Origin of the sequence: Gordonia caeni, assembly GCF_039537105.1 — a bacterium.
Taxonomy (GTDB): Bacteria; Actinomycetota; Actinomycetes; order Mycobacteriales; family Mycobacteriaceae; genus Gordonia; species Gordonia caeni.
The window spans coordinates 111,205-168,710 of sequence record NZ_BAAAZW010000002.1; the positions used below are offsets into that span (position 1 = coordinate 111,205).

A 57,506-nucleotide genomic window follows, 5' to 3' on the forward strand; every position below is an offset into this window, starting at 1 on the left:
CCGGATGTCGCCGGGCCCGCCGGACAGCGCCTGCGGGTTGAGCAGCAGGCGCCGCATCTCCGGGTCCTTGGCCTGCTCGGCGATCACCCGCATCGAGTCGACGGTGCCGCCGGAGACCGCGCCGCGGAACGAGGCCAGCACCAGCGTGGTCTCACCGAGCGTGCCCGCGTCCTCCTCGGCGGCCTTCCGGTAGAGCAGGTAAGTGCCCAGATCCGACGGCACCGAGTCGAAGCCGCACGAGTTGACGATCCGTGCACCGGTGCCCTTGGCGATGTCGTCGGCCTTGTCGATGGTGAACCGGGTGAACGGCACCTCACCGGTCAGGTCCACGTAGTCGGTGCCCGCGCTCGCGGCCGCGATCACCAGGTTCTCGCCGTAGCGCAGGTACGGACCCACCGTGGTGCACACCACCTGGGTGCGCGCGCACATCGCGTCCAGGGCGGCGGGGGAGTCCGAGTCGGCGATCACCAGCGGCCATGCCGCCGCCCGCTCGGGCAGCCGGCGGCGGACTGCGGCGAGTTTGGTCTCCGACCGGCCGGCCAGGGCGATCTTGGTGTCCTCCGGTGCTTGCTGCGCCAGGTAGCGGGCGGTCAGCTCACCGACGAAACCGGTGGCGCCGTACACGATGACGTCGAATTCGCGACTCATGACTCGACCTTAGGCCATCGCGGGAACGGCACGCCCGGGCCGAAGGCCGTGGATTTCAGCGGCGGCGCGCCCACCCCACCGACAGCGCACCCCACGGTTTGGGGGTCGCGGGCAGGTAGAACCGATCCAGTTCCTCGACTTCCCAGCCCGCGGCGGCCAGCTCGGCGGGGATCTCGCGCGTCAGCTCGCAGCCGCCGGCGACGGCCCGCTCGACCGGGTCGAGCAGCCGCTGCAGCCGCCGCACCCCGCGGTCGGGCGCCAGACCGTGCTCGGCGAAACCCAGCAGGCCGCCGGGGCGCACCACCCGGGCCAGCTCCGCCAGCGCCGCCGGCAGATCGGGGATGGTGCACAGGGTGAAGGTGGACAGGGCGCCGTCGAAGGCGGCGCCGTCGAAGGGAAGACGTTGCCCGTCCAGGCCGCCGCGGGTGATCGGGATCGGCGACCGGCTCACCCGCTCCTGCGCCCGCTCCCACGCGAGATCCGCCGGTTCGATCGCCGCCACGGACGTCACCGCGCCGGGATAGCAGCCGACGTTGAGGCCGGAGCCGAAACCCACCTCGACGATCGCACCGGACAGCGGGGCGGCCGCACGACGCCGCAACTCGTCCAGAGCGGGCATGCCGCAGGTCCGTTCCACCAGGCGCGGCAGCACCTTGTCCGCGTAGATGCCCATCACTCCACGGTAGCGCCGCGCAGGGCCGGCCGCGGCCCGACCATTAGGCTCGGGAACCATGAATCCGTCCACCCTGCAGGCCCGCGTGATCGTCGATGAGCTGATCCGCGGAGGGGTGCGCGAGGCGGTGCTCTGCCCGGGCTCGCGCAACGCCCCGCTGGCCTTCGCCCTGCACGCCGCCGACCGCGCCGGCCGGCTGCGCCTGCACGTGCGGATCGATGAGCGTTCCGCCGGCTATCTGGCGCTCGGCCTCGCAGTGGCCTCGCGCAACCCGGTCCCGATCGTGATGACCTCCGGCACCGCGGTGGCCAACATGAGCCCGGCGGTGTTCGAGGCCAACTACGCCCGCGTCCCGCTGGTGGTGATCAGCGCCAACCGACCCTACGAACTCCTCGGATCCGGCGCCAACCAGACCATCGAGCAGTTCGGGATCTTCGGCACCCAGGTGCGCGCCGCGATCAGCCTCGGTCTGGCCGAGGAGGACCTGGACACCAACTCGCAGTGGCGGTCGGCGGTGGGCCGGGTCCTGGCCGCCGCCCGCGGCGCCCGCACCGGCAACGCCGGGCCCGTCCAGTTCGACATCCCGCTGCGCGAACCGCTGGTGCCCGACGCCGGCGACGAGCCCGCCGGCGACCTCGGCGCCGTCGAGGGCGGCCGTTTCGCCGGCCGTCCCGACGGGCTGCCGTGGACGCAGTCGCCCGTGGGCAAGCTGGACGTCCCGATCGAGATCGACCTGACCGCCCCGACCGTGGTGGTCTCCGGTCACGGCGCAGGCGTGCACCCCGAGCTCGCCGGCGTCCCGACCGTCGCCGAACCGACTGCGCCGCAACCGAAGACGCCGCTGCACCCGCTCGCCCTGAATCGGCTCGCGCCGCGCCAGGCCGTCATCTGCGGGCGTCCCACGCTGCACCGTTCGGTCGCCCGGCTGCTGGCCGACCCTCAGGTGCGCGTCTACGCGCTCACCACCGGACCGCGATGGCCCGACGTCTCCGGCAACGTCTACGCCACCGGCACCCGTGCGATCGCGGCCGGCGAGCCGACGCAGGCCTGGCGCGACGAATGCGCGGCGGCCGAGCGCGCAGTCGCCGCGGCCGTCGCCGAGGAACTGGACGCCTGCGCGGACACGACGGGGCTGCACGTGGCCCGGGCCGTGGCCGCCGCGGTGGCGCCGGGGGATCAGCTGGTGGTCGGGGCCTCCAACCCGATCCGGGACCTGGCCCTGGCCGGATCGGTCGCACCGGGCGTGCGGGTGCTCTCCAACCGCGGGGTGGCCGGCATCGACGGCATCAACTCCACCGCCATCGGCGCGGCCCTGGCCGCCGACAGCGCCGGCGGCACCGGCCAGACCGTCGCCCTCGTCGGCGACCTCACCTTCATCCACGACGCCACCGGTCTGCTGATCGGCCCGGAGGAGCCGCGGCCGCGGGCACTGCGGATCGTGGTGGCCAACGACGACGGCGGCGGCATCTTCGGGCTGCTGGAGCAGGGCGATCCGCGCTTCGCCGGCGACGCCTACGCCGGCGCCTACGAACGGATCTTCGGCACCCCGCACCGCACCGACCTGTCCGCGCTGTGCGCCGGATTCCATCTGCCGTTCGCGCGGGTCGCCGTCGACCGACTGCCCGCCGCCCTGGCGGCGCCGATGCCGGCCGGTGGGATCGAGGTGCTCGAAGTGGCGACCCGGCGTGGACCGCTGCGGGCGCTGCACGAGCAGATCGCCGGGCGCCTGCGCTGACCGGCGCCGTCTATCCTGACCCCATGAACCCGGTGATTCAGCGGCGCGTGCAGCTCGGCTTCCTGTCGATCGGCATCATCGCCACCCTGATCGGGTCGGTGATCGTCCTCGGCGCCTACCGCAACGACGCCAAGATCGACGCGAACCGGGCCACCGCCGTCGCCGACGTGATCTCCGCCGACCGGTTGCACGCCGCGGTGAACTTCGTGACCCCCGACGGCGTACTGCGCAATCCGACGCTGGGACTGCTGTACCCGACGCAGCTCGAGACCGGGCAGCGGATCCTGGTGGACTACGACGCCACCGACCCGGACAATCTGGCGCGCCCGGCCGGGCGCGATGCGAAGCTGGCGGTGGTGCCCGGGCTGTCGATCATCCTGGCGGGCTGGGTGGTGGCGATCATCGCGATGCTGATCGTCGCCGAGATCAGCCGGAGGATGCGCCGCCGCGCTCAGCGTCTCGCCGGGGGCCTAGACTCGTCGGCATGACTTCGAGCGACGCATCCGGTTCCCGCGCCAGCCTGGAGAAGGATCCGTCCGAGGTCGCCGAGATGTTCGACGGCGTGGCCAAGCGTTACGACGTCACCAACACGGTGCTCTCGTTCGCGCAGGATCGCCGCTGGCGCAAGGCCACCCGCAAGGCGCTGGCCCTGCGCCCGCGCGACGTGGTCCTCGACCTGGCCGCCGGCACCGCCGTCTCCTCCGAAGAGCTGGCCACCTCCGGGGCCACCGTGATCGCCGCCGACTTCTCCCGCGGCATGCTGCGCGCGGGGGCGCAGCGCCCGGTGCCCAAGGTGGCCGCCGACGCCCTGCACCTGCCGTTCGCCGACGACAGCTTCGACGCCGCCACCATCTCGTTCGGCCTGCGCAACGTCAACGACGTCCCGCTGGCCCTCGCCGAGCTGCGGCGGGTGCTCAAGCCCGGCGGTCGTCTGGCGATCTGCGAGTTCTCCACCCCGACGTTCAAGCCCTTCCGCACCGTGTACATGGAGTACCTGATGAAGGCGCTGCCGGCGGTGGCCACCAAGGTCGCCAGCAACCCGGCGGCCTACGTCTACCTGGCCGAGTCGATCCGCGCATGGCCCGACCAGGCGGCGCTGGCCGAGCGGCTGACCGCGGCCGGTTTCGGCGACGTCGACTGGCAGAACCTGACCGGCGGCATCGCCGCGATCCACACCGGTGTGGCCGGCGGCTGAGGCCCGCTACACCGTCACGTGAACGGGGGCCGCGACTCGAAGCGACTCAGGCCCGCACCCGCCGTGCGCCAGGCGCGGGCGATCAGATCGGTGTCCTCGGCGGTCAGCAGATTGCCCATCACCCGCACGACGAGGCCCATCAGCGCCGCCGACCGGATCCCGGGGCGGCCGAGCACCGGGACCGTCCGCGGCATGGTGAGCAGGCCGGCGGCCCGGCGGGCGGCGGCGAAGGCCGCACCGTACTCCTGGCGCAGCAGCGCGGGCCACGCCACGGTGTGGTCGCGGCTCTCGTCCAGCAGTTGCACCGCCATCCGGCCGGTTTCGAGCGCGTAGTCGATGCCCTCCCCGTTGAGCGGGTTCACGCAGGCGGCGGCGTCGCCGATCAGCATCCAGTTCGGCCCGGCCACCCCGGACACTGCCCCGCCCATCGGCAGCAGCGCCGAGGCGACGCGCTGCGGCGGACCGGTCAGCCGCCATTCGTCCCCCACCATCTGCGCGTAGTGCTCCAGCACCGGTCGCAACTGCAGGGCGGCCGGTCGTGCGGCCGTCGCCAACGCCCCGACGCCCACGTTCACGGTGCCGTCGCCGAGCGGGAACACCCAGCCGTAGCCCGGCAGCAGGCCGCCGTCGGTGTCGCGCAGCTCCAGGTGCGAGCCCATCCACTCCGAATCCGACAGCTCCGAGTCCACGTAGCTGCGCCCGGCGACGCCGTAGGCGGTGTCCCGGTGCCATTGCCGGCCGAGGGTCTTCCCGAGCGCCGACTTCACGCCGTCGGCGACGATCACCTCGCCCACCCGGATCGACGACCGCCCGCGGTCGTGCTGCACGGTGACCGCGGCGATCCGCTCGCCGGTGCGCTCCACGTCGACGGCCTTGGCGCCGGCGACCATCCGGGCGCCGCGGTCGACGGCGAAGCGGCGGATGTCGTCGTCGAGTTCGACGCGGGCCACGGCGCTGCCGAACGGCCCGAAGCGCGAGGCAGGCCACGGCACCTGCTGTCGTGCGCCCCACCCGTGCAGGTCCAGACCGCGGATGCGGGGGCGTCGGTCCAGATAGCCGGTCATCCCCAGGGTGCGCAGGGCGCTCACCGCGCGCGGGGTGAGACCGTCGCCGCAGGTCTTGTCCCGCGGGAAGGTCGCGGCGTCGAGCAGCACCACGTCGGCGCCTGTCGCGGCGGCGTGTGCGGCGGCGGCGGCGCCGGCCGGACCGGCACCGACCACCAGGACGTCGGCGGATTCGGGGATCGGATCGCGATCGCCTGTTGGACTGGTCACCCGTCGATTATGTCCTCGCGCGGATGCGGTTACGCTTCTGGTGTCGCCGGGGCCGAACCGAGGTGCCGGTGCGCGCCGGTCTGCGGCGCCGCAGACACCGAGTGAGAAGATGAGGTCGTCACACGTGAAGTCGACATTCGCCGGACTCGACCTGGGCAACGGCGAGTTCGCCGCCGGAGTCGCCGACGCACTCGCGCGTGTCGAGGACCTCCTGCTGACCGAGCTGTCCTCGGGCGACGAGATCCTCACCGAGGCCGCCACGCACCTGGCCAAGGCCGGCGGCAAGCGTTTCCGCCCGATGTTCGCGGTCCTCGCCTCGCACTTCGGGCCCGACCCGGCCGGCGAAGACGTGATCACCGCGGCCACGGCGGTCGAGATGATCCATCTGGCCACGCTTTACCACGACGACGTGATGGACGAGGCCGACCTGCGGCGCGGCGCCGAGAGCGCCAACGCGCGCTGGGGCAACTCGGTCGCGATCCTGGCCGGGGACTTCCTGTTCGCCCGCGCCTCCCGGCTGGTGTCCACCCTCGGCCCGGGGTCGGTGCGGATCATCGCCGAGACCTTCGCCGAACTCGTCACCGGCCAGATGCGCGAGACCGTCGGCGCCCGCGGCGCCGACCCGGTGGACCACTACCTGCGCGTGGTCTGGGAGAAGACCGGCTCGCTGATCGCGGCGGCCGGACGCTTCGGCGCGATGACCTCCGGTGCCGACCCGGAACGGATCGCGACGCTCGCCCGGATCGGCGACATCGTCGGGGTGGCCTTCCAGGTCTCCGACGACATCATCGACATCGCCTCGGTGACCGGCGAGAGCGGCAAGACGCCCGGCACCGACCTGCGCGAGGGCGTGCACACCCTCCCGGTGCTCTACGCGCTGGCCGGTGACGGCGCCGACTCGGTGCGCCTGCGCGAGATCCTGGTGGATCCGGCGACCGGGGAGGCCCGGCCGCTCACCGACGACGCCGAGGTCGACGAGGCGCTCGGGCTGCTCAGCGGCTCGGCCGGCATGGAGCAGGCGCGACAGCGGCTGGCACAGATGGCCGACGATGCCCACACCGAACTCGCGACCCTGCCGGAGTCGCCCGCCCGGACCGCCTTCGCGTCGCTGGTGAATTTCACCGTCGACCGCGTGGGCTGACGCACACTGGGTACCGGGCCGGAACTTCACCCGGCTCCTCGTCGTTGAAGAGGCAGACAAACGCGACGAGGCTCGCTCCGCGGGCACCGCGGAGTGCAGCGAGATCGGAGAGGCAGACTTGCATTCGTTCAACGGCCTGAAGACCGCCGCGCTGATGGGACTGATGTCGGCGATCATCGTCGGCATCGGCGCCGCCTTCCAGAACACGACCATTCTGATCGTGGCGGTGTTCATCGCGATCGGCACCAACGCCTACGCCTACTTCAACAGCGCCAAGCTGTCCCTGAAGTCGATGCACGCGCAGCCGGTCACCGAGGTGCAGGCACCGCAGCTGTACGCGATGGTGCGGGAACTGGCGACCCGGGCCAACCAGCCTATGCCGGCGCTGTACGTCAGCCCCACCGAGTCGCCGAACGCCTTCGCGACCGGACGCAACCCGAAGAACGCGGCGGTGTGCTGCACCACCGGCATCCTCGAACTGCTCGACGACCGGGAACTGCGCGCCGTCATCGGCCACGAGCTGAGCCACGTCTACAACCGGGACATCCTGATCAGCTCCGTCGCCGGTGCGATGGCCGCGGTGATCAGCGGCCTGGCGAACTTCGCCATGTTCGCCGGCATGTTCGGCGGCAACCGAGGCGGCGGCGTCAACCCGCTGGCCATGATGCTGATCGCGATCCTGGGCCCGCTGTCGGCGACGGTGATCCAGATGTCGGTGTCCCGTGCACGGGAGTATCAGGCCGACGCCTCGGGCGCCGAGCTCACCGGCGACCCGCTGGGGCTGGCCTCGGCGCTGAACAAGATCTCCGGCGGCATCGCGATGGCGCCGCTGCCGCCGACGCCGGAACTCACCACGCAGTCGCACATGATGATCGAGAGCCCGTTCCGGGCGGGCGAGAAGATGAGCAAGCTGTTCTCCACCCACCCGCCGGTGGGCGACCGGATCGCGCGTCTGCACGAGATGGCGCGCGCCGGCGGCCAGGAGTTCTGACCGCCCGGCCCGACTCAATCGCGGACGATCTCGATCTCCGCAGCGGCCAAGGGTTCACCGCATTGATCGCAGTCCAGTCTGGGGACGAGCGCATGGTCGTGGTGCTGCCAGATCATGGCCGGGCCCTCGGGGAGGGAGTACCAGCGCTCGGCCCAATTGAGCGTCGTCGCCATCACCGGGAAGAAGGCGGTGCCCTTGTCGGTGAGACGGTATTCACGTCGGCCTTCGGCAGAGACCTCGGTGCGGAGGAGTCCGTAGTCGACGAGGACGCGCAAGCGCTCGGACAGGATGTTCGACGGGATCTTCAGGGTGGTCTCGAACTCCGAATACCGGCGGAGGCCCTGGAAGACGGCCCCGATCACCACCGCGGCCCAGCGGTTGCCGAACACCGCCATCGTCTCGGGAAACTCCCCGGGGCGGCGAGGACTCCGGGGGCGTCGCCGGGTGGTGGTCTCCGGTACCGAGCGCGCCCAGCCGCCGGTCGGGCCCCAGGTGGTGCGGACCTGGTGGCGGTCGGTGGGTTCGCCGCATTCGGCGCAGACCAGGACGGGTTGGAACTCGTGCCCGCAAGTCCGATGCCGCCGAGTGGGGAGGGCACCGCGCGGATGGTCGGCCCACCGGTCCTCCCAGGCCCAGATCGCCACCAGGATGGGCCAGGTGCCCCGCCCCTGCGGGGTGAGCACGTACTCGGCCCTGATCGGGTTCTGCTGATAGATCCGGCGGGTGAAGAGTCCCTCGTCGGACAAGAAGGCGAGGCGGGCGGCCAGGCTGGCGGCCGAAACCGGGAGCTGCTCCTGAAACCGGCCGAATCGGGTGGCGCCGGCATGTGCGGCGCGCAACACCTGCAGGGACCACTCGTCGCCGAGTGCTCCGAGGCCGCGAGCGATCGCGTTGGGACCGGTCGCCGTCGGCGTCGCACCCTGCTCGGTGGATGGTTGCACAGCGCTCAGCCTAGCCAGCTTCCGGTGGAATCGGCGCCGTCGGGCCGTTCGACGAGAATCGCGCTGCCCAGGCCGGCGGCCCCGCTGACCGCACCGACACCCCAGCGGCCGTCGCGGCGCTGCAGCTCTTCGACGCAGCCGCCGACCATGATGGCTCCGGTCGCCCCGAAAGCGTGCCCCATGGCCATGGTGCCGCCGTTCGGATTCATCCGGTCGTCGCCCGCGGCCGAATCGATGCCCATGTCCCGCTCGAAGCGCAGGCACAACGCGGCGAAGGCCTCGGCGAACTCGAAGCAGGCCACCTCGGCCGGCGTCACTCCGCTCCGGTCGAGGACCGCCTGCACGGCGTCTTGACCGGCGGTCAGCATCCGCACCGGGTGGCCGGCGGTGGACGAGGCCGCGGCGATCCGCGCGCGGGGACGCAGACCGGCCCGCCGGCCGGCCTCCCAGGTGCCGACGACCAGTAGGGCGGCTCCGTCGGCCATCGCGGGGGCGGTACCCACGGTGTGGAGATGCTCGATGGCGCCCAGCTCGGGGAAGGAACGCAGCGCGAGGGCATCCTGCCCGTCGGCACCGAGGCCGGCGAACGCCGGAGCCAGCGCGGCCAGTGTCGCCGGGCTGGTGGTGGGCCGCACCAGTTCGTCGGTGCCCAGCGGTTCGCCGTCACCCCGCGGGACCGGCACCACTTCCGCGGCGAAACGGCCGGCCGCCCACGCCTCCGCGGCGCGGTGCTGGGAGCGCGCGCCGTAGGCGTCGAGTTGCTCGCGGCTGAAGCCCTCGAGTGCGGCGTTCAGGTCGGCGGCCACTCCCATGTGAATCGATCCGATGCCCTCCACAACGGCCGGGTCGGTCCAGAGTGGTCCGCGGTCGGAGAAGATCGGGACCCGGGACACGCTCTCCACCCCGCCGGCCACCACCAGGTCGGCGTCCCCGGCCTTGACGCGGGCGGCGGCGACGGCGACCGCGTCGATGCCGGAGGCGCAGAAGCGGTTGACCATCAGACCAGGGACCCGCTCGCCCCAGCCGGCCAGCAGCGCCGCGATCCGCGCCGGGTTGCTCCCCTGTTCGTCGAGCTGGGACGCACACCCTAGAACGACGTCGTCCACCTCGGTGACGGGTAGTCCGCGTGCGCGCAGGTCGGTCATCAAATGCACCACCAGGTCGATCGCGGTGTGCGAGTGCAGACCGCCGGCGGCCGAGGCCTTGCCGCGCGGCGTGCGGACGTAATCGAAGATCCAGGCTTCAGGGGTGGGGGACGTGCTCATCGATGCTCCCGGAGTCGCCGGACACCGTCCGGAGTAATTGACAGAGTAACTTCATTAGTTATAGTGACACACATCATCAAACAACCGATGTCCGCGGATCGCAAGGAGCACGAGACGACATGACCTCCATCTGGATGTTGGGCGGCTATCAGACCGACTTCGCACGAAACTGGTTCCGGGAGGGGCACGACTTCGCCGACCTGACCGCCGAAGCGCTCGAGCAGACGTGTGCGGCCGCCGGCGTCGCTCCGGAGACCGTGGAAGTGATCCATGTCGGCAACGCCTTCGGTGAACTCTTCGCCGGGCAGGGGCACCTCGGCGCCATGCCGGCGACGGTGAGTCCGGAACTCTGGGGCACGCCGGCCACGCGCCACGAAGCCGCCTGTGCGTCGGGCGGCACCGCGCTGCTGGCGGCCATGGCCGACCTGCGGGCCGGACACTATGACGTCGCCCTGGTTCTGGGCGTCGAACTGGAGAAGACGGTGCCCGGCGATCGGGCCGCGCAGCATCTCGGCGCGGCCGCCTGGGTCGGGCACGAGGGTGAGCAGGCGAAGTTCATGTGGCCGTTCATGTTCGCCGAGTTGGCCGACGAGTACGACCGCCGCTACGGCATCGACGACGCCCATCTGCGCCGGATCGGCGAGATCAACTTCTCGAACGCGCGGACCAACCCGAACGCCCAGACCCGCGCGTGGACAGATCTGGAGTTCACCGACGACGATGCCCGAAACCCGCTGGTCGAAGGGCGGCTGCGGCGACTGGACTGCAGTCAGATCACCGACGGCGCCGCCGGCGTGATCCTGGTCAGCGACCGCTACCGGCAGACGCACCCGCAGGCCGAGCCGTGGGCGGAGATCACCGGCTGGGGGCACGCGACGGCGGGCCTGTCGCTGGAGAGCAAACTCGGCCGCCGCGACGACTCACCGTATGTGCTGCCCCATCTGCGTAAGACGATCACCGACGCGATGGGGCGGGCGCACGTGCACCTCGACCAGCTCGACGGAGTGGAGATCCACGACTGCTTCACGATGAGCGAGTACCTGACCATCGACCATCTCGGCCTCACCGTCCCGGGACGGTCGTGGGAGGCGATCGAGAACGGCGACATCGAGCGCGGCGGCCGACTGCCCGTCAATCCCAGCGGCGGACTGCTCGGCGGCGGGCATCCCGTCGGCGCCAGTGGGGTCCGGATGCTCCTCGACGCGGCGTCCCAGGTATCAGGTCGGGCCGGCGACATGCAGGTCGACGGGGCGCAGACCTTCGGCACGGTGAACTTCGGCGGCAGCACCGCCACTTGCGTGGCCCTGATCTGCGCCGCTGCGAACGAATGACGACCAACCACCGCGCGGCTCGGCCGCGACACACGAACTGCCTCGACAAGCCGGCGAGACGATTGGAGAAACGATGGTGACCAGCGTAGACGTGGTGGAACGGATGCTGTCCACCCTGCCCGCGGACGACGACCACCCCTACCGCAGCGGGGCCTGGCGTCCCCAGCAGGCGGAGTGGAACGCCGACGATCTGGAAGTGGTGGAGGGGCGGATCCCCGACGACCTGGACGGCGTCTACCTCCGCAACACGGAGAATCCGCTGCACCTGCCCATCCACCAGTATCACCCGTTCGACGGGGACGGCATGGTGCACATGGTCGGTTTCCGGGACGGCAAGGCCTTCTACCGCAACCGTTTCGTCCGCACCGACGGCCTGGCGGCCGAGCAGGAGGCCGGACGTTCGTTGTGGGCCGGGATCGCCGAATCGCCGGCGGTCTCCGACCGCGGCGACGGGGTGGGGGCGCGCGGGTTCCTCAAGGATTCGTCGAGCACCGATGTCACGATCTTTCGCGGTGAAGCGCTGACCAGCTACTACCAGTGCGGCGATCTGTACCGGATGGACCCGATGACCGGGCAGGCTCTCGGCCGCGCCGACTTCAACGGAGGTTTCCCCGCCGAACTCGGCGTCTCCGCACACCCGAAGAACGACGACCGAACCGGGGAACTGCTGTTCTTCAACTACGGCAAGCAGGCGCCGTACCTGCACTACGGCGTGGTGGACGCGAACAACGACGTGGCGCACTACGTGCCGGTGGAACTGCCGGGTCCGCGGCTGCCGCACGACATGGCGTACACCGAGAACTACGTGATCTTCAACGACTTCCCCCTCTTCTGGGACGCAGATCTACTGCGTAGCGGCCACCACGTTCCGCGAATGCACGATCTGCCCTCCCGCTTCGGAATCCTGCCGCGTCGCGGCGACCCGTCGCAGGTGCGCTGGTTCGAGGCGGACCCGACCTACGTCCTGCACTTCGTCAACGCCTTCGAGGACGGCGACGAGATCGTGCTCGACGGCTTCTTCCAGCACGAGCCGGAGCCCGGCTTGGTCGAGGAGGGCAACGTGCCGAAGGCACTGCGCCCGTTCCGCTACCTGGCGCTGAACCGGATGAAGACCCGCTTGCACCGGTGGCGCTTCGATCTGGCGACCGGGGCGGTCCGGGAGGAATCGCTCACCGACACGATCAGCGAGTTCGGGATGATGAACGCCGACTACCTCACCACCGACTACCGCTACGCCTACGCCGCGACCGGAAAACCGGACTGGTTCCTCTTCGACGGCATCGTGCGCCACGACCTGCGCACCGGCGCCGAAGAGCACTACCGCCTGGACGACGGCGTCTTCGCGAGCGAGTCGAGCGTGGCTCCCAAGCTCGGTGCCACCGGTGAGGAGGACGCGTACCTGATCACCATCACCACCGATCTCAACGAGGATGCGTCGTACGGAGTCGTCTTCGACGCGGCGCGCCTCGCCGACGGGCCGGTCTGCCGGGTCCGCCTGCCCGAGCGGGTCTCCTCCGGTACGCACTCGACGTGGGCTCCCGGGGCGGAGATCCGCCGGTGGCGGACCGCGGAACGTGCGGGCGATGCGGTGGAGGTCGGCCGATGACCGATCTGCGCGGGCTCTTGCGCCTGCCGGTCATGGCCGCACCGATGTTCCTGGTCTCCGGACCCGAGCTGGTGATCGCCGCCGCACGGTCGGGCATCATCGGCGCGTTCCCCACGCAGAACTGCCGCACCGCGGACGAACTCGATGCGTGGCTGTCGACTATCAGCGCGGCCCTCGGCGACGGCGACCAGAGCCTGCCGTGGGCGGTCAATCTGGTCACCCACCGCACCAACGTCCGTCTGGCCGACGACCTGGCACTGGTGGCGAAGTATCGGCCGCCGGTGGTGGTCACCGCGCTCGGCTCGCCGAAGCCGGCCCTGGAGACGGTGCACTCCTACGGCGGTGTCGTCATCGCCGACGTGGCCGACCTCACGATGGCGCGCAAGGCCGCGGTGGCCGGGGCCGACGGTCTCGCCTGCATTTCGGCGGGCGCGGGCGGGCACACCGGCGCGCTGTCGCCGTTCGCCTTCACCGCCGCCGTACGGGAGTTCTTCGACGGGCTGCTCGTCATCGGCGGCGGTATCTCCGATGGATACGGCGTGGCCGGAGCCATCGCGGCGGGTGCGGACCTGGTCTACATGGGTACGTCGTTCCTCGCCTCAGAGGAGAGCCGGGCCGTGGCGGACTACAAGCAGATGGTGGTCGATTCCGGGATCGACGACCTCATCGTCAGTGCCGGGATCACCGGCACCCCGGCGTCGTGGCTGCGCCCCAGTCTCCTCGCCCACGGCATCGATCTCGACACCCTCGACGTCCCGCAGGAACGGGACTACCGGGCCGGCGGCGACGCGGTGCGCCGCTGGAAGGACCTGTGGGCGGCGGGCCAGGGGCTCGGGGCGGTCACCGACATCCGCCGCGTGGCCGACATCGTCGACACCCTGGCCGAGCAGTACCAGCAGGCCGCGCACCGTCTCACCACCTCTCGCTCCCTGGAAGGAACCACCCATGCTTGATTTCGCCACCGGCCTGTACCCGCCCGAAAAGATCGCGCGCTTCCGCGCGATGGGCGCCTGGACCGACGAGACGGTCGACCAGATCTTCCGCGATCGGGTGGCCGAGCGTCCCGACGCGGACGCCCTGGTCGATCCGGCCAACAACGAAGCCCTGGTCGGCACGCCTCCGCGGCGATTGACCTGGCGCCGGCTCGACGACGAGGTGACCGCGCTCGCCGCCCGCCTGCTGGAGGCGGGGGTCGGCACCGGTGACGTCATCGGGGTCCAACTGCCCAACGGGGTGGAGTTGGTGGAGGTCTATCTGGCGGCCTGGCGGATCGGCGCCGTCGTCTCGCCGCTGGCGATGCAGTATCGCGAGCACGAGATCGTCGGCATGGGTGCTGCCGCCGGATTCTCGGCGCTGGTCACGGTGCCGGAGTTCGCCGGTCGCGCCGTCGCCGCCGAGACCGCCGCATTCGCGGGGAGGCTGCCCGCACTCCGGACACTGTTGACACTCACTGCCGAACCCGTCGCCGAGCCGACCGACGGCGTGGCGTCGCTGGTGTCGGCCCCGGCCACCGATGCCGACCGCCGGGCGGTCGCCGCACACGGCTACGTCGCCGACCCGAACCATCCGATGACGATCTGCTGGACCTCGGGCACCGAGAGTGCCCCCAAGGGCGTTCCCCGTGCGCACTACGACTGGCTCTCGTTCGCGTGGGCCGGCGTCGACGCGCCCCGCCTGACGGCCGACGACGTCCTCCTCAACCCGTTTCCGATGATCAACATGGCGGCCTTCGTCGGCAAACTGCTGCCGTGGCTGCGGACGGGCGCGCTGCTGGTGCAGCACCATCCGTTCGACGCGCCCACCTTCTTCGGGCAGATCGCGACCGAACGCGTCACCTACACCGTCGCGCCGCCGGCCTTGTTGTTGATGCTGTTGCGCAACGAGGAGTTGCGCAGCCGGATCGACCTGTCGAGTCTGACGCGGGTCGGCTCCGGTTCGGCGCCGCTGCAGCCGGTCACCGTCCGCGGCTGGCAGGAGGAGATGGGGATCGCCGTCATCAACTTCTTCGGATCCAACGAGGGCATCGGCCTCCTGTCGAGCCCGGAGGACTTCCCGGACCCGGCCGATCGTGCGATGTACTTCCCCCGCTACGGCGCCGCCGGGGTGCAGTGGGCTTCGCGGGTGAGCGAGTGGATCAGCATCAAGCTGATCGACCAGGAGACCGGGGACGAGATCACCGAGCCGGGCAAGCCGGGGGAGCTGTACATCGACGGGCCGATGGTGTTCGCCGGATACCTCAACGGCGACGAGTCGGCGAGCCCGTTCGATGCGGGCGGGTACCTGCGGAGCGGGGAGGTCTTCGAGATCGCCGGCGACCGGGATCAGTTCCTGCGCTATGTCGATCGTGCCAAGGACCTGATCGTCCGCGGCGGCATGAACATCGCGCCGGCCGAGGTCGAGGCGATACTCAGCGATCATCCCGCGGTGGCCGAGGTCGCCGTGATCGGACGGCCCTGCGAGGTGATGGGGGAGCGCGTGCACGTGGCGGCTGCGTTGCGCCCGGACACCGCGCTGACCCTCGACGAGGCCGTGGCGTTCCTGCGCGAGCGGCAGATCGCGTCCTACAAGCTTCCGGAGAGCCTGGAGATCCTGCCGGAGTTGCCGCGCAACCCGGTCGGCAAGCTCCTCAAGCGCGACCTGCGCAGTGCGCTGGCGGAAACGGGGTAGTGCGTCAGCGCCAGTGGTAGTCGACGAACGCTAGCGGTAGTTGACGAACTGCAGCGCGATCCCGAAGTCCTCGCCCTTGAGCAGAGAGATCACGGCCTGGAGGTCGTCGCGCTTCTTGGACGAGACCCGCAGCTCGTCGCCCTGAATCTGCGCTTTGACGCCCTTGGGGCCGTCGTCGCGGATCTTCTTGGCGATCTTCTTGGCGTGCTCGGAGTCGATGCCCTGCACGATCTCGCCGGTGATCTTGAAGGTCTTGCCCGAGGACTCCGGTTCGCCGGCGTCGAAGGCCTTGAGGGAGATGTCGCGCCGGATCAGCTTCTCCTTGAACACCTCCAGGGCGGCCAGGGCGCGCTCCTCGGTGTCGGAGGTGAGGACGATCTTCTCCTCGCCCGACCAGTCGATGCGCGTGTTGGTGCCGCGGAAGTCGTAGCGCTGCGACAGTTCCTTGCCGGCCTGATTGAGGGCGTTGTCGACCTCCTGGCGGTCGACCTTGCTCACCACGTCAAACGAAGAATCAGCCATGCGTCCACCCTAGGGCATCGACGAGTGCGTTCGATGTGCGGCGCTGACCAGCCGGTTTGGCCCCCGCCGGGGCCGACGTTGTATCCTTTCACCCGTTGCCTTCACGGCGACACGGCAGATTGCCCGAGCGGCCAAAGGGAGCGGATTGTAAATCCGTCGCGCAAGCTACGTAGGTTCGAATCCTACATCTGCCACAGCGAGAGAGCAGTTCCGGAAAACCGGTGACGACCAGCCGTTTTGGTCAACCGGATAGCGGATGTGTAATCTCGTGAAGGCTTCTCGGCCACACCCGCGGGTGCGGACCGGGAGACGCCCCCTTAGCTCAGTCGGCAGAGCGTTTCCATGGTAAGGAAAAGGTCGACGGTTCGATTCCGTCAGGGGGCTCGCTGGTGCGGGCGGTCTGTGAAGGACCGTGTGTGCTGACAGGGCGGTGTAGCTCAGCTGGTTAGAGCGCACGACTCATAATCGTGAGGTCGGGGGATCGAGTCCCCCCACCGCTACACAATTCGGCTGCTCCCGCGAGCCCGCCCGAAAACCGGGCCCGACGCGGCCGAAGACACAGCAAGACGCGAAAGAAGGCAAGGACATGGCTTCCTCAACCGACGTGCGGCCGAAGATCACCCTGGCCTGCGAGGTGTGCAAGCACCGCAACTACATCACCAAGAAGAACCGCCGCAACGATCCCGATCGTCTCGAGCTGAAGAAGTTCTGCCCGAACTGCGGCAAGCACGAGGCGCACAAGGAATCGCGCTAAGCGTTCCGCGCACTCCGGCGCCTGCGACGGCGCCGGTACTCCGCTTTCGATCGAGCGGGCCGTCTCCCTGTGAGATGGCCCGCTCGATTTGTATCCGTAGCGGGGTGAGAGGAAAATTTGGCAGGTTGTAATGCCAGATCGCCGGAGCGTGTTTCAGCCCCGCCTGCAGATGTGCGGCCGCCCGGCGATGGAGGGAGACACGATGACTGAGCTGCACGACACCATGGCCCCGCCGAGCGTCCCCGAACCTCGCGAGCTCACCCCCGAGCAGATCGCCGAGCACACCGCCTCGGTGGTGGGCTACCACTACACCGTCGACGACTACTACGAGGTCGGCCGCGAAGAGGTCCGCAAGCACGCTCTGGCGGTCCAGGACGCCCACCCGACGCACTGGAACGAGGCGGGCGCCGCCGAGTACGGGCACGACACCCTCGTCGCGCATCCGACCTTCGTGTCGGTGCTCGGTATCGTCGCCCAGCGCAAGCTGTTCGACGAGGTCGTCACCGGCTACGACCTGTGGCAGATCATGCAGACCGACCAGCGGCTGGTCTACCACCAGCCCATGAAGGTTGGCGACCAACTGACCTGCGACGTCTCCCTCGACTCCTTCCGGCACATCACCAGCCCGGAGAGCATCGACCTGATGGTGAGCAAGAACATCATCTGGAACCAGCGCGGTGAGCCGGTGATGACCACGTGGACGTCCCTCGCCGCCCGCCCCGGGCTCAAGGTCTCCGAGGAACTCGAGTCCTCCCTCGACCACGTGATGATGAAGATCGACAAGATCGGCGACCAGGGCAAGACCGTCGTCGGTGACGAGAAACGCGATGAGCGGCCCGATCCCACCGAGCGGCCCGAGGCCTACGGGGCGATCGACTTCGACAGCCTCGCCAAGGGGCAGGAACTGCCGCCCAAGACCTTCCTGCTGACCCGCGGCAACCTCACCAACTACGCCGGCGTGGCCGCGGACCCGAATCCGATCCACTTCTCCGATCACGTGGTGCGTGCCTCCGGCATGGACGACGTCGTCGCCCACGGCATGCAGACCATGGGCCTGGGTGCCACCTACGTCTCCGAGTTCATCGGCGACCCGGCGGCCTTCTGCGAGTACAACGTGCGCTTCACCAGCCCGGTGTACGTCCCCGCCGACGACAGCGCCGCCGTCGATTTCACCGGCAAGGTCAAGTCGCTGGACCCGGAGACCCGCCGCGGCACCATCGCGCTGACCGCCCGACAGGGGGGCCGCAAGATCTTCGGGCGTGCCAACGTCGTCGTGCAGTTCAACTGACCGCGCGGCCCCGCCGGCGAGGCCCGCACCACCGGTTTGGGCTGCCGCCTCGGGTGCTCTACACTGTGACAGTCGAGGGTTTACCTAGACTTGCGCGCTGCCCATAGGGTGGCGCGTTGGTGTTGTTAGGCTCGGACAGGTATCGGCCGGCCGGCCGGTGCAAAGGGGCGTAGCTCAACTGGCAGAGCAGCGGTCTCCAAAACCGCAGGTTGCAGGTTCAAGTCCTGTCGCCCCTGCACCCGACGTCCCGGAACGCCACGCGGACCGGGACCGTCCCCCGCCGGGGGGCGAGGCAGACGAAGGGATCGGTGAACAGGTGGCCAAGCGCGATCGCAAGGCTCCGAAGGACGACGCGGAGCCGATCGGCGACGACGCCGACACCGGTATCGACGTGGACGTCATCGAAGCCGATGAGATGAAGCCGACGGGCAAGCGCCGCGCGCGGGAGCGCCGGACGCCGACCGGGGAGACCCTGCCGGGCAAGACCGGCGTGGTCGACGTCACGGCCGAAGAGGGCGAAGGCTCCGACAGCCGGAACCCGTTCGTCCGTGTGTGGACCTTCCTGCGGCAGGTCGTCACCGAGCTGAAGAAGGTCATCTGGCCTACTCGCCGGGAGATGGTCGTCTACAGCATCGGCGTGCTGATCTTCGTGGCACTGGTCACCGCGATCATCGCGGGCCTGGACATCGGATTCGCGAAGCTGATGCTGTCGGTGTTCGGCTGACGGAACGACGATGGGCGCGAGCCCGTCGTCATACATGCACTATTGGGCAATGAAGGAGCGTGGGCGCGATGAGCACCCCGGAGAATGAGATCGAATCGCCGGAGACCGGCGACGCGACGGTGGAGGCCTCGGCCGAGACCGGCGCCGCTGACCCGGCGCTGATCGATGCAGACGCTCCCGACGCCGCTAACGCCGAAGAGGGCGCCGAGGTCGAGGGTGCTGGGGTCGAGGCCGTCGAGGTCGAGGTCGAAGAAGAGGACCCGATCGAGGCGAAGAAGCGCGAACTGCGTCGCCAGCCCGGCGACTGGTACGTGATCCACTCCTACGCCGGTTACGAGAACAAGGTGAAGGCCAACCTCGAGACCCGCGTGCAGAACCTCGACGTGGGCGACTACATCTTCGAGGTGGTCGTGCCGTCCGAAGAGGTCACCGAGATCAAGAACGGCCAGCCCAAGAAGGTCAACCGCAAGGTGCTGCCGGGTTACATCCTGGTGCGCATGGAGCTCAACGACGAGTCGTGGGGCGCCGTCCGCAACACCCCGGGCGTGACCGGCTTCGTCGGCAACAACGGCCCCACCTCGCTGTCGATCAAGGAAGTGCTGCAGTTCCTGCTGCCGCGCGCCGACGTCCGCAAGGCGGCAGCCGCCAAGGCCGCCGCCGCGGTCGGCGAGAGCGTGGAGGCCGCTGCGGCCGCCGCCTCGAACCTGGTCGAGGTCGACTTCGAGATCGGCGAATCGGTCACCGTCATGGACGGCCCGTTCGCGACCCTCCCGGCGTCGATCAGCGAGGTCAACACCGAGCAGCGCAAGGTCAAGGTGCTGGTGTCGATCTTCGGTCGCGAGACCCCGGTCGAGCTCGGCTTCAACCAGGTGGAGAAGCTCTAGCTTCCCCCGCCGGCGGCCGTTCCGGTCGCCGGGGACAACAGACTTCCGCGTATCCAGCGTGCGCGGATGAGTGAAGAAAAAGGACAAGAGAGATGCCTCCCAAGAAGAAGAAGATCGCCGGGATCATCAAGCTCCAGATCCAGGCGGGCCAGGCCAACCCGGCGCCGCCCGTGGGTCCGGCGCTCGGTCAGCACGGCGTGAACATCATGGAGTTCTGCAAGGCGTACAACGCGGCGACCGAGTCGCAGCGCGGCAATGTCATCCCGGTCGAGATCTTCGTGTACGAAGACCGCTCGTTCGACTTCAAGCTGAAGACTCCGCCGGCAGCCAAGCTGCTCCTGAAGGCCGCAGGCCTGCAGAAGGGCTCGGGCGAGCCGCACATCAACAAGGTCGGCAAGGTCACCATGGACCAGGTCAAGGAAATCGCCAAGACCAAGGCCGAGGACCTGAACGCCAACGACATCGACGCAGCCGCGAAGATCGTCGCCGGTACCGCCCGTTCGATGGGAATCACCGTCGAGGGCTGAGCGATCCCGCTCAACTGTCGACCGGCAGATTTCCGGTGAGGGTGTAACCCCTCGACAAACCCCCGTGGGAGGGCCGCGCTCGGCCCACTAACCACTCACTCCCGATCTGCACTCAGATCGCGACGAAGGAACAGAGCACATGAGCAAGAAGAGCAAGGCCTACCGGGCCGCCGCCGAGAAGATCGACCGCGACGCGCTGTACAGCCCGCTGGAGGCTGTCACCCTCGCGAAGGAGACCGGCTCGAAGAACACCGATTCGACCGTCGAGGTGGCCGTCCGCCTGGGCGTCGACCCCCGCAAGGCCGACCAGATGGTCCGCGGCACCGTCAACCTGCCCAACGGCACCGGTAAGACCGCCCGCGTCATCGTCTTCGCGGCCGGCGACAAGGCCAACGAGGCCCTCGCCGCCGGAGCCGACGAGGTCGGCGCCGAGGACCTGATCGAGAAGATCCAGGGCGGCTGGCTCGACTTCGACGCCGCCATCGCCACCCCGGATCAGATGGCCAAGGTCGGTCGTATCGCGCGTGTCCTCGGACCGCGCGGTCTGATGCCGAACCCGAAGACGGGCACCGTCACCAATGATGTGACCAAGGCCGTCAACGACATCAAGGGCGGCAAGATCAGCTTCCGCGTCGACAAGGCCGCCAACCTGCATTTCGTGATCGGCAAGGCTTCGTTCACCGTCGATCAGCTCGCCGAGAACTACGGCGCCGCGTACGACGAGATCATGCGTGCCAAGCCGTCGGCTGCCAAGGGCCGTTACGTCAAGAAGGTCACCGTCTCGACCAACACGGGCCCGGGCATCCCGGTCGACCCGTCGGTCACGCGCAACTTCACCGAGGCTGCGCAGGCCTGATCGCCACAGCAATCACGACGAGGGGCACCGCCGGAAGGCGGTGCCCCTCGTCGTCTGCGGTTGATCGAGCGGTTCTGCGGTTGATCGAGCGGTTCTGCGGCTGATCGAGCGGTTCGGCGGCTGATCGAGCGCCGTCGAGATCACCCGACCGCCCGAAGAGCGGCTCCCTGACGGTCGCGGGCGGAGAATCTCCCTTTCATCGGCTTCCGACGCCGATCTTCGTGCCGTGCGCGGATGCATCGGCGGGCGCGGGGCGCGGCCAGAGGGTGTAGCCGACGGCCCAGAGCAGGTCCAGGACGAAGACGATCCCGACGACGGACCGGGTGGCCTCCAGGGCCTGCGTCGGCCCGGTCGCGACGGCGGTGAGCAGCCAGATCACACCGCCGCCGATCACGGCCGCGAGGCCGGTGCGGGCCACGTCGGCCCAGCAGGCGACCGTGTACCGGGAGCCGTACAGCTTCACCGGTGCGGGGCCGCCGGCGAAGCGATGCGCGAAGCGGACGTCGGCCCAGGCGATCAGCCGGTGGCCGTAGGCGAGCGAGAACCCGAGATAGATCGCGGCGAGCCCGTGCGCGAAGTCGGCCGCGGCGCCGCGATGGAGGTCGACGCCCGCGGCGATCAGCAGAACCAGGTCGATCGCCGGCGTGAGCGCCAGCAGCGCCAGGCCGAGACGCCGGCGGTGCAATAGATAGCGGGTGGCGAGGCCGGCGACGATGACGACCCAGAAGGCGATCTCGCAGGCGAGGATCAGGGAGACCATGACGGCTCCTTTTGATAGTACGGGTGTGCCAATAAGGAAACTAGCACGGCTGTGCTAGTTTGGCGATGTGCCGAGAAGAATCGACGTCGATCAGCGGCGGGAGGAACTGGCCGCCGCGGTGTGGAATGTGGTCCGCGAACGCGGCGTCGGAGCCCTCTCGGTCCGGACGGTGGCCGCGGAGGCGGGACTGGCCGTGGGGTCCTTGCGACACGTCTTCCCGACGCGCAGTGAGTTGGTCGTCTTCTCCGCGGAGCTGATGATCCGCCGGGCCACCGCGCGGATCGACGCGGTGCCCCGGACCGGCGACCTGGAGCGCGATGCGCTGGCACTGGTGTCGCAGGTGCTGCCGCTCGCGCCGGACAGCCGGGCAGAGCTCGAGGTGAACCTCGCACTGATCGCCGAGGCACCGGCGGTGCCCGAGCTGATCCCGGTCCGCGACCGGGCCACGCGGGAACTCGCCGACTTCTGCCGGTCGATCGCGGCAGTGCTGCTGGCCGAGTCGGCCGGTCGGGGCGGGCCCGAGATCGACGCCGACCGGGCCGGGCGACGATTGCACGCCCTCGTCGACGGGCTATCCCTGCACCTGCTCGCCGATCCGGCGGGCGCGGATCCGGAGTGGGCGCTGGAGATTCTCCGCGACGAGCTCGCCGGACTCAGCGCGCGGTCTTGAGCACCTTGATCGCGAAGCGGGAGGCGACGGTGGAGATCCCCTCGATGGTCATCACGCGTTCGGTGAGGAACTCCTCGTAGGCGCTCTGATCGCTCACCCGGACACGGGCGAAGTAGTCCGGGGAACCGAACATCCGGCGCAGCTCCACCACCTCGTCGTAATCGATCATGGTCGACTCGAAGCACTGCACGCTCGTCTTGTCGAACCGGGTGAGACTCACTTCCAGGAGCACCTCGAACCCGCGTCCGACCGCCGCCGGATCCACCATCGCGCGGTAGCCCCGGATCACGCCCTCGGCCTCGAGCCGCTGGACGCGGCGCAGGCAGGGACCGGGCGTCAGGTGGACTCTGTCGGCGAGGGCCACATTCGACAGCCGCCCGTCCAGCTCCAGCTCGGCGATTATTGCGCGGTCAATGGCATCGAGCTTCATAGATTGCACAATACTGTGGCTGAGCAGGTGATCTCGGCAATCGCGGCGCTGATCGGTTGTGGGATCCTCTTGTCGTGACACCCGTGACCGATTCCGAGCAGATCGCCGAGCGCACCACCCGCTCGGAGATCCTCACCGGGCTGCGCCTGTCGCTTCCGGCCGGACTCGGCATGTTCCCTCTCGGTGTCGCCTTCGGAGTCCTGGTGATCCAGCACGGGCTGCCCTGGTGGGTGGCGCCAGCGCTGTCGTTCCTGGCCTACGCCGGCTCGCTGGAACTGCTGCTGGTCGGCATGCTCGTCGCCGTCACCCCGATCGCCACCATCGCGCTCACCACCTTCCTGGTGAACTTCCGGCATGTCTTCTACGCCTTCTCGTTCCCGCTGCGGACCGTGCGCGGCAAGGTGGCCCGGCTCTACTCGATGTACGCCCTGACCGACGAGTCCTTCGCGGTGACCGCGGCGGCCCCGGGCTCCTGGACGCAGCCGCGGCTGCTGGCGACGCAAGTGGCCTTCCAGGTCTATTGGGTGGGCGGCGGCCTGGCCGGGGTCGCGCTGGGAACGCTGCTGCCCGGTCCGATCGCCGGACTGGAGTTCGCGCTCTGCGCCCTGTTCGTCACCTTGACGCTGGACGCCTGCCGCTCGCGCGCCCAGGTGCCGGCACTGGTGCTGGCCGGGGTTGCCTTTCTGCTCGCACTGGTGCTGACGCCGGGCGCGGTGCTGTTCACCGCGCTGCTGGTGTTCGTCGCGCTGCTCGTCGTGCGGTACGCCCTGAGCCGGGGGACCGGACGGAACCGGGAGAGCACCGATGCCTGACCCGGGGTACCTGCTGGCCGTGCTGGCGACCGTCTTCGTCATCACCTTCGCGCTGCGCGCGCTGCCGTTCGCGGTGCTGCGCCCGCTGCGGCAGTCGCGCTTCGTCGTCACCATGGCGACCTGGCTGCCCGCCGGCATCCTCGCGATCCTGGCCGCCGCCACCTGGCAGTCCACCGTCGCGGCCGACGGGCAGACGGTGGCCGCGCTGATCGCGGTCGTGGTGACCGCGGCGGTCCACCTGACCTGCGGCCGCCGCACGCTGCTGAGCGTCGGACTGGGCACCCTGACATACATCGGATTGCTCAGCGTGCTCTGACCAGGAAGGCTACCGTCAGGGGCATGGAATCTGCGGGACGCAAACTCAGCATCATCGGCGCCGGCGCGGTCGGTACCTCCATCGCCTATGCGGCGCTCATCCGCGGGGTCGCGCGGACCGTGGCGCTGGTGGACGTCAACGCCGACAAGGTGGCGGCCGAAGTCCTCGATCTGTCCCACGGCCTGGAGTTCGTGCCGCGCGCCAAGGTGATCGGTTCGCCGGACCCGGCGGTGTGCGCCGACTCGGACGTGGTGATCTTCACCGCCGGCGCCAAGCAGAAACCCGGACAGACCCGACTGGAACTGGCCGAGGCCACCATCGACCTGACCCGCCGGGCGCTGCCGCCCATCGTCGAAGCGGCGCCGAACGCCCGCTACGTGATGGTGACCAACCCGGTCGACGTGATCACCTACGCCGCCCTCAAGTTCACCGGTCTGCCGCGCTCGCAGCTGTTCGGCTCGGGAACGGTGCTGGACTCCTCGCGGCTGCGGTTCCTGCTCTCCGAGCACTGCCGCGTCGCGGTGCAGAACGTGCACGCCTACATCGCCGGTGAGCACGGCGACTCGGAGATCCCGCTGTGGTCGTCGGCCACCATCGGCGGCGTACCGCTGCTGGACTGGGAGCCGACCACGGGCGGGGAGTTGCTCGACGCCGCCGCGCGCGACGCCATCCGCGCCGAGGTGGTCGGCTCGGCCTACCGGATCATCCAGGGCAAGGGAGCCACCAACTACGCGATCGGCCTGGCCTCGGCCCGCATCGCCGAGGCGGTCCTGGACGACGAGCACCGCGTGCTCCCGGTGTCGTCGCTGATCGAGGACGACTTCCACGGCATCAGTGATGTCTGCCTGTCGCTGCCCACGGTGGTCGACGCCGACGGCGCCGGCGCGCGGCTGCCCATCGCGCTCTCGACCGACGAACTGTCCGGCCTGCGCAGCTCCGCGCAGACGCTCAAGGACATGCAGAACAAGTTCGGCCTGTAGCCCCGCGCGGGTTGTGGACGGGGCGCGACGGCGCTGTGGATCGGCGTGCGCCGATCCCGTGCGCCGTCGCTACCGTGGTGGCATGCGCGACGACAAGCTTCTGACCCGGATCGCCGGCCTGCTGCGGCAGGCCGAGGGCACCGACAACCAGCACGAGGCCGAGGCCTTCCTGGCCGCCGCGCAGCGGCTGGCGACGGCCTCGTCGATCGATCTGGCGGTCGCGCGCGATCACGACCCGGCCCTGCGCAGCCGGTCCACGCCGATCACCCGCCAGGTGATGATCGGCACCGCCGGCAAACGCGGACTGCGCACCTACGTCCAGCTGTTCGTGCAGATCGGCCGCGCCAACGACCTCACCTGCGATGTGGCCTCGAACTCCACCTACGTGATGGCCTACGGTTTCTCCTCCGACCTGGACACGGTGGAGGCGCTGTACGCCTCCCTGGTGGTGCAGATGGTCTCGGCCAGCGACGCCTACCTCAAGTCCGGCGCCTACAAGTCCGAGACCGCCGAGCAGGTGGTGACCCGCGACATCGGGCCGTGGCGCCGACGGGTGGTGGAGACCAAGCCGCTCTCGCCGATCACTGCGCGCCTGAACTTCCAGTCGGCATTCGCCGAGCGGATCGGCGCCCGCCTGCTGGTCGCGCGAGATGAACAGCGCGACAACGCGATCCGCGACGAGCAGGCTGGAAGCGACCCGGCGGCCGGAACCGGGCCGGGGGAGCGGGAATCGTCGTCGACGGCGATCGCCCTGCGGAACAAAGAACTCGAGGTGTCCGACTACTATGCCCAGGAGTCGACGGCGCGCGGGACCTGGCGGCCCAGTCGGGCCACGGCCGGCTACTCGTCGGCGGCGCGGCGGGCAGGCGACCGCGCGGGACGCCGTGCCAAGATCGGTTCCGATCGCGAGTTCGGCTCTCCCCGAGGAGCTTTGGAGTCGTGACCCGCGACGGCAAGCGGTCGAAGTTCTACCAGACCGAGCGGCTGATCTTCCGGTTGATGGAGCGGCCCGGCGGCGGGGCGCACACCGTCGAGCTGGCCGGGACAACGATCACCGTGCCGGCCGAGGCCAAGTTCGGTTCGGTGGACTCGGTGCAGCGCTACGTCGATCAGGTCCTCGGTGCCGAAGCGGTCGCCCGGGCCTTCGATCGGGCCGCGGTGCCGATCTCGGTACGCGATCGCAAGTCCGCTCAGGCCGCACACTACACCGCCGCCACCGCCGAGATCGCGGTCCCGGCCAGCAGCGAGAACCGTTGGGCCATGCGCGAACTGGTGATCCTGCACGAGGTCGCCCATCACCTGGACTCGTCCGGCGGGCCGTCGCACGGTCCGGGGTTCGCGCAGACCCTGATCACGCTCGTCGGGCTGGTGCTGGGGCCGGAGACCGCGCTGGTCTACCGTGTGCTGCTCGGTGAGGCGGGGCTGACCTGAGTCACTCCACCGCCGACAGGGAAGCCATCGGGTGCAGCTGCGAGGTGGTGGGCACCGGATCCACGCCCAGCTCGCCGTCGGCCAGGAAGGTGAGGTAGCTGGGCTTGTTCGGATCCAGGACCAGCTGCTGACGGCGGCCGCGGGCCTTGATCAGGTCCGGCACGATCGTCAGATAGCGGGGCAGGCTCGCGGCGTAGACGTCCACGCGCAGCCGGTGGCCGGGCTTCAGGACCGCGTCGGTGGCGACCAGGTCGACGTCGATGCGCACCGGCTCGTCGGCGGGCACCGGCAGCCGGCGCTCGCGGGAGAGGAAGTGCACCGCGTCGATCAGGGTGCCGCCCTCGGCGTAGGTGGAGCGATCGGTGTCCAGCGCGCGGTTGGAGGCGGTCAGGGCACCGTTGGTCAGCACCGTGGAGGTGCCGTCCGGGGCCACGTCGTTCACGGTGACCGCCCAGATGCCCTCGTGTGCGGTGGTGGAGACGTTCAGCCGCAGATTCATCGGCCCGGACAGTTGCGTCGGTGCGGTGACCGGGTCGCTGGTGAACGACAGCGCGCCCTGCTCCTGGTAGGCGGCTTCGTGACTGAACTTGCGGCCGAAGGCGATCGGCAGGCCGGCGAACACCTGCGCGGCATCCCGGGAGACCATGCCGCGCAGATCGGGCTGCGTCCGCAGCGAGCGGCGGCGCGAGGCGACGGTGGTGCGCAGGCGGCCGTCGTGGCGGGTGTGCGGTGCGGTGCCCGACGGCTCCTCGGCCAGGAACAGGCGCTGCGCCCGCACCTCGGGCCGCGGGAAGTCCGGGCCGCACGACCAGTCGCCGCCCTGCTGCTGCAGGGTCACCGGACCGTAGTCGTCGATGCCGTTGTTGATGCCCTTGAGCCAGCGGTCGAACCAGGCACGCTCGAGGACGTCGAGCTGCGGCGGCTGGTGCTCGCGGCCGTGGTCGCAGCCCGGATCCAGGTGGTAGCCGTCGGCGACGAGCATCTGCTTCCGGCCGGGCTCCATGTCCAGCTGCTGGTAGACGCGGGTGGCGCTGCGGCCGAAGAGGTCGTGCCAACCGCCGACGGTGAAGGTGGCGGCCTCGATGTTCTCGATCTTCGGGGTGCGCTCGGTGAAGTACGGGTGATCGAAGATGCGGTGATCGCGCGCGGTGAGGAAGCCCCACAGCAGCGACGGCAGCTCGGTGGCCGGGCTCTTGATCCGGTCGCGGAACCAGCGGTACTGGTCGCCGCGCAGGCTGTCGGCCAGCACGGTCGCCGGGTTCGGCAGCCACTTGACCGCGTTCACCATGGCCATCCAGATCGGGATGAACGCCGAGGGCATGCCGCCGGTGATGTACATGTCGCGCACCACGTCGGCGCTGCCCTCGACGGCGAAGACGGCCTTGAGGGCGGCCGGGCGCAGGGCGGCGGCCTGCAGGGCGTTGATCGCCGAGTAGCTCCAGCCGGCCATGCCGACGGCGCCGTCGCACCAGGACTGCTCGGCGATCCATTCGATCGTCTCCACCGAGTCCTGCTGCTCACGGGCGCTGAGGATCTCCCACTTGCCGTGCGAGGCGCCGGTGCCGCGCACGTCCACCAGCACCTGCACGTAGCCGGACTGCACCAGGTTGCGGTTGACGCCGAAGACGTCGAACAGGCCGCGATCGAAGGTGCGGGTCAGGCGGGAGACGCCGGCCAGCGGACCGGTCTCGTGCGTCATGGTGCTCGAGGCGGCCTTGACGGCCTTCCCGATCACCGGTCCGTGCAGCACGTGGTCGAAGCCGTCGAGCAGGGCGCGGTTGTACGGGTTCACGTTCAGGATGGCCGGGAACGGCGCCGTGGACGGCTGGCCGAGACGGTTGGCGGGGCGGACCACGGTGGCGCGCAGCCGCACGCCGTCGCTCATGGTGATCGTGACGTCGCGGCTGATGTGCACGCGCGGGTACGGCTTGCGCCCGTTGGTCGCCTGGTACCAGGCGGCGCCTTGGTGACCGCCGTCGGCGTCCCGGTAGGCACCGGGGGCTCCTGCGAAGGCTCCGCGCTGCGCGGAGCCCTGGCCGTCGAGATCGAGTGGCACGCTCACGTGTCTTCCGTCCCTTCTCGCCGCAGCTGCGGCGACTACCCCCGGAATCGATCGGCGGGCCCTGTGATCTGCCCCACTGATCCTTACCACCAATTAAGCATGAACACGTTCCACATTGTCATTCGGGGGTCACCGAACCGGTGTGCTCGGGTGACCTGAGCGTTACCGATGCGGCCGCGGTCATCAGCATGGCACCGGCGATCTGCACCGACAGATCGCGTTCGGGGGTCGACGACGAGCGCACGGCGCCGCCGACGAAGGCGGCCCCCGCCCCGTCCGCGCCGGGCACCGTGGCCTGCGTGGACCAGTCGGGGCCGAAGACGGGCAGGCCGTCGTGCTGGGCGCGGTGCGCCCAGGCGCTGTCGGCGCTGGTGCGCACCAGGGCGCCGGCGCGGGCGCGCAGGCCGTCGGCACCGGGGGTGCCGCGCGGCAGATCGGTCGCGATCAGCGCCAGATAGCGCGCCAGGATGCCGCTGAACAGGCCGCCGTCGCCGCCGCCGTGCCCGGTCAGGACGCCGTCGACCGCGCACCTCTCCTCGACGGCGCCGAGCAGCCGGGTGAGGCGTTCCAGGTGACGCGGCGCACGGGTGAGGCGGTAGCACTCCAGCAACAGGCCCAGGGTGACGCCCTGGCAGTACGCGTAGACGGTGTCCACGTCGCGGCGGCCGCCGTCGGACTCCACCCAGAAGCCGTCGGCGATCAGTCCGCTCGGCAGCAGCAGGGTCCGATCGATCCAGTCCGCCGTCTGCACCGCCCGCTCGACGTGGCCGCGCCGGGCCAGGAAGATCCCGGCCGGGCCGTTGGCCGGGACGTTGAAGAAGTGGTCGGTGGTGCGCCACGGGATGCCGCCGCCCAGGTCGGGTGTCCAGGCGTCGCTCAGCACCCGGGTGAACGTGCGCAGCCCGCCGCGGTGCCGGCTGCGGGGCAGATGGCGATCGGCCCGTTCGAGCGCCAGCGCCAGCCAGGCCATGTCGTCGTAGTACTCGTTGGTCCACCGTCCGATGTTGCGGATACGGATGCCGCGCACCAGGGCCGTCGCTTCGCGGGCCGCCCGGGGGTCGCCCAGGACCGCGGCGTCGACCAGCACGTCCACCAGATGCGCCTGCCACCAGTAGTTCCAGGACGCCTTCAGGCGTGCGGCCGAACCGAACCGGCCCACCGGCGGCCAGGAGCTGACGCCGATCCGAGTGCCGGGCACCACGTGGCCCAGGCGTCGCAGATGGCGTTCGGCGAGCGCATCGACGGCGGCCGCCGCCCGCTGCAGGGCCGCGTCCGGGGAGGCGGGGGGTTGGGGGGACGATTCGACAGCGCCGGTCATGCCCGCTAGCCTAGAGCGCGGTTCACCGCACGTTGTGCCGGTGCATCGAGTTCAACCAGAGACCGTCGGTCGTCGGGAGTGATCCCGATCGAAGGCCCGAGAACATCTCGGCGGCCCACGCAGGATGAACGAGGAGACTTCGCCCGCGGTTCGCCGCGGTGAGAAAATCGCCCCGTGCCTCCTGCACGGGGCGTTCGTGTTCTTCCGGCCGGATGATCGCCGCACCGGCGCGCGCCGGCGGATCTGGGTCGCGACACCCGCGAGGGTGTCAGGAGAAGACACGAGAGGAGGCGAAGTATGGCAAAGCCGGAAAAGGTCGAAGCAGTCGCTGAGATCGTCGAGCACTTCAAGGGTTCCAGCGCCGCGGTCATCACGGAATACCGTGGTCTGTCCGTGCCGCAGATCAGTGAGCTCCGTCGCTCGCTCGGCGACGGTGCCATTTACTCCGTCGCCAAGAACACCCTCGTCAAGCGTGCTGCCGCTGAGGCAGGCGTGGAGGGGCTCGACGAGCTGTTCGTGGGTCCGACCGCCATCGCCTTCATCGAGGGTGAGCCGGTCGTGGCCGCCAAGGCGATCAAGACGTTCGCCAAGGACAACAAGGCTCTGGTCATCAAGGGCGGTTACATGGACGGCCGCGCGCTGTCCATCGCCGAAGTTGAGGCCATCGCCGACCTGGAGACCCGTGAGGTCCTCCTGGCCAAGCTCGCCGGTGCCATGAAGGGCAACTTGGCAAAGGCCGCCGGGCTGTTCAACCAGCCCGCCTCGCAGGTCGCGCGTCTCGCCGCGGCTCTGCAGGAGAAGAAGGAGGGCGAGGCCGCTTAGGTCTCGCCGGTCGCGCACTCGCGCGACCGCATCTCCACCGCGTCCGGGCGACCGGCCGCACCACCGACCCGGCCTGCACCGCAGGCCTCCCGTACAGGGACTTATAGGAAGGACGCCATCATGGCGAAGCTCACCGCTGACGAGCTCATCGAGCAGTTCAAGGAACTGACCCTGCTGGAGCTCAGCGATTTCGTGAAGAAGTTCGAAGAGGTCTTCGAGGTCACCGCGGCCGCTCCGGTCGCCGTCGCCGCTGCCGGTGCCCCGGCTGCCGGTGGCGCCGAGGCCGCTGCCGAGCAGGACGAGTTCGACGTCGTGCTCGACTCGGCCGGCGACAAGAAGATCCAGGTCATCAAGGTCGTCCGCGAGGTCGTCTCGGGCCTGGGCCTGAAGGAGGCCAAGGACCTCGTCGAGAGCGCCCCCAAGGCTCTCCTGGAGAAGGTCAGCAAGGAAGACGCCGAGGCTGCCAAGGCCAAGCTCGAAGAGGCCGGCGCCGCCATCTCGCTCAAGTGAGATGAGTCGCCGCTCGCGGCGACATCGCACCGATCAGGTGTCCGCACGAGGCCCGCAGGGATGTTTCCCTGCGGGCCTCGTCGCTGTCCGGGGGGCTCCGCCGAGGGAGGGAGCCCGGAAAGTGTGCAGGTGAGACGTGCGCAACTCGGCGGACGACAGATGGAGGCCGGTCTCACTTTGGTACATGCCGATTCTTTGGGTATTCTCAGCGCACCGAGAGGTTACCGCTTGGTAAGTTCGGCTCCCGTCGTGATCGTGGGCCCCGTTTCAGTCGGGGTAGGGGACATCGCTTCATTGCGTTAGAGTGACCCCAGCCACTAATGGCGGCACCGAGTGGAGTCAGACTCCACTGGTGGTCGGGAAACCTGAGCGACTGCTTCTCGGTGCTAAGGAAACGTCTGGAGGGACGCTGTGGGAGTTGAGGTCGCTGTCGAGGGCTTGACCAAGTCGTTCGGCTCGCAGAACATCTGGCGCGATGTATCGCTCACGCTGCCGGCCGGTGAGGTCAACGCGCTTCTGGGCCCGTCGGGTACCGGTAAGTCGGTCTTTCTGAAGACCCTGATCGGTCTGCTCCATCCGGAGCAGGGCTCGGTGGTGATCGACGGCACCGACATCACCCAGTGCTCGGCCAAGGAACTCTACGAGATCCGCAAGCTGTTCGGCGTCCTGTTCCAGGACGGCGCCCTCTTCGGTTCGATGACCCTCTACGACAACATCGCCTTCCCGCTTCGTGAGCACACGAAGAAGAAGGAAGACGAGATCCGCCGCATCGTCATGGACAAGGTGGAGCTGGTCGGTCTGGCCGGCGCCGAGGACAAGCTCCCCGGCGAGATCTCCGGCGGTATGCGCAAGCGCGCCGGGCTGGCCCGTGCCCTGGTCCTCGACCCCGAGATCATCCTGTGCGACGAGCCGGACTCCGGTCTGGACCCGGTGCGCACCGCCTACATCTCGCAGCTGCTGATCGACATCAACGCCGAGATCGACGCCACGATCCTGATCGTGACGCACAACATCAACATCGCCCGGACCATCCCGGACAACATCGGCATGCTGTTCCGCAAGGAGCTGGTGATGTACGGCCCGCGCGAGGTGCTCCTGACCTCGGAGCAGCCCGTCGTCAAGCAGTTCCTGTCCGGCGACCGATTCGGTCCGATCGGCATGTCCGAGGAGAAGGACGAGGCCGTCGCCGCGGCCGAGGCCGCCATGCAGGCCGCCGGTATCTCCGGCGGTGGCACCAAGGACGACTTCAGCGAGATCATTCCGCAGGTGCAGCCGAACCCGGACATGCCGGTCCGCCGGGCGGCGATCCGTCACCGGCAGAACGTCCTGAACATCATCAACAGCCTCCCCGCGAACGCGCAGGCCGCCATCCGCGCCTCGATGGCCGAAGAGGACCGCGTCGCCGCGGAGTCGCCGGACACCTCGGCCACCCTGGTCGCGATGTCGAACCACGACTTCAACTATCCCGAAGGCGTGATCCACACGCCCGGCCTGCACACCGACGTCATCGGCACCGAGGCGGGGACCACCACGGTGATCGAACGGCCCACCGAGACCATCACCACGGACTACGAGGCCGCGACCCAGAATTTCGCCGTCGACGATCGCACCGAAGAGATCGCTGTCGTGCGCGAAGACGGGCAGGAGAGCACTAGAGAATGACGAGTGCCACCCAGCGTGGCGTCGCGAGGATCCAGAAGGCCGGCGACGGGGCACTGTCCCAGACCGGCAACATCGTTCAGCTCTTCGTCGACGTTGCACGCCAGCTGTTCGTGCGTCCATTTCAGTGGCGCGAGTTCATCCAGCAGGCCTGGTTCATCGCCAGCGTCACGATTCTGCCGACCGCGCTCATCGCGATCCCGTTCGGCGCGATCGTCTCGCTGCAGACCGGCTCGCTGATCAAACAGCTGGGTGCGGAGTCGTTCACCGGTGCGGCCAGCGTGCTGGTCGTGGTGCAGCAGGGATCGCCACTGGTCACTTCGCTGCTCGTGGCCGGTGCCGCCGGATCGGCGGTCGCCGCCGACCTGGGGTCGCGGACCATCCGTGAAGAGATCGACGCGATGGAAGTCCTCGGCATCAACCCCGTGCAGCGCCTGGTGGTGCCGCGCGTGCTGGCCATGGTGCTGGTCGCCATGCTGCTCAACGGCCTGGTCGCCGTCGTCGGTATCGCCGGCGGCTACTTCTTCAACGTGATCGTGCAGGGTGGTACACCCGGCGCCTACCTCGCCTCGTTCGGCGCGCTCGCGCAGCTCCCGGACCTGTACATCTCCACGTTCAAGGCGGCGATCTTCGGCATCATCGCCGGCGTCATCGCGGCCTACAAGGGACTCAACCCGAAGGGCGGTCCGAAGGGCGTCGGCGAAGCGGTGAACCAGTCCGTCGTCGTGACCTTCCTGCTGCTGTTCTTCGCCAACCTGATCATCACTGCGGTGTTCCTGCAGATCGTCCCGCCGAAGGTAGGTTAGTCGTGACCCGTGGTGTGACGGTTTCCAAGAGCAGGCCCGAATTCCTGCTCTATGAATCCAAGAAGCAGCTGCGCAAGCCGCTGAAGCTGCTCGACGGCGCCGGCGAGCAGATGTCCTTCTACGGGCGCACGCTCGCGTGGATCCCGAAGACACTGGTCCATTACACGCGCGAGGTGCTGCGGATCCTGGCCGAGGTGGCCTTCGGCTCCGGCGGTCTGGCCGTCATCGGCGGCACCGTCGGCGTCATGATCCTGATGTCCGGCTTCACCGGCGTGGTGGTCGGCATGCAGGGCTACGCGGCCCTGAGCCAGATCGGTTCGGAAGCACTCGCCGGCTTCCTGTCGGCCTACGTCAACACGCGCGAGGTGGCACCGCTGGTGGCCGGCCTCGCCCTGAGCGCGACGGTGGGCTGCGGCTTCACCGCTCAGCTCGGCGCCATGCGCATCTCCGAGGAGATCGACGCCCTCGAGGTGATGGCGGTCCCGTCGATCCCGTTCCTGGTGTCGACCCGTGTGATCGCCGGTTTCGTCGCCGTCATCCCGCTGTACGTGCTGGGTCTGTTGGCCGCCTATCTGGCGTCCCGGGTGATCAACACCGCCTTCAACGGGCAATCGACCGGCTCGTACGACCACTATTTCAATCTCTTCCTGCCACCCGCGGACGTCTTATGGTCGTTCGTCAAAGTCCTGGTGTTCGCGTTCGTGATCATCCTGGTCCACTGCTACTACGGCTACTACGCCTCGGGCGGTCCGGCCGGGGTCGGCGTGGCCGTGGGACACGCGGTACGGGCAGCATTGGTGCTGATCGCGGTGATGGACTTCTTCCTGGGCCTGGCGATCTGGGGTACCAGCACGACGATCAGGGTCGGAGGGTAGGAGCCCAGTGGGTGCAACAGTCAAACGCAGATTCCTGGGTCTGCTCTTCTACGTCGTCGTGCTCGGCCTGCTCGCCACGTCGGTGCTGATCTTCCGCGGAACCTTCGAGACCACCACCAAGGTGAACCTGATCACCGCCGACGCCGGCAACGCGCTGACGCCGAAGGCGGACGTCAAGGCGCGCGGCGTGGTGGTCGGTACCGTCGACGCGGTCAACGTCCAGTCCGACGGCCAGGTGGACGTGGCGCTGGCGCTGGATCCGAAGCTGGCGGGCGAACTGCCGGCCAACAGCACCGCCCGCGTGCTGCCCAAGACGCTGTTCGGTGAGCGCTACGTGTCCATCGAGATCCCCAAGCAGGCGCAGGGCGGGACCCTGGCCTCGGGCGGCACCATCTACACCGATCCGAACGGCAACGCCCCCGAGGTGGAGGACCTGTTCGACGCGCTGCTGCCGATCCTGCAGGCCGTGCCGCCGGAGGACCTGAACGCGACCCTGACGTCGATCAACGCGGCGCTGGCCGGTCGCGGCAGCGAACTGAAGGTCACCATCGCTCAGCTGAACGACATCTTCGGCGAGCTGAACGACAACATGCCGGAACTGCAGGGCACCCTCGAGGGTCTGGCCACCTTCTCGGAGACCTACTCCGAGGCGCTGCCGGACGTGATCGACGCGCTCGACAACTTCCGCGTCACCAACCGGACGGTGGTCGACCGCCAGGGCGACCTGCGCACCGTGATCCAGACGCTCGGCGTGGCCGCGGTGGACACCACCGAGTTCCTGAAGACCAACCGCCGTGACCTGGTGAACCTGGCCGTCGACTCGGAGACCGCGCTGGTCCAGCTGGCCCGCCAGTCGCCGACCTTCGGCTGCACGTTCAACAACTTCGCCACGATCATCCCGAAGGTGGGCCCGATCGTCGGCAAGGACACCGAGAACCCCGGTGTGCACGTGAACCTGCAGTTCGTGAACCCGCGCGGCCGGTACCTGCCCAACCAGGACGAGCCGCGCCTGTGGTGGACCGATCCGCCCGCCCGCTGCTACGAGCCGGCCACCAACGGCCGACCGTTCCCGCAGTACCCGGGCGGTAGCGTGCCGGACGGCTCGTACCAGCCGCCGAGCCGCAACGCCGGCCCGACCAAGTGGCCGGACCTGCCGCAGCCGCAGTTCAGCGCGATGCCCGCCGACGCCGGCACCGCGAGCGACTACAAGAACCAGATGAAGATGATCTACGGGGCCGACAGCGGCCAGTATCCCGCCGATGTGCCCACCTGGGTCACGTACATCGGCGCGGGTGCCCTGCAGGGAGCGGAGGTGAACGTCAAGTGAGAGGCATGTGGGCTCCGCTGATCAAGCTGATCGTCTTCGCCATCGTCACGGTGCTCGCGACCAGCGTCCTCGGACTGCTGATCGCCAACGCGGGCGCCTCGGGCAGCAGCAGCTACCGGGCGGTCTTCTCCGACGCCGCGATGCTCAACCCGGGCGACGACGTCCGGATCGCCGGTGTGCGCGTCGGCCAGGTGGAATCGGTGGAGATCGTCGACCGCAACCTCGCCGAGGTCGCGTTCAACGTCAACCGCGACCGGCTGCCCAAGAGCACCCAGATCTACATCCGGTACCGCAACCTGGCCGGTCTGCGCTACGTGGCCCTGGAGAAGGGCCCCGGCGACGCCGCAGAGACGGTGGGCAAGGGGTACACCTTCCAGTACGACCCCGACCGCAAGGTCTCCAGCACCCATCCGGCGGTGAATCTGACCGAACTGTTCAACGGCTTCCGGCCGCTGTTCAAGCAGATCACCCCGGACGACATGAACAAGCTGGCCGAGACCGTGATCAGCGTCTTCCAGAACGGTGACGGCGTCGACATGGGCGCCACCATCGGCTCGCTTATCGAGCAGACTGCCGAACTCACCAACACCATCGCCGACAAGGACGAGGTGATCGGCGAGATGATCACCAACCTCACCAAGGTGCTGGACACGGTGAACAAGAACGACGAGCAGTTCACCGAGTTGCTGACCAACACCGAGAAGCTGGTGGTCGGCCTGGCCGCCCAGCGCGGCTCGGTCGGGTCCGCGATCAGCTCGGTCTCCAACCTGACCTCGCTGACCGGTTCGATCCTGAGTCAGACGCGACCGTCCATCCAGTCGTCGCTGTCGGGCCTCAAGCAGGTCTCGGACAAGATCAACGAGCGCGAGGGCGACGTCGAGAAGATCCTGCAGAACCTGCCGGTGAAGCTGGAGAAGCTGGGCCGCTCGGCCACCTTCGGTTCGTGGTTCCAGTTCTACCTGTGCGGTATCGACATCGTCGCCGGCAACGGAAAGTCCACGCTGCTCTCGCAGCCGCTGATCCCGCTGCCCGACATCAACCACGTGCTCTACACGAGCGCCGCCACCCGGTGCTGGGCTGACGGCAAGATCAACGGGGAGGGGTGACCATGGCCGACGAGCAGAACAATCCCTCCGCGGCGCACGACATCGACGTCACCAAGCTGCCGCCGAAGAAGTCCCGGCGGTTCGCCGGCCGGCGCAGCGCACGCAGCATCGGCATCCTGGGCCTGGTGGTGATGGTGATGCTCAGCATCTCCACCTTCTACCTCAAGGATCTGCCGTTGGTGGGCGCGAGCCCCCAGTACACGGTGCAGTTCTCCGAGGCGGCCGGCGTGCAGCCGGGCAACGAGGTCCGTGTGGCCGGCGTCCGCGTCGGTGAGGTGACCGATGTGAGCCTGGACGGCGACCGGGTGCTGATGAAGATGCGGGTGTCGAACACCTGGATCGGCGACCGGACCCAGGCGACCATCCAGATCAAGACGGTGCTGGGGCAGAAGTACATCGCCCTGAACCCGATGGGCAGCGAGATCGCCGATCCGCGCGTGGTGCTCACCGACACGGTGGCGCCGTACGACGTCATCGAGGCCTTCTCCGACGCGACCGATCAGATCGAGAACGTCGACACCGATCAGGTGGCCAAGGCGCTCGGCGAGCTGTCCGACGTGTTCACCGCCTCCGCCGACGACATCGGGCCGTCCCTCGAGGGCATCTCGCGGCTGTCGAAGACCATCGCCAGCCGAGACGCCGAAGTGCGTCGTCTGCTGCGGGCGACCCGGGACTCCACCAAGATCCTGGCCGACCGGAACGAGGAGTTCACCCGGCTGATCGCCGGTGCCGGCGTGCTGCTGGAGGAACTCAACAACCGGCAGAAGGCCATCTCGACGCTGCTGGCCAGCACCGAGAGCCTCAGCCGGGCGCTGACCGGGATCGTGCGCGACAACGAGGCCCAGATCGGCCCGGTGCTCGACTCGCTCAAGGGCGTCACCGACCTGCTGACCGAGCAGAACGGCAACCTGCGCAGCAGCATCCAGAACATGGCGCCGTTCTACCGGCTGTACGCCAACGTGCTGGGCAACGGCCGCTGGTTCGAGTCCGTGGTGACCAACCTGCTGCCGCCGGCGCTCCCGGCGCAGAACACGCACCGGCCCCCGAACATGCAGAAGAACCTCAATAACGGCGGAACGGAGAGTGGCGGCTGATGGCGACTCCGGATACCACTGCCAACGACACCAAGTTCTTCAACGCGAAGAACATCGCGATCACCGCCCTCGTGGTGGTCGTGGCGCTGATCGCCGGCATCATCGGCTGGTGGGCCTGGGGCCTGGTGACCTCCACCAAGGTCAAGGCCACCTTCCCCAGCGCCGTCGGCATCTACGAGGGCAGCAACGTGCGGATCCTCGGCGTGAACGTCGGCAAGGTCACCAAGGTGACCCCGACCGGCGACACCGCCCAGGTGGAGATGCGGGTGGAGAACGGCGTCGAGCTGCCCGCCGACGTGCAGGCCGTACAGATGATCCCGTCCCTGGTGGCCGACCGCTACGTGCAGTTGATCCCGGCGTACTCGGGCGGCCCCACCGCGGGCTCCGACGTCACCCTCGGCCTCGACCGCACCGCGGTGCCGGTCGAGATCGACGCGATCTACGAGAACCTGCAGAAGCTGTCCAAGTCGCTCGGACCGGGCAAGGACGGCGTCAACCAGAAGGGCGCGCTGAGCGACTTCGTCACCGCCGGAGCCGAGGCCCTCGACGGCAACGGCGAGAAGCTGGGCGCGGCGATCACCAACCTGTCCAAGGCGGCCAGCACGCTGTCGAATTCGCGCGGAGACCTCGCCGGGACCATTCAGAACCTGGACGTCTTCGTCGGGGCCCTGAAGGAGAACGACCAGCAGGTCCGGCAGTTCAACAAGCAGATGGCCTCGTTCAACACCTTCCTGGCGTCCGAACGCAACCAGTTGGGCAAGGCGCTGAGCACGTTGTCGTACGCGCTGGGCGACGTGGCCGGCTTCCTCTCCGAGAACGAGGCCAAGCTGGGGCAGGCGATCCGCGATCTGCAGCCGACCGGTCAGGCGCTGCTCGACAACCGCGAAGACCTGCTGGAGATCTTCACGGTGCTGCCGGTGACGATCAGCAACCTGATCAACGCCTACGACGCCGAGGCGGGCGTGGTGGCCATGCGCGTCAACATCCCGGATCTGCAGGATCCGATCGCCGCGCAGTGCAAGTTGCTCGACCTGGGCAAGCTGCTGCCGGGCAATCCGCTGGCGAAGGACTTCTCCAAGAAGATGTCGCCGCTGGTGGACCACTGCCTGGAGCTGGGCGAGCAGATCACCGACGGGGTGCTCGAGCCCATGCTGCCGATCCTCCCGTTCGGCATCATGAGCGGCAACAAGCTGCAGCGGATGCCGACTCCGGGTGCGGTTCCCGGCATTCCCGATCCGGCTCTTCCGGGAGGCAACTGATGTGGTTCGGTAAGTCGGCCCGCCTGAAGGCGGCCGGTGTCGGCGTCGCGATGACCGCGGTGATCGTCGGCGCCTCCGGCTGCGGTCTCAACGTTCAGGAGATGCCGCTGCCCGGTGGCGTGAGCCTGGGTGACAACCCGCGCGAGTACAAGATCGAGTTCGAGAACATCCTCGACCTGGTCCCGCAGTCCGTGGTGAAGATGGACGGCATCCCGGTCGGCCGGGTCACCAAGATCGAGGTTCCGGGCGACTCGTGGAACGCCCTGGTGCACGTGAAGGTGCAGAACACGGTGAACCTGTCCGATCAGGCGAACGCCGCGGTCCAGCAGACCAACCTGCTCGGTGAGAAGTTCGTGGCGCTCAGCGAGCCCGAGGACTCCCAGGGCGATCCGCGCCAGAACTCGAGCGTGCCGATCCCCACCTCGCGGACCAAGACCACCACCGACATCGAGGAGCTTCTGGGGGCGCTGTCGCTGCTGCTGAACGGCGGCGGCATCAACCAGCTCGAGCCGATCATCACCGCGCTCAACGAGTCGATGGGCGGCACCGAGGGCAGCAAGCAGACACGCGAGTTGCTGATCAACGCCGAGAAGCTGATCGACGGCCTCAACGAGCAGCGCGACAACATCGTGAAGGCGGTCGACGGTGTCGCCGCGCTCTCCGAGCGCGCCGCGAACCAGACCCAGCAGATCGAACGCGTCCTGCAGGAACTGCCCGCAGGCATCGCGGTCCTGGAGGAACAGCGGCCGCAGCTGGTGGACCTGCTGACCAAGCTCGACGAGCTCGGCCAGGCCGGTACCGACGTCCTGGGCAAGGCGCACAAGGCCATCATCAACGACCTCAAGGCGCTGAGCCCGATCCTGACGCAGCTGGCCAAGGCATCGGACGACCTGATCACTGCGGCGCCGCTGATGCTGACGCATCCGTTCCCCGACGACATCCTGCCCGCCGTGCACGGCGACTCGACCAACCTGTTCATGACCGTCGACCTGCGGCTGCTGAATCAGCTGGAGGCGCTGGGTGTGGGCCAGGGGACGCCGAAGTACTCGCCGCCGAGCGTCAACCCGCCGAAGGTGAACAAGAACAACCCGTACGTCAACGGCAACGGCCCGCGGTGGGGCTGGCCCACCATCTCGCTGCTGCCGCCCGCGCCGAATTCGCGGCCGGGGCCCAACACCCCGCCGTCGGGTGGCACGTATCCGATGAACCCGACCACCAAGAAGCGGCCCTCGTCGACGTCGACCAAGAAGTCGACGCCGTCGAGCACCAAGAAGCCGGCCTCCTCGACCGGCAACCAGTACGGCGTGAACCCGGCGTCCGACGACATCGGATTCCTCGACGGTCCGATCGCACTGCTGGGAGGCTCCGATGCTCAGTAAGCTCGTCAAGATCCAGCTGGTGGTCTTCGCCGTGGTCGGCGTGCTGGCGATCGTCTACGTCGGTGCCACCTACGCCCGCCTGGACAAGCTGGTCGGCATCGGGCAGTACCCGGTGACCGTGCGGATGGGCGAGACCAGCGGCGGCATCTTCAGCAACGCCCAGGTGACCTACCGGGGCGTCCCAGTGGGCCGCGTCGGCAACATGGAGCTCACCGAGTCTGGCGTCGACGTGGAGTTGCTGATGGACTCGCGCGCGCCGAAGGTGCCCGCCTCGGCCGTGGCCGTGGTGGCCAACCGCTCGGCCATCGGTGAGCAGTTCATCGACCTGCAGCCGCCGAGCGGCAACGGCCCGTACCTCGAGAAGAACTCGGTGATCACCGAGTACGAGCTGCCGCCGAAGCTGCAGGACGTCATGAGCGACACCATCAGCCTCACCGAGTCGGTGCCGGTCGACGACCTCACCACGGTGGTCACCGAGTTGGGCAAGGCCTTCGACGGCCAGGCCGACAACATGAACCGGCTGGTCGACGCGCTGATGAATCTGGCCGAGACCGGGCACGACAACCTCGGCGAGACCATCTCGCTGATCCAGAACTCGAATGTGGTGCTGGGCACGCAGGCCGAGCAGTCCGATCAGATCCTGGCCTGGTCCAAGGGCCTGGAGCTGGTCACCGCACAGCTGGCGTCGTCGGACCCGGACGTGCGCCGGATCCTCACCAACGCGCCCATGACGGCCACGGAGCTGTCGTCGTTCCTGCAGAAGCACGGCGACGACGCGACCACGCTGATCCATCAGCTGGGCGAGACCGTGCACACCATCGAGCCGGCGAGCTTCGCCACCGGGGCCACCTTCGCGATGTTGTCGGCGCTGTCGGCCGGCAGCCATTCGCCCGCCCCGGGGGACGGCCAGATCCACTTCGGCATCGTGCTCGAGACCAACAACCCGCCGTCGTGCACCGTGGGTTACGAGAGCACCGACGCGCTCATCGCCGAGATGAAGCGGCGGAACCCGGACTTCGACATCACCTACGACGATTTCCCGTTCAACAAGGACGCCAACTGCGAGGTGGCCGTGGGCAACCCGACCGGTGTGCGGTCGGCCAATCGTGCGGCGCTGGCGAACCCGGAGATCGCACAGCCGTGGGACAACACCCCCAAGAAGGACCCGGACAAGCTCAACCTGAACCCGCTGGCGATGCAGCTCGCGTGGCTCCAGGGCGTGCACCCGACCAAGTACAAGAGCTGACGGATTCTCCCCCGGGCGAGCTGCCCGGGGGAGAGCCGCGGCAAGGCCGCTGATTGAGGTGAGCGGCCGCGAGTAGATACAGTGGCGCCCAATGAGTTCTGAGCGAGACGACCACAACGGGTCGAGCGACACCCCTGACGGGTCGAGCAACACCCCTGACGAGTCGAGCGACACCCCTCGCGGGTCGAGCGAAGTCGAGACCACCGAGAAGCTCTCGAGGAAGCAGCTGCGCGCCCAGCGCAAAGTTGCCGAGGCCCAGGCGGCATTCGACCGCCCCCGCAAGAAGTCCGGGGACTCCGACAGCGGTGACCGGCACTGGGCGGCCTCGCTCGCCCTGGCCACCGGCGTCGCCGCCCTGGCCGGCGCCGTCGCCTGCCTCGGCTGGTTCGGCTACACCGGCGTCAGCGCGTACGTGGTAGAGAACAGCAAGGCCGCCAAGATCCGCAACCAGTCGATCGACGCCGCCGAGCAGGCGATCCTCAACGTCACCAACATCGACGTCAACGACATCGACGGCTGGGAGAAGCGGCTGCAGTCCTCGCTCACCGGTGAGGCCCTCGAGCAGACCCAGGACGGCACCGTCACCCAGCTGAAGCAGGAGATCGCCGACGGCCAGCGGTCGCAGACCGCGGAGCTGACCGCGGTGATCCGCCGCGCGGCGGCCACCGAGGTGAACGTGGACGAGAACAAGGCCACCGTGCTGGTGTTCTCCACCTCCACCGCCAAGGGGGAGGGCGACGATCCCGGCGAATCGGTGCCGATGGAGTTCCTGGTGACCGTCGTCGAGGCCGACGGCATGCGCAAGGCGGACAAGATCGTCGCGCTCAGCGGCATCCGCTACACCGACGGCACGCAGGAAGGCGGCCGCTGATGAGCGACGACAAGAACCCCGAGCAGCCCGGTACCGATCCCGACGAGCCCGCCGCCGACACGTCCGCCGCCGACGAGTCCGCAGCCGGGGACGCGGCGGCGAGCACCCGCCGGATCGTCGAGACCCCGATCGACCTGTCCGGCGTCGCCGCGGCCACCGAGAAGATCCGCGCCGCCCGCGGTCAGACCTCCCGGGTGCGCCCGCGCGAAGAAGCCGTCGACCTGTCGGGTGTCCGTGCCTCGTCGTCGCCCCCGTCCGCCGCCGTCCCCGCTCCGGTGGGCCGGCACCGCTCCAGTCGGGAGTCGATGTCCCTGGCGATCACGTTCTGGCTGATCGCCGCGATCATCGGCGGCATCGCAGCCCTCTTCGCCTGGCACCCGGGTGTCAGCGGCACCGAGAACCGCGCCTTCGTCAACAGCGGCGAGACCAGTGAAGTGATGTCGCAGCTGTCGGACAAGGCCTGCCGGCCGTTCAGCTACGACTGGCAGAAGCTCCAGGAGTCGGTCGGACACGCCGCCGCGTCGCTGACCGGGACCGCCAAGACCGACTTCGAGAAGACCGCCGAGACCAACCGCAAGATCATCGTGCAGGCCAAGGCCGATTCGGACTGCCACGTCGACACCGTGGGCGTCTCGTCGCTGACCGGCGACCGCGCCGTGCTCCTCGCGACGCTGATCATCAGCGTCAACAGCGACGGCCAGGCCGTGGAGAACGTGACCCCGCGACTGCAGTACACCATGGTCAAGGAGAACGGCGACTGGCTGATCAGCGAAGTCGGCGACGTCGACTGACCTGCGCGGGCACCGCCGAGGTGAATATCTCGGTTTTCCACGCCAATCAGCGCGTTTTGCTTGACGTGACGGCCTCGGCGGTACACGCTGTTCCCAGCGAGAACTCATGGCACCCGCGTCCGGGAGCCGTCTGGGCAGCCACGCCGGGTTCACCGCGCCGGACCGTCGCTCCGACGGGGTTGACACACCCTGCCCGAATTCTGATACAGTAGGACGTTGCGCTGGCTGCACCCTGTCCACTGATCGGAAATACCAACCGAACACACCTGTGTTCGCCTTGGGAAAACCGCAGGTCATCAGGATTGAAGACCACGCAAGCGGCCCCAAGGCCAATGGCTATATGCCACACAGTGAACATTTCGTGTTGGAAGGACGCATCTTGGCACTCGACCGCCAGTCCACCTCAACCACCTCGACCGGCAGCATCCCTGGAGCTCCGCGCCGTGTCTCTTTCGCCAAGATCGACGAGCCGCTGGAAGTTCCGGGTCTCCTGGATCTGCAGTTGGACTCGTTCGAGTGGCTGATCGGTGCGCCCGAGTGGCGCGCGAAGGCGATCGCCCGGGGTGAGGACAACCCGGTCGGCGGACTCGAGGATGTCCTCCGCGAGCTCTCGCCGATCGAGGACTTCTCGTCCTCGATGTCCCTGTCGTTCTCCGAGCCGCACTTCGACGAGGTCAAGGCCTCGATCGACGAGTGCAAGGACAAGGACATGACCTACTCGGCGCCGCTGTTCGTCACGGCCGAGTTCATCAACAACAACACCGGCGAGATCAAGTCGCAGACGGTCTTCATGGGCGAGTTCCCGATGATGACCGACAAGGGCAGCTTCATCATCAACGGTACCGAACGCGTCGTCGTCAGCCAGCTCGTCCGCAGCCCGGGCGTGTACTTCGACAAGGACATCGACAAGACCACCGAGAAGACCCTGCACGCGGTCAAGGTGATCCCGAGCCGCGGTGCCTGGCTCGAGTTCGACATCGACAAGCGCGACACCGTCGGCGTCCGCATCGACCGCAAGCGCCGCCAGCCGGTCACCGTGCTGCTGCAGGCGCTGGGCGTCACCCGCGAAGAGATCGCCGAGCGTTTCGGCTTCTCCGAGATCATGATGTCGACGCTGGAGAAGGACCACACCACCAACCAGGACGAAGCCCTGCTGGAGGTCTACCGCAAGCTGCGTCCGGGCGAGCCGCCGACCAAGGAGTCCGCCGAGAGCCTCCTGGAGAACATGTTCTTCAAGGAGAAGCGCTACGACCTGGCGCGTGTCGGCCGCTACAAGATCAACAAGAAGCTGGGCCTCACCGACAACCCGATGAACGGCGACTCGGTGCTGACCCGCGAGGACATCGTCACCACCGTCGAGTACCTGGTGCGTCTGCACGAGTCCGACCCGAACGCCGCGACCGTGCCGATGATGACCGGCCCCGGCGGCGTCGAGGTGCCCGTCGAGGTCGACGACATCGACCACTTCGGCAACCGTCGCCTGCGCACCGTCGGCGAACTGATCCAGAATCAGATCCGGCTGGGCCTGTCCCGCATGGAGCGCGTCGTCCGCGAGCGGATGACCACTCAGGACGCCGAGGCCATCACCCCGCAGACCCTGATCAACATCCGGCCCGTCGTGGCCGCGATCAAGGAGTTCTTCGGGACCAGTCAGCTGTCGCAGTTCATGGACCAGAACAACCCGCTGTCGGGTCTGACCCACAAGCGCCGCCTGTCGGCGCTGGGCCCGGGTGGTCTGAGCCGTGAGCGCGCCGGCCTCGAGGTCCGCGACGTGCACCCCTCGCACTACGGCCGCATGTGCCCCATCGAGACCCCGGAAGGCCCGAACATCGGCCTGATCGGTTCGCTCTCGGTGTACGCGCGGGTGAACCCGTTCGGCTTCATCGAGACCCCGTACCGCAAGGTGGTCGACGGTGTCGTGACCGACGAGATCAAGTACATGACCGCCGACGAGGAGGACCGTTACCTGATCGGTCAGGCCAACACCTCCTACGACGCCGACGGCACCATCACCGACGACCGCGTCCTGGTGCGTATCAAGGGCGCCGAGGTGGAGTTCGTCCCGGCCTCACAGGTGGAGTACCTCGACGTCTCGCCGCGCCAGATGGTGTCGGTCGCGACCGCGATGATTCCGTTCCTGGAGCACGACGACGCCAACCGCGCCCTGATGGGTGCCAACATGCAGCGTCAGGCGGTGCCGCTGGTCCGCAGCGAGTCCCCGCTGGTCGGCACCGGCATGGAACTGCGTGCCGCCGTCGACGCCGGCGACGTGATCGTCAACGCCGATTCCGGCGTGGTGGAGGAGGTCTCGGCCGACTTCATCACCGTGATGGCCGACGACGGCAGCCGCCAGAGCTACCGTCTGCGCAAGTTCGAGCGTTCCAACCACGGCACCTGCGCCAACCAGGTCCCGATCGTGGACGAGGGACAGCGGGTGGAGGCCGGTCAGGTCCTGGCCGACGGCCCCTGCACCGACTCCGGTGAGATGGCCCTGGGCAAGAACCTGCTCGTGGCGATCATGCCGTGGGAGGGCCACAACTACGAGGACGCCATCATCCTGAGCCAGCGGCTCGTGGAGGAGGACACCCTCACCTCGATTCACATCGAGGAGTACGAGATCGATGCCCGCGACACCAAGCTGGGCGCCGAGGAGATCACCCGGGACATCCCGAACGTCTCCGACGAGGTGCTCGCCGATCTCGACGAGCGCGGCATCGTCCGTATCGGCGCCGAGGTCCGCGACGGCGACGTCCTGGTCGGCAAGGTGACGCCCAAGGGCGAGACCGAGCTGACCCCGGAGGAGCGTCTGCTCCGCGCGATCTTCGGTGAGAAGGCCCGCGAGGTCCGCGACACCTCCCTGAAGGTGCCGCACGGTGAGACCGGCAAGGTGATCGGCGTCCGCGTGTTCTCGCGCGACGACGACGACGATCTGGCCCCCGGTGTCAACGAGCTGGTGCGCGTCTACGTCGCGCAGAAGCGCAAGATCCAGGACGGCGACAAGCTGGCCGGCCGCCACGGCAACAAGGGCGTCATCGGCAAGATCCTCCCGCAGGAGGACATGCCGTTCCTGCCCGACGGCACCCCGGTCGACATCATCCTGAACACCCACGGTGTGCCGCGTCGTATGAACATCGGCCAGATCCTCGAAACCCACCTGGGGTGGGTCGCGAAGGCCGGCTGGAACATCGACGTCGCCGCGGGCGTGCCGGATTGGGCCGAGCGCCTGCCGGAGGAGCTGTACTCGGTGGAGCCCGACACCAACACCGCCACCCCGGTGTTCGACGGTGCCCGCGACGAGGAGCTCGCCGGTCTGCTGGCGTCGACCCTGCCGAACCGCGACGGTGAGGTCATGGTCAACGCCGACGGCAAGGCCGTGCTGTTCGACGGCCGCTCCGGTGAGCCGTTCCCGTACCCGGTGGCCGTGGGCTACATGTACATCATCAAGCTGCACCACCTGGTCGACGACAAGATCCACGCGCGTTCGACCGGCCCGTACTCGATGATCACCCAGCAGCCGCTCGGTGGTAAGGCGCAGTTCGGTGGTCAGCGATTCGGTGAGATGGAGTGCTGGGCAATGCAGGCCTACGGCGCGGCGTACACGCTGCAGGAGCTCCTGACCATCAAGTCGGACGACGTCGTCGGCCGCGTGAAGGTCTACGAAGCCATCGTCAAGGGCGAGAACATTCCGGAACCGGGTATCCCGGAGTCGTTCAAGGTGCTCCTCAAGGAGCTCCAGTCCCTGTGCCTGAACGTGGAGGTGCTGTCGTCCGACGGTGCCGCCATCGAGATGGCCGACACCGATGACGAGGACCTCGAGCGCGCCGCGGCGAACCTGGGTATCAATCTGTCGCGCAACGAGAGCGCGACGATCGACGACCTCGCCAACTGACGACCACATCCTTAGTTAGACAGCAGAGCTACTGAAAGGCGACAAGTGCTCGACGTCAACTTTTTCGACGAACTGAAGATCGGCCTGGCCACGGCCGATGACATCCACAACTGGTCGTACGGCGAGGTCAAGAAGCCGGAGACCATCAACTACCGCACCCTGAAGCCGGAGAAGGACGGACTCTTCTGCGAGAAGATCTTCGGACCGACTCGCGACTGGGAGTGCTACTGCGGCAAGTACAAGCGCGTGCGCTTCAAGGGCATCATCTGCGAGCGCTGCGGTGTCGAGGTGACCAAGGCCAAGGTGCGCCGTGAGCGCATGGGCCACATCGAGCTGGCTGCTCCGGTCACCCACATCTGGTACTTCAAGGGTGTGCCCAGCCGGCTGGGCTACCTGCTCGACCTGGCGCCGAAGGATCTCGAGAAGATCATCTACTTCGCCGCCTGGGTGATCACCTCGGTGGACGACGAGCTGCGGCACGCCGAGCTCTCGACCCGTGAGGCCGAGATCGTGGTGGAGCGCAAGGCCATCATGGACGACCTCGAGGTGGCCCTGGCCGAGCGCCAGAGCAAGCTCGAGGCCGACCTGGCCGAGCTCGAGGCCGAGGGCGCCAAGGCCGATGCCAAGCGGAAGGTGCGCGACGGCGCTGAGCGCGAGCTCAAGCGGATGCGCGATCACGCCGGCCGCGAGGTGGAGGCCCTGGACGAGATCTGGGACAAGTTCACCAAGCTGACCCCCGGCGAGCTGATCGTCGACGAGAAGCTGTACCGCGAACTGGAAGACCGCTTCGGCGAGTACTTCAGCGGCTCCATGGGTGCCGAGGCGATCAAGAAGCTCCTCGAGAACTTCGACATCGACGCCGAGGCCGAGTCGCTGCGCGAGACCATCCGCAGCGGCAAGGGCCAGAAGAAGCTGCGTGCGCTCAAGCGCCTGAAGGTGGTGGCGGCGTTCCAGCAGTCCGGGAACAGCCCGCGCGCCATGGTGCTCGACGCCGTGCCGGTGATCCCGCCGGAGCTGCGTCCGATGGTTCAGCTCGACGGTGGCCGTTTCGCCACCAGCGACCTGAACGATCTGTACCGCCGCGTCATCAACCGCAACAACCGCCTCAAGCGACTGATCGACCTCGGTGCGCCCGAGATCATCGTCAACAACGAGAAGCGGATGCTGCAGGAGTCGGTGGACGCGCTCTTCGACAACGGCCGTCGTGGACGTCCGGTCAACGGCCCGGGCAACCGGCCGCTGAAGTCGCTGAGCGATCTGCTGAAGGGCAAGCAGGGCCGGTTCCGCCAGAACCTGCTGGGCAAGCGCGTCGACTACTCGGGCCGTAGCGTCATCGTCGTCGGCCCGCAGCTGCAGCTGCACCAGTGCGGTCTGCCCAAGCTGATGGCGCTGGAGCTGTTCAAGCCGTTCGTGATGAAGCGTCTGGTCGACCTGAACCAGGCCCAGAACATCAAGTCGGCCAAGCGCATGGTGGAGCGTCAGCGTCCGCAGGTGTGGGACGTCCTCGAAGAGGTCATCGCCGAGCACCCGGTGCTGCTGAACCGTGCACCCACGCTGCACCGTCTGGGCATCCAGGCCTTCGAGCCGCAGCTGGTGGAGGGCAAGGCCATTCAGCTCCACCCGCTGGTGTGTGAGGCCTTCAACGCCGACTTCGACGGTGACCAGATGGCCGTGCACCTGCCGCTGAGCGCGGAGGCGCAGGCCGAGGCCCGCATCCTGATGCTGTCCTCGAACAACATCCTGTCGCCGGCCTCGGGTCGCCCGCTGGCCATGCCCCGCCTGGACATGGTGACCGGTCTGTACTACCTGACCACCGAGAAGGACGACGCCATCGGCGCCTACCGTCCGGCGGAGAAGGATGACATCGAGCGCGGCGTCTACTCGAGCCCGGCCGAGGCCATCATGGCCGTCGACCGCGGTGCGCTGAGCGTGCAGGCCCCGATCAAGGTGCGTCTGACCGACCTGCGTCCGCCGGCCGACATCGAAGAGGCCGAGTTCGACGGCAAGTGGCGCAAGGGCCAGGCCTGGGAGCTGCACACCACCCTGGGTCGGGTGCTGTTCAACGAGCTGCTGCCGCCGGACTACCCGTTCGTCAACGATCAGATGCCGAAGAAGCGTCAGGCTGTGATCATCAACGATCTGGCCGAGCGCTACCCGATGATCGTCGTCGCGCAGACCGTCGACAAGCTCAAGGACGTGGGCTTCTACTGGGCGACCCGTTCGGGCGTCACGGTGGCCATGTCCGACGTGCTGGTGCCGCCGGCCAAGAAGGAGATCCTCGACCGCTACGAGGGCCAGGCTGACAAGCTGGAGCGCAAGTACCAGCACGGCGGTCTCACCAAGGAGGAGCGTCGCGACGCTCTGGTCGAGCTCTGGAAGGAAGCCACCGAGGAAGTCGGTAAGGCGCTGGAGGAGTACTACCCGGACGACAACCCGATCACGATGATCCCGAAGTCGGGGGCCACGGGCAATATGACCCAGGTCCGCAACCTGTCGGGCATGAAGGGTCTGGTGACCAACCCGAAGGGTGAGTTCATCCCGCGTCCGATCAAGTCCTCGTTCCGTGAGGGCCTGACCGTCGCCGAGTACTTCATCAACACGCACGGCGCCCGCAAGGGTCTGGCCGACACCGCGCTGCGTACCGCCGACTCGGGTTACCTGACCCGTCGTCTGGTGGACGTCAGCCAGGACGTCATCGTGCGCGAGACGGACTGCGGCGTCGACCGCGGCATCGTCGTGCAGATCGCCGCATGGCACGAGAACCCGGTCACCGGGGAGCGCGAGCTGGTCCGCGATCAGCACGTGGAGACCTCGGCCTACGCCCGCACCCTGGCCGCCGACGCGGTCGACGCCGACGGCAACGTCGTCGTCGAGCGCGGTCACGACCTGGGCGATCCGGCGATCGAGAAGCTGCTCGGCGCCGGCATCACCGAGGTCAAGGTCCGTTCGGTCCTCACCTGCGGCACCGGCACCGGCGTCTGCGCCATGTGCTACGGCCGCTCGATGGCCACCGGCAAGCTGGTCGACATCGGCGAGGCCGTGGGCATCATCGCCGCGCAGTCGATCGGTGAGCCCGGCACGCAGCTGACCATGCGTACGTTCCACCAGGGCGGTGTCGGCGACGACATCACCGGTGGTCTGCCCCGCGTCACCGAGCTCTTCGAGGCCCGCGTGCCCAAGGGCAAGGCCCCCATCGCCGAGGTGTCCGGCCGCATCCGCCTGGAAGAGGGCGAGCGCTTCTACAAGATCACGATCGTCCCGGACGACGGATCCGAGGAGCAGGTCTACGACAAGCTGTCCAAGCGTCAGCGTCTCGCCCCGGTCGTCCAGCCGGACGGCAGCGAGCGCCCGCTGGCCGACGGCGACCACGTCGAGGTGGGCGAGCAGCTCATGGTCGGCCCGGCCGACCCGCACGAGGTGCTCCGCGTGATGGGCCCGCGTCAGGTTCAGGTCCACCTGGTCAACGAGGTGCAGGAGGTCTACCGCCGTCAGGGTGTGTCGATCCACGACAAGCACATCGAGACCATCGTGCGCCAGATGCTGCGTCGCGTGACCATCATCGACTCCGGTGCCACCGAGTTCCTGCCCGGTTCGCTCACCGAGCGCGCCGAGTTCGAGGCGGCCAACCGTCAGGTGGTCACCGAGGGCGGCGAGCCGGCTTCGGGTCGTCCGGTGCTCATGGGTATCACCAAGGCCTCGCTGGCCACCGACTCGTGGCTGTCGGCGGCGTCGTTCCAGGAGACCACGCGTGTCCTGACCGATGCGGCCATCAACAGCCGCAGCGACAAGCTGGTGGGCCTCAAGGAGAACGTGATCATCGGTAAGCTCATCCCGGCCGGTACGGGCATCAACCGTTACCGGAACATCCAGGTGGAGCCGACCGAGGAGGCCCGCGCGGCCGCCTATGCTCTCCCGACGTACGACGACACCTACTACAGCCCGGACGGCACCTTCGGTGCCCCCTCCGGTGCCGCGGTGCCGCTGGACGATTTCGACTACGGCGGCGACTACCGCTAGTCCGAGCCGACCCGGAACCCCCGCTTCCTTCGCTGGAAGCGGGGGTTCCGCGCATCCGCCGCCCAATCCGCTCGGTGAACCCCTCGCGCCGCCTGAGCCGCTCAGCGAACGAAGTGAGCGAGCGTGTCGAAGGCATGGCCCCCGTGATCGCGACTCCACTCGATCGGCGAGGCCCGGTGCTGGCGCTACTCAGTCGTCTGGGACCCCCGCTTCCCTTCTGGAGGCGGGGGTATCGCGCATCCGGGTGCTCTTCGCGAGCGGCCCGTGACGAGGTAGCCGATCCACGAGATCACCACGATCACGGCGACGGCGGCCTGAACCGCCACCAGGTTGTCCTGCGGGTAGACGACGCCGGTGAGGTAGTGGTCGATGAATCCGGTCGAAGGTAGTGTCTGGTCGCCGGCGTGTTCACGGCCCCAGTTCTCGGCGTGGGTGAGTGGGCAGTCGTACCCGATGACTACGCTGCCGACACCCCACACCGCGACGGCCAGGTGCAGCCAGATGGTCCGCCGCCACCGCCAGGCGAGGAATCCGCCCACCACCAGGTAGGCGAGGAACGCGAAGTGCAGCCCCATCGCGACGTCGGCGACCAGCCGGTATCCCATACCTGCCTCCTGCCCTCCACCCTACGAGCCCGACTACAAACCCAGCGCCCGACTACAGACGCAGCAGTCGCGAATGCTGGGTTTGTAGCCCAACGCTGGGTCTGTAGCTGAGTGCTGGGCCTGTACCCACCCAATGCCCGACACGCCGGGACGCCCGGCAGGGAACCGGCCGCTGACTGCGCGCGTCCAATACGCATGTGGACGTACGACGATCACGGCTTGCTCCGGAGGAAGGCGGTGCTGAGCGCCGGGGTCCCCGCCCGGACGTTCGACGCGGCGGTCCGGGCGGGCGAACTGGTCTCGGTGGGGCGGGGAACCTACGTCGACGCCGCCCAGCTCAAAGGTCAGCCAGAGCATCAGCGGAGCGGGCTGAAGTATCGCTACCGGTGCATCGCCGTGGCGGCCTCCGGCAGTCGCCTGCTGAGTCACGAGTCGGCGGCGGCGCTGCACGGGCTCGCGGTTTTGCATCCGCATCGCAGAGCCGTTCATCTGACCGGTGACGACGACACGGGATACGCGAAGAATCGCCTGGTCGTGGTGCATGCGGGGCCCGTCGCGGCAGACGACGTCGTGGTGATCGACGGTGTGCGAGTCACCGGTCTGGCCCGCACAGCGGTCGATGTCGCGCTCACCACCGACTTCCCTCGAGCGCTCGCCGTCCTGGATTCGGCGCTGCGTCAGGGGATCGACGCAGACGACCTCCGACAACGTCTCAAAGCTCCCCGCAAGGGGGTCGGTACTGCGAGGCGGGCACTAGAGCATGCCGACGCAGGCGCCGCCAACCCGGGTGAATCGTGGTGCCGGGCCCAGATGATCGACGCGAGGTTCCCCGTGCCGGTGCTGCAGCGGGTCTACCGCCTGAACAACGGACGCACGGCCGAGGTGGACTTCGACATCGACGGCAAAGTGGTGCTGGAGTTCGACGGTCTGGTCAAGTACGGCGGCACCTACCTCGGAACGGGGCAGACGCCGTCGGCTGTGCTCATCGCGGAGAAGCTCCGGGAGGACGGCTTGCGGGAACTCGGGCTCGACGTCGTCCGTGCTGTGTGGGCCGATCTGCAGGAGCAGACGATGCTACCGAGGCTGGCGCGTCACCTGGCGGCGCGAGGCGTGCGGGTTCCGCCGCGCTGGGTGCAGGCTCCCCCATAAACCCAGCGCTCGGTCGCAATCCCAGCGTTCGGCCGCAATCCCAGCGTTCGGCCGCAAACCCAGCGTTCGCGAGTGCTGGGGATGTAGCCGAGTGCTGGGTCTGTCTCCAACAGCAGAGAGTCACCCCTGCACGACGACGATCAGCGACTGCCCAGGAACCGCGCCATCGTGCGTTCAGCCAGCGCGGTGATGGTCAGCGCCGGATTCACCAGACCCACCGCTCCGGGGGCGAAGGAGCCGTCCACTACGTACAGGTTGTCGTACCCGTGGACGGCCCCGTCGTACCTGGCCGCGCGGTTCATCACCACGCCGCCGAGCCCGTGGTACGTGCTCGACGACCCGAACCCGACCGCCCGCGAGTACACCGGGATGCCGCTGGCCGGGCGCCCGTGCCGGACCTCGGCCTTCTGCCAGAAGTGCTGGGCGAAGGCCGCGCCGCGCCGGTCGAGCAGGTTGCCCTCCGGGAACGGGTAGTTGATCTCCGCGGTGCCGGTGGCGTGGTTGTAGTCGATGCTGCCGCGTTCGTCGGAGTGCACCTGGATCAGGTTGGTGGTCGCGGTCTTGCCCAGCGGCGATGGCAGCGGCGTCGAATGGTAGACGATCGACGCCGGCCCGCCGGGCAGGTCGTCCTCGTACAGCCGGCCGAAACCGGGGCCGCCCTGCTGGGCGCCGTAGTCGTCGAGCAGGCCGGTGCGTGCGGTGAGGAAGTCGCCGTTGGCGCCGAAGCCGTCGCCGATCTTCGGGGACAGCTTCGGCAACCTGCCTTTGGCGCGGGCCTCGATCAGCATGCGGGTGGTGTGGAACGACCCCGCCGCCATGAACAGGTAGTCGGCTTCGAGGGTGACCACCTTGCGGGTGCGGTGCTGGTCGTCGATCAGACGGGCCCGCACCACGAAGCCGGGGCGCCGCGACCGGGGCCGGATCTCGAACACCTCGTGCATCGGCTTGATCTGCACGTTGCCGGTCTTCTCGGCGGCCGGCAGGTAGTTGCGGTCGACGGAGTTCTTGGCGCCGCTGTTGACGCCGAAACCCAGCTCGCCGGCGATGATCGAGGCACGACGGCGACCGGCCAGTTCGGCGCGGACGACGTCCCAGTCGATGGCGTACTCGAACGACACCGGCTCGCTGCCGTACCGGCGGACGGTCTCGCGCCAGGTCCGGGTGCCGATGTAACGCGGGTGGGCCATGATGTCGGCGGGCAGCTTCGACGCACCCAGCATCTTCTGGGCGCGCGGATAGTAGGTGGCGGCCAGTTCGTCGAAGTTCGCGCCGCCCGGGAAGACGTGCTCGAAGTCCTTCTTGCGGGGGACCGGGGTGAACGACCCGAAGGCCAGCGAGCCTCCGCCGACCCCGGCGCCGTACACCGAATCGATGCCGTTGCCCTTGATGCGGTCGAGGATCCCGGGATAGCGGGCCACAGGGATGCCGACCGACGAGGTGACGCCGACAGTGTCGCTGAACCATGCGGCCCGGCCATCGGGTGCGGTGAAGGTGGCGAAGGTGTTGCCGTCGGAGCGGATGAGCCAGCGGCGTCCGCGTTCGAGCACGGTGGTGCGGATCCCCGCCTCGCCGAGCCGCAGAGCGGCCACAGCGCCGCCGAAGCCGCTGCCGATCACGATGGCGGTGGGACCGTCGTCCGGCGGGCGTGCGGCCGCGTCGCCGGTGGCCCGGCCGACGGCGGCGAACGCTGCTGCGCCCGCGGCACCGGCCAGCAGCGCGCGACGCGTGATCGGGTTGGCCGGTGAACTACCTGGTCGGCTGAAAGTCACGGCTTAGCCTAACGGTTAGCTAAGGGAATCCTAAGTGATAACCGTCACATCATACCCAATTCGCTGAAATCGGACTACCTGACGCCGATCGCCCGGGCGATCATCGGCCACGACAGCCGCATGTCCGCCGAGAACAGGCCCCAGCTGTGGGTGCCGTCGGGGCGGTGGTTGAAGCGGTGGTTGATGCCCAGCGCGTTGAGCCGGTTCGACATGTTGGATGTGCAACTCAAGGCGATCGCCTCGATCACGTTGCCGCCGAACATGCCGCCGAGGGTCTCCCGCGGTCCGCCGTCGATCGGTCCCGGGAGGCCGGAGCCTGCCGACAGGAAGATGGTCTTGCCGCGAAGCTTTCCGGCGTTGACGACGGGGTCGTGTTTGATCCAGTCGGGGTTGTCGTAGAAGCCCCACATGTTGAACGGGTTGGCGCCGCCGCGCAGCGGGATCACGGTGTTCGACAGCCGCCCGAGCGGATCGGTGGTGCCGGGGCAGCCGCTGTAGGCGGCGACGGCGCGGAACCGGTCGGGTGCCTGGATGGCGAGGTCGAGCGCCGGTCCCGCGGACATCGAGACGCCGCTGAGGGCGTTGGCACCGCTGGTGCGGAAGGTACGGTCGATCGCGTCGGGGAGTTCGCGGGTGTAGAACGTCTGCCACTTGTTGACGCCGAGCATCGGGTCGGAGTGCTGCCAGTTGGTCATCATCGAGAAGCGCCCGCCCATGGGCAGAACCACGTTCACCTGCTTGCCGGCGAAGAACTCCTTCACGCCGCCGTTGTTGTACCAGCTGATGCCGTCCTCGGCGCCACCGGCACCGGGCAGCATGTAGAAGCTGGGCAGTCCGGCGGGCTTGCCGACGGGGTGCAGCACGTGGCTGTCGATCACCCGGTCCATCGCCGGCGAGTACACGGAGATCAGGGAGATCCGGGGGGAGATCTCGCGGACGCCCACTACCCGGGCGGCGGCGTCGCCCGCCGCCGGCGAGACCACGAGCCCGATCGCGGCGACCACGGCGGCCAGGGCCACGGTGAGAAGTCGTCGTGAGTGCGCAATTCTTCTCATAACGCCCCGACGCTAGGGCCGGGGTGTCTGCTGGGGAACCCCCGACCCGCCCGCCGAGACGGAACCGTTGCGCAACCGCCGCTTCCCCGCTTCCCCGTCCCCATCGCCCGTCCGTCGCCTGAGCCGCTCCGTCTCATCCCGTTGCCTGAGCCCGCTGCGTCTCATCCCGCTGCCTGAGCCGCTCCGTCTCATCCCGCTGCCTGAGCCGCTGCGTCTCATCCCGTTGCCTGAGCCGCTCCCGAACGAAGTGAGGGGGCGAGTCGAAGGCTTAAAAGCAATCGAAGGCTAGACAGTCGAAGCCAACGAGTCCAAGGCGCACCTCCCGCACGACATCTACCCTTGACCACGTGACCTCCGCCGAGCGTTTCGCATGGCTCCTGCACCTGGATCTCGACCAGTTCCAGGTCGCAGTGGAACGACGACGCCGGCCCGACCTCGACCGCAGGCAGGTGATCGTCGGCGGCGACGGCGATCCGTCGAAGCCGCGCCAGGTGGTCACCTGCGCGTCGTACGAGACCCGCGACCTCGGAGTGCGCGCCGGCATGCCGTTGCCCGCCGCCCACAAGAAGGCCCCGGACGCCGTCTACCTCCCGCTCGACATGGAGCTCTACGAGGACGCGTCCGCGCAGGTGTGGAACGTCGTGCGCGGACTGGGACATCCGGTCGAGGTGTGGGGCTGGGACGAGGGCTACGTCGGTTTCGGCGACCGCGACGCTCCGCCGGCAGAAGACGAGGTGGTCGCCCTGGCCGACCGCCTCCGTGCGACGGTCCGCGCCGAGACCGGTCTGGCGAGCTGCGTCGGCATCTCAGACAACAAGCAGCGCGCCAAGATCGCGGCGGGTTTCGCCAAGAAGGCGGCCCGGGCCGGCGAGGATGACGATCGCCGCCGCTTCGTCCTCGCCGACCAGAACTGGTACACGCTGATGGGGGACCGGTCGGCAGATGCGCTGTGGAGCGTGGGGTCACGCACGGCGAAGAAGCTCGCCGAGCACGGGATCGACACCGTCGCGCAGCTGGCGGCCGCCCCGCTCGACGATCTGATCGCACTGTTCGGTCCGCACAAGGGCAACTGGCTCTACGTCCTCGCACGCGGCGGCGGCGACGATTCCATCTCGCTGGTGGAGCCGCCGGCCAAGTCGCACTCCAAGTCGCGCACCTATCCCAGCGATCTGACCGAGCGAGGGCAACTGCACGACGCTGCCCGCGACCTGCTCCGCGAGGTGCTGGCGCAGGTGGTCGACGAGGGCCGCATGCCCGTCCGCGTCGGCGTCACCGTGCGGACGGCCACCTTCTTCACGCGCACCAAGCTGCGCAAGCTGGCCGAGCCGTCCATCGACTACGACGTCATCGCCGCGTCGGTCGACGAGCTCCTGGAGGCGTTCCCCCTCGACCGTCCGGTGCGTTTGCTGGCGGTCCGCCTCGAGCTCGCTCCGCCCGACTGACCGAGCCTCGCCTCGTCGATCGATCTCTATCCCG

Annotated in this window: 51 protein-coding genes and 4 tRNA genes (1 of these 55 running past the window's edge); 42 read left to right on the forward strand and 13 right to left on the reverse strand. The window is 68.6% G+C overall.

Features of this window, described 5'->3' with window-relative positions; genetic code table 11:
• Both ABD732_RS03295 and ABD732_RS03300 read right to left on the reverse strand, forming a co-directional pair.
• Positions 1–648, reverse strand: partial view of a saccharopine dehydrogenase family protein gene (locus ABD732_RS03295; RefSeq protein ID WP_344780575.1) — the 5' portion only. 600 nt of this gene lie to the left of the window's left edge; only the first 648 of its 1,248 coding nucleotides appear in the window; its start codon is at positions 646–648; its stop codon lies beyond the left edge, outside the window.
• 55 nt (positions 649–703) lie between these two features.
• Entirely contained in the window at positions 704–1,321 is a 618-nt protein-coding gene (locus ABD732_RS03300; protein WP_344780577.1) for a class I SAM-dependent methyltransferase, read from the reverse strand.
• A 58-nt stretch (positions 1,322–1,379) separates the two neighbouring features.
• Here ABD732_RS03300 and menD point away from each other — a divergent pair, with 58 nt between their 5' ends.
• Genes menD through ABD732_RS03315 form a run of 3 tightly spaced genes read left to right on the forward strand, consistent with a single transcriptional unit; the run spans position 1,380 to position 4,251 of the window.
• Complete coding sequence (gene menD / locus ABD732_RS03305; RefSeq protein ID WP_344780579.1) at positions 1,380–3,056, forward strand: 2-succinyl-5-enolpyruvyl-6-hydroxy-3-cyclohexene-1-carboxylic-acid synthase; 1,677 nt, start codon at positions 1,380–1,382, stop codon at positions 3,054–3,056.
• Positions 3,057–3,079: 23 nt separating this feature from the next.
• Positions 3,080–3,544 (forward strand): DUF3592 domain-containing protein, encoded by a 465-nt coding sequence (locus ABD732_RS03310; protein WP_344780581.1) that lies wholly within the window; start codon positions 3,080–3,082, stop codon positions 3,542–3,544.
• Positions 3,541–4,251: a demethylmenaquinone methyltransferase gene (locus ABD732_RS03315; RefSeq protein ID WP_344780583.1), complete on the forward strand. Its 711-nt coding sequence runs from the start codon at positions 3,541–3,543 to the stop codon at positions 4,249–4,251. The genes ABD732_RS03310 and ABD732_RS03315 overlap by 4 nt, the downstream gene beginning before the upstream one ends.
• A gap of 14 nt (positions 4,252–4,265) precedes the next feature.
• Here ABD732_RS03315 and ABD732_RS03320 read toward each other — a convergent pair whose 3' ends face one another.
• Complete coding sequence (locus ABD732_RS03320; RefSeq protein ID WP_344780585.1) at positions 4,266–5,525, reverse strand: geranylgeranyl reductase family protein; 1,260 nt, start codon at positions 5,523–5,525, stop codon at positions 4,266–4,268.
• A 124-nt stretch (positions 5,526–5,649) separates the two neighbouring features.
• On the opposite strand from ABD732_RS03320, the gene ABD732_RS03325 reads away from it, so the two are divergent.
• Positions 5,650–6,666 carry a polyprenyl synthetase family protein gene (locus ABD732_RS03325; protein ID WP_344780587.1) on the forward strand — a complete coding sequence of 339 codons (1,017 nt, stop codon included), beginning with the start codon at positions 5,650–5,652 and terminating at the stop codon, positions 6,664–6,666.
• Positions 6,667–6,784: 118 nt separating this feature from the next.
• Positions 6,785–7,657 (forward strand): zinc metalloprotease HtpX, encoded by an 873-nt coding sequence (gene htpX, locus ABD732_RS03330; RefSeq protein WP_344780589.1) that lies wholly within the window; start codon positions 6,785–6,787, stop codon positions 7,655–7,657.
• Positions 7,658–7,671: 14 nt separating this feature from the next.
• Here htpX and ABD732_RS03335 read toward each other — a convergent pair whose 3' ends face one another.
• Together ABD732_RS03335 and ABD732_RS03340 are read right to left on the reverse strand one after the other, a co-directional pair.
• On the reverse strand, positions 7,672–8,598 hold the full coding sequence (locus ABD732_RS03335) for a winged helix-turn-helix transcriptional regulator (protein WP_344780591.1): 927 nt from the start codon (positions 8,596–8,598) through the stop codon (positions 7,672–7,674).
• A gap of 5 nt (positions 8,599–8,603) precedes the next feature.
• Positions 8,604–9,863 (reverse strand): acetyl-CoA C-acyltransferase, encoded by a 1,260-nt coding sequence (locus ABD732_RS03340; RefSeq protein ID WP_344780593.1) that lies wholly within the window; start codon positions 9,861–9,863, stop codon positions 8,604–8,606.
• A gap of 119 nt (positions 9,864–9,982) precedes the next feature.
• Between ABD732_RS03340 and ABD732_RS03345 the strand changes: the two genes are divergently transcribed.
• The 4 genes from ABD732_RS03345 (at position 9,983) to ABD732_RS03360 (ending at position 15,467) form a co-directional block, all read left to right on the forward strand.
• Positions 9,983–11,194, forward strand: a complete 1,212-nt coding sequence (locus tag ABD732_RS03345; protein WP_344780595.1) for an acetyl-CoA acetyltransferase — start codon at positions 9,983–9,985, stop codon at positions 11,192–11,194.
• A gap of 73 nt (positions 11,195–11,267) precedes the next feature.
• Positions 11,268–12,800, forward strand: coding sequence for a carotenoid oxygenase family protein (locus ABD732_RS03350; RefSeq protein WP_344780597.1), 1,533 nt, complete (start codon positions 11,268–11,270; stop codon positions 12,798–12,800).
• The gene (locus ABD732_RS03355; protein ID WP_344780599.1) at positions 12,797–13,753 is read left to right on the forward strand and encodes an NAD(P)H-dependent flavin oxidoreductase; all 957 of its coding nucleotides are present in this window, start codon (positions 12,797–12,799) and stop codon (positions 13,751–13,753) included. The genes ABD732_RS03350 and ABD732_RS03355 overlap by 4 nt, the downstream gene beginning before the upstream one ends.
• Positions 13,746–15,467, forward strand: a complete 1,722-nt coding sequence (locus ABD732_RS03360) for a class I adenylate-forming enzyme family protein (protein WP_344780601.1) — start codon at positions 13,746–13,748, stop codon at positions 15,465–15,467. Before ABD732_RS03355 ends, ABD732_RS03360 begins: the two co-directional genes overlap by 8 nt.
• Before the next feature lie 30 nt (positions 15,468–15,497).
• On the opposite strand, the gene ABD732_RS03365 is transcribed toward ABD732_RS03360, so the two are convergent.
• Positions 15,498–15,989 carry a YajQ family cyclic di-GMP-binding protein gene (locus tag ABD732_RS03365; RefSeq protein ID WP_344780603.1) on the reverse strand — a complete coding sequence of 164 codons (492 nt, stop codon included), beginning with the start codon at positions 15,987–15,989 and terminating at the stop codon, positions 15,498–15,500.
• 113 nt (positions 15,990–16,102) lie between these two features.
• Here ABD732_RS03365 and ABD732_RS03370 point away from each other — a divergent pair.
• From ABD732_RS03370 to rplA, 10 genes are all read left to right on the forward strand, one after another.
• Positions 16,103–16,183, forward strand: a tRNA-Tyr gene (locus ABD732_RS03370).
• A 117-nt stretch (positions 16,184–16,300) separates the two neighbouring features.
• Positions 16,301–16,373: transfer RNA gene (locus ABD732_RS03375), tRNA-Thr, on the forward strand.
• Positions 16,374–16,415: 42 nt separating this feature from the next.
• Positions 16,416–16,489 (forward strand) — tRNA-Met (locus ABD732_RS03380).
• Between the two features lie 86 nt (positions 16,490–16,575).
• Positions 16,576–16,743 carry a 50S ribosomal protein L33 gene (gene rpmG / locus ABD732_RS03385; protein ID WP_008377524.1) on the forward strand — a complete coding sequence of 56 codons (168 nt, stop codon included), beginning with the start codon at positions 16,576–16,578 and terminating at the stop codon, positions 16,741–16,743.
• Positions 16,744–16,945: 202 nt separating this feature from the next.
• Positions 16,946–18,031, forward strand: a complete 1,086-nt coding sequence (locus ABD732_RS03390; protein WP_344780606.1) for a fused (3R)-hydroxyacyl-ACP dehydratase subunits HadA/HadB — start codon at positions 16,946–16,948, stop codon at positions 18,029–18,031.
• Between the two features lie 163 nt (positions 18,032–18,194).
• Positions 18,195–18,267: transfer RNA gene (locus ABD732_RS03395), tRNA-Trp, on the forward strand.
• Between the two features lie 80 nt (positions 18,268–18,347).
• Positions 18,348–18,755, forward strand: a complete 408-nt coding sequence (gene secE, locus ABD732_RS03400) for a preprotein translocase subunit SecE (RefSeq protein WP_344780608.1) — start codon at positions 18,348–18,350, stop codon at positions 18,753–18,755.
• Between the two features lie 68 nt (positions 18,756–18,823).
• Positions 18,824–19,639 carry a transcription termination/antitermination protein NusG gene (nusG, locus tag ABD732_RS03405; RefSeq protein WP_344780610.1) on the forward strand — a complete coding sequence of 272 codons (816 nt, stop codon included), beginning with the start codon at positions 18,824–18,826 and terminating at the stop codon, positions 19,637–19,639.
• 92 nt (positions 19,640–19,731) lie between these two features.
• On the forward strand, positions 19,732–20,166 hold the full coding sequence (rplK, locus tag ABD732_RS03410) for a 50S ribosomal protein L11 (RefSeq protein WP_344780612.1): 435 nt from the start codon (positions 19,732–19,734) through the stop codon (positions 20,164–20,166).
• Between the two features lie 139 nt (positions 20,167–20,305).
• Positions 20,306–21,022, forward strand: a complete 717-nt coding sequence (gene rplA, locus ABD732_RS03415) for a 50S ribosomal protein L1 (RefSeq protein ID WP_344780614.1) — start codon at positions 20,306–20,308, stop codon at positions 21,020–21,022.
• 196 nt (positions 21,023–21,218) lie between these two features.
• Here rplA and ABD732_RS03420 read toward each other — a convergent pair whose 3' ends face one another.
• Positions 21,219–21,782, reverse strand: coding sequence for a hypothetical protein (locus tag ABD732_RS03420; RefSeq protein ID WP_344780616.1), 564 nt, complete (start codon positions 21,780–21,782; stop codon positions 21,219–21,221).
• Positions 21,783–21,849: 67 nt separating this feature from the next.
• On the opposite strand from ABD732_RS03420, the gene ABD732_RS03425 reads away from it, so the two are divergent.
• A complete protein-coding gene (locus ABD732_RS03425; protein WP_344780618.1) occupies positions 21,850–22,452 on the forward strand; it encodes a TetR/AcrR family transcriptional regulator in 603 nt (200 codons plus the stop codon).
• Here ABD732_RS03425 and ABD732_RS03430 read toward each other — a convergent pair.
• Positions 22,436–22,882 carry an Lrp/AsnC family transcriptional regulator gene (locus ABD732_RS03430; RefSeq protein WP_344780620.1) on the reverse strand — a complete coding sequence of 149 codons (447 nt, stop codon included), beginning with the start codon at positions 22,880–22,882 and terminating at the stop codon, positions 22,436–22,438. The two genes, ABD732_RS03425 and ABD732_RS03430, sit on opposite strands and share 17 nt — an antisense overlap.
• Before the next feature lie 74 nt (positions 22,883–22,956).
• Between ABD732_RS03430 and ABD732_RS03435 the strand changes: the two genes are divergently transcribed.
• The 5 genes from ABD732_RS03435 to ABD732_RS03455 all read left to right on the forward strand — a co-directional run bounded on the left by ABD732_RS03435 (position 22,957) and on the right by ABD732_RS03455 (position 26,421).
• Positions 22,957–23,694 carry an AzlC family ABC transporter permease gene (locus tag ABD732_RS03435; RefSeq protein ID WP_344780622.1) on the forward strand — a complete coding sequence of 246 codons (738 nt, stop codon included), beginning with the start codon at positions 22,957–22,959 and terminating at the stop codon, positions 23,692–23,694.
• On the forward strand, positions 23,687–24,010 hold the full coding sequence (locus ABD732_RS03440) for an AzlD domain-containing protein (protein WP_344780624.1): 324 nt from the start codon (positions 23,687–23,689) through the stop codon (positions 24,008–24,010). Before ABD732_RS03435 ends, ABD732_RS03440 begins: the two co-directional genes overlap by 8 nt.
• A gap of 23 nt (positions 24,011–24,033) precedes the next feature.
• On the forward strand, positions 24,034–24,990 hold the full coding sequence (locus ABD732_RS03445) for an L-lactate dehydrogenase (RefSeq protein ID WP_344780626.1): 957 nt from the start codon (positions 24,034–24,036) through the stop codon (positions 24,988–24,990).
• 82 nt (positions 24,991–25,072) lie between these two features.
• Positions 25,073–25,933, forward strand: coding sequence for a DUF2786 domain-containing protein (locus tag ABD732_RS03450; protein ID WP_344780628.1), 861 nt, complete (start codon positions 25,073–25,075; stop codon positions 25,931–25,933).
• The gene (locus tag ABD732_RS03455) at positions 25,930–26,421 is read left to right on the forward strand and encodes a TIGR04338 family metallohydrolase (protein ID WP_344780630.1); all 492 of its coding nucleotides are present in this window, start codon (positions 25,930–25,932) and stop codon (positions 26,419–26,421) included. Before ABD732_RS03450 ends, ABD732_RS03455 begins: the two co-directional genes overlap by 4 nt.
• A 1-nt stretch (position 26,422) precedes the next feature.
• On the opposite strand, the gene ABD732_RS03460 is transcribed toward ABD732_RS03455, so the two are convergent.
• Together ABD732_RS03460 and ABD732_RS03465 are read right to left on the reverse strand one after the other, a co-directional pair.
• A complete protein-coding gene (locus ABD732_RS03460) occupies positions 26,423–28,483 on the reverse strand; it encodes a CocE/NonD family hydrolase (RefSeq protein WP_344780632.1) in 2,061 nt (686 codons plus the stop codon).
• A 118-nt stretch (positions 28,484–28,601) separates the two neighbouring features.
• The gene (locus ABD732_RS03465) at positions 28,602–29,801 is read right to left on the reverse strand and encodes a glycoside hydrolase family 76 protein (protein ID WP_344780634.1); all 1,200 of its coding nucleotides are present in this window, start codon (positions 29,799–29,801) and stop codon (positions 28,602–28,604) included.
• A gap of 297 nt (positions 29,802–30,098) precedes the next feature.
• On the opposite strand from ABD732_RS03465, the gene rplJ reads away from it, so the two are divergent.
• From rplJ to ABD732_RS03540, 15 genes are all read left to right on the forward strand, one after another.
• Positions 30,099–30,623 (forward strand): 50S ribosomal protein L10, encoded by a 525-nt coding sequence (gene rplJ, locus ABD732_RS03470; RefSeq protein ID WP_344780636.1) that lies wholly within the window; start codon positions 30,099–30,101, stop codon positions 30,621–30,623.
• Between the two features lie 120 nt (positions 30,624–30,743).
• Positions 30,744–31,133 (forward strand): 50S ribosomal protein L7/L12, encoded by a 390-nt coding sequence (gene rplL / locus ABD732_RS03475; protein ID WP_344780638.1) that lies wholly within the window; start codon positions 30,744–30,746, stop codon positions 31,131–31,133.
• 411 nt (positions 31,134–31,544) lie between these two features.
• On the forward strand, positions 31,545–32,795 hold the full coding sequence (locus ABD732_RS03480; protein WP_344780640.1) for an ABC transporter ATP-binding protein: 1,251 nt from the start codon (positions 31,545–31,547) through the stop codon (positions 32,793–32,795).
• Positions 32,792–33,598 (forward strand): MlaE family ABC transporter permease, encoded by an 807-nt coding sequence (locus ABD732_RS03485; RefSeq protein ID WP_344780642.1) that lies wholly within the window; start codon positions 32,792–32,794, stop codon positions 33,596–33,598. Before ABD732_RS03480 ends, ABD732_RS03485 begins: the two co-directional genes overlap by 4 nt.
• 2 nt (positions 33,599–33,600) lie before the next feature.
• Positions 33,601–34,473 (forward strand): MlaE family ABC transporter permease, encoded by an 873-nt coding sequence (locus ABD732_RS03490; RefSeq protein WP_344780644.1) that lies wholly within the window; start codon positions 33,601–33,603, stop codon positions 34,471–34,473.
• Between the two features lie 7 nt (positions 34,474–34,480).
• Complete coding sequence (locus ABD732_RS03495) at positions 34,481–35,800, forward strand: MCE family protein (protein WP_344780646.1); 1,320 nt, start codon at positions 34,481–34,483, stop codon at positions 35,798–35,800.
• Positions 35,797–36,906 carry an MCE family protein gene (locus ABD732_RS03500; RefSeq protein ID WP_344780648.1) on the forward strand — a complete coding sequence of 370 codons (1,110 nt, stop codon included), beginning with the start codon at positions 35,797–35,799 and terminating at the stop codon, positions 36,904–36,906. Before ABD732_RS03495 ends, ABD732_RS03500 begins: the two co-directional genes overlap by 4 nt.
• A 2-nt stretch (positions 36,907–36,908) precedes the next feature.
• Positions 36,909–38,000, forward strand: coding sequence for an MlaD family protein (locus ABD732_RS03505; RefSeq protein ID WP_344780650.1), 1,092 nt, complete (start codon positions 36,909–36,911; stop codon positions 37,998–38,000).
• Positions 38,000–39,259: an MCE family protein gene (locus ABD732_RS03510; protein WP_344780652.1), complete on the forward strand. Its 1,260-nt coding sequence runs from the start codon at positions 38,000–38,002 to the stop codon at positions 39,257–39,259. The genes ABD732_RS03505 and ABD732_RS03510 overlap by 1 nt, the downstream gene beginning before the upstream one ends.
• Complete coding sequence (locus tag ABD732_RS03515; protein ID WP_344780654.1) at positions 39,259–40,638, forward strand: MCE family protein; 1,380 nt, start codon at positions 39,259–39,261, stop codon at positions 40,636–40,638. The genes ABD732_RS03510 and ABD732_RS03515 overlap by 1 nt, the downstream gene beginning before the upstream one ends.
• Positions 40,628–41,884, forward strand: coding sequence for an MCE family protein (locus tag ABD732_RS03520; protein WP_344780656.1), 1,257 nt, complete (start codon positions 40,628–40,630; stop codon positions 41,882–41,884). The genes ABD732_RS03515 and ABD732_RS03520 overlap by 11 nt, the downstream gene beginning before the upstream one ends.
• Positions 41,885–41,975: 91 nt before the next feature.
• Entirely contained in the window at positions 41,976–42,755 is a 780-nt protein-coding gene (locus ABD732_RS03525) for a hypothetical protein (RefSeq protein WP_344780658.1), read from the forward strand.
• Positions 42,755–43,546: a hypothetical protein gene (locus ABD732_RS03530; RefSeq protein WP_344780660.1), complete on the forward strand. Its 792-nt coding sequence runs from the start codon at positions 42,755–42,757 to the stop codon at positions 43,544–43,546. Before ABD732_RS03525 ends, ABD732_RS03530 begins: the two co-directional genes overlap by 1 nt.
• Before the next feature lie 379 nt (positions 43,547–43,925).
• A complete protein-coding gene (rpoB, locus tag ABD732_RS03535; protein ID WP_344780662.1) occupies positions 43,926–47,435 on the forward strand; it encodes a DNA-directed RNA polymerase subunit beta in 3,510 nt (1,169 codons plus the stop codon).
• Between the two features lie 45 nt (positions 47,436–47,480).
• A complete protein-coding gene (locus tag ABD732_RS03540; RefSeq protein ID WP_344780664.1) occupies positions 47,481–51,452 on the forward strand; it encodes a DNA-directed RNA polymerase subunit beta' in 3,972 nt (1,323 codons plus the stop codon).
• Between the two features lie 185 nt (positions 51,453–51,637).
• Here ABD732_RS03540 and ABD732_RS03545 read toward each other — a convergent pair whose 3' ends face one another.
• Entirely contained in the window at positions 51,638–52,057 is a 420-nt protein-coding gene (locus ABD732_RS03545) for a DUF2784 domain-containing protein (protein WP_344780665.1), read from the reverse strand.
• A gap of 219 nt (positions 52,058–52,276) precedes the next feature.
• On the opposite strand from ABD732_RS03545, the gene ABD732_RS03550 reads away from it, so the two are divergent.
• Positions 52,277–53,206 carry a type IV toxin-antitoxin system AbiEi family antitoxin domain-containing protein gene (locus ABD732_RS03550; protein ID WP_344780666.1) on the forward strand — a complete coding sequence of 310 codons (930 nt, stop codon included), beginning with the start codon at positions 52,277–52,279 and terminating at the stop codon, positions 53,204–53,206.
• A gap of 140 nt (positions 53,207–53,346) precedes the next feature.
• Here the strand turns inward: ABD732_RS03550 and ABD732_RS03555 are convergent, their stop codons facing one another.
• Both ABD732_RS03555 and ABD732_RS03560 read right to left on the reverse strand, forming a co-directional pair.
• Positions 53,347–54,975 carry a GMC oxidoreductase gene (locus ABD732_RS03555; protein WP_344780667.1) on the reverse strand — a complete coding sequence of 543 codons (1,629 nt, stop codon included), beginning with the start codon at positions 54,973–54,975 and terminating at the stop codon, positions 53,347–53,349.
• A 74-nt stretch (positions 54,976–55,049) separates the two neighbouring features.
• On the reverse strand, positions 55,050–56,030 hold the full coding sequence (locus tag ABD732_RS03560; protein ID WP_344780668.1) for an alpha/beta hydrolase: 981 nt from the start codon (positions 56,028–56,030) through the stop codon (positions 55,050–55,052).
• Positions 56,031–56,377: 347 nt separating this feature from the next.
• On the opposite strand from ABD732_RS03560, the gene ABD732_RS03565 reads away from it, so the two are divergent.
• Entirely contained in the window at positions 56,378–57,472 is a 1,095-nt protein-coding gene (locus tag ABD732_RS03565) for a DNA polymerase IV (RefSeq protein WP_344780669.1), read from the forward strand.
• The last annotated feature ends 34 nt before the right edge of the window (positions 57,473–57,506 follow it).

Excerpts from the sequence above, each read along its gene's own strand:
- ABD732_RS03300 (WP_344780577.1), bottom strand. The coding sequence starts at position 1,321 with ATGGGCATCTACGCGGACAAGGTGCTGCCGCGCCTGGTGGAACGGACC.
- menD (WP_344780579.1), top strand. The coding sequence starts at position 1,380 with ATGAATCCGTCCACCCTGCAGGCCCGCGTGATCGTCGATGAGCTGATC.
- ABD732_RS03310 (WP_344780581.1), top strand. The coding sequence starts at position 3,080 with ATGAACCCGGTGATTCAGCGGCGCGTGCAGCTCGGCTTCCTGTCGATC.
- ABD732_RS03315 (WP_344780583.1), top strand. The coding sequence starts at position 3,541 with ATGACTTCGAGCGACGCATCCGGTTCCCGCGCCAGCCTGGAGAAGGAT.
- ABD732_RS03340 (WP_344780593.1), bottom strand. The coding sequence starts at position 9,863 with ATGAGCACGTCCCCCACCCCTGAAGCCTGGATCTTCGATTACGTCCGC.
- ABD732_RS03345 (WP_344780595.1), top strand. The coding sequence starts at position 9,983 with ATGACCTCCATCTGGATGTTGGGCGGCTATCAGACCGACTTCGCACGA.
- ABD732_RS03350 (WP_344780597.1), top strand. The coding sequence starts at position 11,268 with ATGGTGACCAGCGTAGACGTGGTGGAACGGATGCTGTCCACCCTGCCC.
- ABD732_RS03355 (WP_344780599.1), top strand. The coding sequence starts at position 12,797 with ATGACCGATCTGCGCGGGCTCTTGCGCCTGCCGGTCATGGCCGCACCG.
- ABD732_RS03360 (WP_344780601.1), top strand. The coding sequence starts at position 13,746 with ATGCTTGATTTCGCCACCGGCCTGTACCCGCCCGAAAAGATCGCGCGC.
- ABD732_RS03365 (WP_344780603.1), bottom strand. The coding sequence starts at position 15,989 with ATGGCTGATTCTTCGTTTGACGTGGTGAGCAAGGTCGACCGCCAGGAG.
- rpmG (WP_008377524.1), top strand. The coding sequence starts at position 16,576 with ATGGCTTCCTCAACCGACGTGCGGCCGAAGATCACCCTGGCCTGCGAG.
- ABD732_RS03390 (WP_344780606.1), top strand. The coding sequence starts at position 16,946 with ATGACTGAGCTGCACGACACCATGGCCCCGCCGAGCGTCCCCGAACCT.
- nusG (WP_344780610.1), top strand. The coding sequence starts at position 18,824 with ATGAGCACCCCGGAGAATGAGATCGAATCGCCGGAGACCGGCGACGCG.
- rplK (WP_344780612.1), top strand. The coding sequence starts at position 19,732 with ATGCCTCCCAAGAAGAAGAAGATCGCCGGGATCATCAAGCTCCAGATC.
- rplA (WP_344780614.1), top strand. The coding sequence starts at position 20,306 with ATGAGCAAGAAGAGCAAGGCCTACCGGGCCGCCGCCGAGAAGATCGAC.
- ABD732_RS03420 (WP_344780616.1), bottom strand. The coding sequence starts at position 21,782 with ATGGTCTCCCTGATCCTCGCCTGCGAGATCGCCTTCTGGGTCGTCATC.
- ABD732_RS03430 (WP_344780620.1), bottom strand. The coding sequence starts at position 22,882 with ATGAAGCTCGATGCCATTGACCGCGCAATAATCGCCGAGCTGGAGCTG.
- ABD732_RS03440 (WP_344780624.1), top strand. The coding sequence starts at position 23,687 with ATGCCTGACCCGGGGTACCTGCTGGCCGTGCTGGCGACCGTCTTCGTC.
- ABD732_RS03445 (WP_344780626.1), top strand. The coding sequence starts at position 24,034 with ATGGAATCTGCGGGACGCAAACTCAGCATCATCGGCGCCGGCGCGGTC.
- ABD732_RS03450 (WP_344780628.1), top strand. The coding sequence starts at position 25,073 with ATGCGCGACGACAAGCTTCTGACCCGGATCGCCGGCCTGCTGCGGCAG.
- ABD732_RS03465 (WP_344780634.1), bottom strand. The coding sequence starts at position 29,801 with ATGACCGGCGCTGTCGAATCGTCCCCCCAACCCCCCGCCTCCCCGGAC.
- rplJ (WP_344780636.1), top strand. The coding sequence starts at position 30,099 with ATGGCAAAGCCGGAAAAGGTCGAAGCAGTCGCTGAGATCGTCGAGCAC.
- rplL (WP_344780638.1), top strand. The coding sequence starts at position 30,744 with ATGGCGAAGCTCACCGCTGACGAGCTCATCGAGCAGTTCAAGGAACTG.
- ABD732_RS03485 (WP_344780642.1), top strand. The coding sequence starts at position 32,792 with ATGACGAGTGCCACCCAGCGTGGCGTCGCGAGGATCCAGAAGGCCGGC.
- ABD732_RS03505 (WP_344780650.1), top strand. The coding sequence starts at position 36,909 with ATGGCCGACGAGCAGAACAATCCCTCCGCGGCGCACGACATCGACGTC.
- ABD732_RS03510 (WP_344780652.1), top strand. The coding sequence starts at position 38,000 with ATGGCGACTCCGGATACCACTGCCAACGACACCAAGTTCTTCAACGCG.
- ABD732_RS03515 (WP_344780654.1), top strand. The coding sequence starts at position 39,259 with ATGTGGTTCGGTAAGTCGGCCCGCCTGAAGGCGGCCGGTGTCGGCGTC.
- ABD732_RS03520 (WP_344780656.1), top strand. The coding sequence starts at position 40,628 with ATGCTCAGTAAGCTCGTCAAGATCCAGCTGGTGGTCTTCGCCGTGGTC.
- ABD732_RS03525 (WP_344780658.1), top strand. The coding sequence starts at position 41,976 with ATGAGTTCTGAGCGAGACGACCACAACGGGTCGAGCGACACCCCTGAC.
- ABD732_RS03530 (WP_344780660.1), top strand. The coding sequence starts at position 42,755 with ATGAGCGACGACAAGAACCCCGAGCAGCCCGGTACCGATCCCGACGAG.
- ABD732_RS03545 (WP_344780665.1), bottom strand. The coding sequence starts at position 52,057 with ATGGGATACCGGCTGGTCGCCGACGTCGCGATGGGGCTGCACTTCGCG.
- ABD732_RS03560 (WP_344780668.1), bottom strand. The coding sequence starts at position 56,030 with ATGAGAAGAATTGCGCACTCACGACGACTTCTCACCGTGGCCCTGGCC.